At 43.2% G+C, this 54,486-nt stretch carries 43 protein-coding genes, 8 tRNA genes and 1 rRNA gene (2 of these 52 cut by a window edge); 7 read left to right on the top strand and 45 right to left on the bottom strand.

Annotated elements, in window-relative coordinates; genetic code table 11:
• The 11 genes from arfA to ACOAOT_RS17655 form a co-directional block, all read right to left on the bottom strand.
• Positions 1-734, bottom strand: the 5' portion of a protein-coding gene (gene arfA, locus ACOAOT_RS17605) for an arabinosylfuranosidase ArfA (protein WP_420218179.1). It extends 784 nt beyond the left edge of the window; 734 of the gene's 1,518 nt are visible here — the first part of the coding sequence; the start codon lies at positions 732-734; the stop codon falls past the left edge of the window.
• A gap of 35 nt (positions 735-769) precedes the next feature.
• On the bottom strand, positions 770-1,423 hold the full coding sequence (gene fsa / locus ACOAOT_RS17610; protein ID WP_420218180.1) for a fructose-6-phosphate aldolase: 654 nt from the start codon (positions 1,421-1,423) through the stop codon (positions 770-772).
• A 404-nt stretch (positions 1,424-1,827) separates the two neighbouring features.
• A complete protein-coding gene (locus ACOAOT_RS17615) occupies positions 1,828-3,249 on the bottom strand; it encodes a D-alanyl-D-alanine carboxypeptidase family protein (RefSeq protein ID WP_420218181.1) in 1,422 nt (473 codons plus the stop codon).
• A 71-nt stretch (positions 3,250-3,320) separates the two neighbouring features.
• Positions 3,321-4,880 (bottom strand): ribonuclease Y, encoded by a 1,560-nt coding sequence (gene rny, locus ACOAOT_RS17620; RefSeq protein WP_420218182.1) that lies wholly within the window; start codon positions 4,878-4,880, stop codon positions 3,321-3,323.
• A gap of 125 nt (positions 4,881-5,005) precedes the next feature.
• Positions 5,006-5,614 carry a regulatory protein RecX gene (locus tag ACOAOT_RS17625; RefSeq protein WP_420218183.1) on the bottom strand — a complete coding sequence of 203 codons (609 nt, stop codon included), beginning with the start codon at positions 5,612-5,614 and terminating at the stop codon, positions 5,006-5,008.
• Between the two features lie 16 nt (positions 5,615-5,630).
• Positions 5,631-6,716: a recombinase RecA gene (recA, locus tag ACOAOT_RS17630; protein ID WP_420218184.1), complete on the bottom strand. Its 1,086-nt coding sequence runs from the start codon at positions 6,714-6,716 to the stop codon at positions 5,631-5,633.
• A gap of 299 nt (positions 6,717-7,015) precedes the next feature.
• A complete protein-coding gene (locus tag ACOAOT_RS17635) occupies positions 7,016-7,906 on the bottom strand; it encodes a S8 family peptidase (protein WP_420218185.1) in 891 nt (296 codons plus the stop codon).
• Positions 7,907-8,267: 361 nt separating this feature from the next.
• Positions 8,268-9,542 carry a diaminopimelate decarboxylase gene (locus tag ACOAOT_RS17640; protein ID WP_420218186.1) on the bottom strand — a complete coding sequence of 425 codons (1,275 nt, stop codon included), beginning with the start codon at positions 9,540-9,542 and terminating at the stop codon, positions 8,268-8,270.
• A gap of 143 nt (positions 9,543-9,685) precedes the next feature.
• Entirely contained in the window at positions 9,686-11,122 is a 1,437-nt protein-coding gene (gene pyk / locus ACOAOT_RS17645; RefSeq protein WP_420218187.1) for a pyruvate kinase, read from the bottom strand.
• Positions 11,123-11,136: 14 nt separating this feature from the next.
• The gene (locus ACOAOT_RS17650; RefSeq protein ID WP_349674542.1) at positions 11,137-11,985 is read right to left on the bottom strand and encodes a DUF1751 domain-containing protein; all 849 of its coding nucleotides are present in this window, start codon (positions 11,983-11,985) and stop codon (positions 11,137-11,139) included.
• A gap of 18 nt (positions 11,986-12,003) precedes the next feature.
• Positions 12,004-12,945: a magnesium transporter CorA family protein gene (locus tag ACOAOT_RS17655; RefSeq protein WP_170822389.1), complete on the bottom strand. Its 942-nt coding sequence runs from the start codon at positions 12,943-12,945 to the stop codon at positions 12,004-12,006.
• Positions 12,946-13,198: 253 nt separating this feature from the next.
• On the opposite strand from ACOAOT_RS17655, the gene ACOAOT_RS17660 reads away from it, so the two are divergent.
• Positions 13,199-17,464: an acyl-CoA dehydratase activase-related protein gene (locus ACOAOT_RS17660; RefSeq protein WP_420218188.1), complete on the top strand. Its 4,266-nt coding sequence runs from the start codon at positions 13,199-13,201 to the stop codon at positions 17,462-17,464.
• 58 nt (positions 17,465-17,522) lie between these two features.
• On the opposite strand, the gene ACOAOT_RS17665 is transcribed toward ACOAOT_RS17660, so the two are convergent.
• From ACOAOT_RS17665 to ACOAOT_RS17700, 8 genes are all read right to left on the bottom strand, one after another.
• A complete protein-coding gene (locus ACOAOT_RS17665) occupies positions 17,523-18,353 on the bottom strand; it encodes a DUF6179 domain-containing protein (RefSeq protein ID WP_420218189.1) in 831 nt (276 codons plus the stop codon).
• A gap of 13 nt (positions 18,354-18,366) precedes the next feature.
• Positions 18,367-18,828: a DUF6323 family protein gene (locus ACOAOT_RS17670; RefSeq protein ID WP_420218190.1), complete on the bottom strand. Its 462-nt coding sequence runs from the start codon at positions 18,826-18,828 to the stop codon at positions 18,367-18,369.
• Between the two features lie 114 nt (positions 18,829-18,942).
• Complete coding sequence (locus ACOAOT_RS17675) at positions 18,943-20,217, bottom strand: HAMP domain-containing sensor histidine kinase (RefSeq protein WP_420218191.1); 1,275 nt, start codon at positions 20,215-20,217, stop codon at positions 18,943-18,945.
• Positions 20,210-20,914 (bottom strand): response regulator transcription factor, encoded by a 705-nt coding sequence (locus tag ACOAOT_RS17680; RefSeq protein ID WP_420218192.1) that lies wholly within the window; start codon positions 20,912-20,914, stop codon positions 20,210-20,212. The genes ACOAOT_RS17675 and ACOAOT_RS17680 overlap by 8 nt, the downstream gene beginning before the upstream one ends.
• A gap of 68 nt (positions 20,915-20,982) precedes the next feature.
• Positions 20,983-22,161, bottom strand: coding sequence for an ABC transporter permease (locus ACOAOT_RS17685; protein ID WP_420219445.1), 1,179 nt, complete (start codon positions 22,159-22,161; stop codon positions 20,983-20,985).
• Positions 22,145-22,897: an ABC transporter ATP-binding protein gene (locus ACOAOT_RS17690; RefSeq protein WP_420219446.1), complete on the bottom strand. Its 753-nt coding sequence runs from the start codon at positions 22,895-22,897 to the stop codon at positions 22,145-22,147. The genes ACOAOT_RS17685 and ACOAOT_RS17690 overlap by 17 nt, the downstream gene beginning before the upstream one ends.
• Positions 22,887-24,521, bottom strand: coding sequence for an efflux RND transporter periplasmic adaptor subunit (locus ACOAOT_RS17695; RefSeq protein WP_420218193.1), 1,635 nt, complete (start codon positions 24,519-24,521; stop codon positions 22,887-22,889). The genes ACOAOT_RS17690 and ACOAOT_RS17695 overlap by 11 nt, the downstream gene beginning before the upstream one ends.
• Positions 24,522-24,538: 17 nt before the next feature.
• On the bottom strand, positions 24,539-25,708 hold the full coding sequence (locus ACOAOT_RS17700) for an S-layer homology domain-containing protein (protein WP_420218194.1): 1,170 nt from the start codon (positions 25,706-25,708) through the stop codon (positions 24,539-24,541).
• Between the two features lie 162 nt (positions 25,709-25,870).
• On the opposite strand from ACOAOT_RS17700, the gene ACOAOT_RS17705 reads away from it, so the two are divergent.
• Positions 25,871-27,235, top strand: coding sequence for a CapA family protein (locus ACOAOT_RS17705; RefSeq protein WP_420218195.1), 1,365 nt, complete (start codon positions 25,871-25,873; stop codon positions 27,233-27,235).
• A 238-nt stretch (positions 27,236-27,473) separates the two neighbouring features.
• Positions 27,474-28,895, top strand: a complete 1,422-nt coding sequence (locus tag ACOAOT_RS17710) for a PspC-like choline-binding domain-containing protein (RefSeq protein WP_420218196.1) — start codon at positions 27,474-27,476, stop codon at positions 28,893-28,895.
• Between the two features lie 67 nt (positions 28,896-28,962).
• Here the strand turns inward: ACOAOT_RS17710 and ACOAOT_RS17715 are convergent, their stop codons facing one another.
• The 3 genes from ACOAOT_RS17715 to ACOAOT_RS17725 are packed head-to-tail and all read right to left on the bottom strand — an operon-like array spanning position 28,963 to position 32,479.
• Entirely contained in the window at positions 28,963-31,233 is a 2,271-nt protein-coding gene (locus ACOAOT_RS17715; protein ID WP_420219447.1) for a xanthine dehydrogenase family protein molybdopterin-binding subunit, read from the bottom strand.
• A gap of 1 nt (position 31,234) precedes the next feature.
• Positions 31,235-31,702, bottom strand: coding sequence for a (2Fe-2S)-binding protein (locus ACOAOT_RS17720; protein WP_420218197.1), 468 nt, complete (start codon positions 31,700-31,702; stop codon positions 31,235-31,237).
• Positions 31,703-32,479, bottom strand: a complete 777-nt coding sequence (locus ACOAOT_RS17725) for an FAD binding domain-containing protein (RefSeq protein WP_420218198.1) — start codon at positions 32,477-32,479, stop codon at positions 31,703-31,705. It abuts the gene before it with no gap.
• A 210-nt stretch (positions 32,480-32,689) separates the two neighbouring features.
• Here ACOAOT_RS17725 and ACOAOT_RS17730 point away from each other — a divergent pair, with 210 nt between their 5' ends.
• Together ACOAOT_RS17730 and ACOAOT_RS17735 are read left to right on the top strand one after the other, a co-directional pair.
• On the top strand, positions 32,690-33,628 hold the full coding sequence (locus ACOAOT_RS17730) for a glycoside hydrolase family 43 protein (RefSeq protein WP_420218199.1): 939 nt from the start codon (positions 32,690-32,692) through the stop codon (positions 33,626-33,628).
• A gap of 77 nt (positions 33,629-33,705) precedes the next feature.
• A complete protein-coding gene (locus ACOAOT_RS17735) occupies positions 33,706-33,876 on the top strand; it encodes a DUF1540 domain-containing protein (RefSeq protein ID WP_104438885.1) in 171 nt (56 codons plus the stop codon).
• Positions 33,877-33,977: 101 nt separating this feature from the next.
• Here ACOAOT_RS17735 and glyA read toward each other — a convergent pair whose 3' ends face one another.
• The 5 genes from glyA to ACOAOT_RS17760 all read right to left on the bottom strand — a co-directional run bounded on the left by glyA (position 33,978) and on the right by ACOAOT_RS17760 (position 39,629).
• Positions 33,978-35,228: a serine hydroxymethyltransferase gene (gene glyA / locus ACOAOT_RS17740; RefSeq protein ID WP_420218200.1), complete on the bottom strand. Its 1,251-nt coding sequence runs from the start codon at positions 35,226-35,228 to the stop codon at positions 33,978-33,980.
• 131 nt (positions 35,229-35,359) lie between these two features.
• Entirely contained in the window at positions 35,360-37,072 is a 1,713-nt protein-coding gene (gene recJ / locus ACOAOT_RS17745; protein ID WP_420218201.1) for a single-stranded-DNA-specific exonuclease RecJ, read from the bottom strand.
• Positions 37,041-38,153, bottom strand: a complete 1,113-nt coding sequence (locus ACOAOT_RS17750; protein WP_420218202.1) for an MCP four helix bundle domain-containing protein — start codon at positions 38,151-38,153, stop codon at positions 37,041-37,043. Before ACOAOT_RS17750 ends, recJ begins: the two co-directional genes overlap by 32 nt.
• Positions 38,125-38,874: a M48 family metallopeptidase gene (locus tag ACOAOT_RS17755; RefSeq protein WP_420218203.1), complete on the bottom strand. Its 750-nt coding sequence runs from the start codon at positions 38,872-38,874 to the stop codon at positions 38,125-38,127. Before ACOAOT_RS17755 ends, ACOAOT_RS17750 begins: the two co-directional genes overlap by 29 nt.
• A 101-nt stretch (positions 38,875-38,975) precedes the next feature.
• Complete coding sequence (locus tag ACOAOT_RS17760; RefSeq protein ID WP_420218204.1) at positions 38,976-39,629, bottom strand: cyclic nucleotide-binding domain-containing protein; 654 nt, start codon at positions 39,627-39,629, stop codon at positions 38,976-38,978.
• Positions 39,630-39,676: 47 nt separating this feature from the next.
• Between ACOAOT_RS17760 and ACOAOT_RS17765 the strand changes: the two genes are divergently transcribed.
• Both ACOAOT_RS17765 and ACOAOT_RS17770 read left to right on the top strand, forming a co-directional pair.
• Positions 39,677-40,315, top strand: a complete 639-nt coding sequence (locus ACOAOT_RS17765) for a YczE/YyaS/YitT family protein (protein ID WP_420218205.1) — start codon at positions 39,677-39,679, stop codon at positions 40,313-40,315.
• A gap of 4 nt (positions 40,316-40,319) precedes the next feature.
• Positions 40,320-40,991 (top strand): YjjG family noncanonical pyrimidine nucleotidase, encoded by a 672-nt coding sequence (locus tag ACOAOT_RS17770; RefSeq protein WP_420218206.1) that lies wholly within the window; start codon positions 40,320-40,322, stop codon positions 40,989-40,991.
• A gap of 4 nt (positions 40,992-40,995) precedes the next feature.
• Here the strand turns inward: ACOAOT_RS17770 and ACOAOT_RS17775 are convergent, their stop codons facing one another.
• The 18 genes from ACOAOT_RS17775 to ACOAOT_RS17860 all read right to left on the bottom strand — a co-directional run.
• A complete protein-coding gene (locus ACOAOT_RS17775) occupies positions 40,996-41,841 on the bottom strand; it encodes a serine hydrolase (RefSeq protein ID WP_420218207.1) in 846 nt (281 codons plus the stop codon).
• A gap of 17 nt (positions 41,842-41,858) precedes the next feature.
• Positions 41,859-42,752 carry a C40 family peptidase gene (locus ACOAOT_RS17780; RefSeq protein ID WP_420218208.1) on the bottom strand — a complete coding sequence of 298 codons (894 nt, stop codon included), beginning with the start codon at positions 42,750-42,752 and terminating at the stop codon, positions 41,859-41,861.
• Between the two features lie 79 nt (positions 42,753-42,831).
• A complete protein-coding gene (locus tag ACOAOT_RS17785) occupies positions 42,832-43,764 on the bottom strand; it encodes an ATP-binding cassette domain-containing protein (protein WP_420218209.1) in 933 nt (310 codons plus the stop codon).
• Complete coding sequence (locus ACOAOT_RS17790; protein WP_420218210.1) at positions 43,764-44,816, bottom strand: ABC transporter ATP-binding protein; 1,053 nt, start codon at positions 44,814-44,816, stop codon at positions 43,764-43,766. Before ACOAOT_RS17790 ends, ACOAOT_RS17785 begins: the two co-directional genes overlap by 1 nt.
• Positions 44,817-44,827: 11 nt before the next feature.
• The gene (locus tag ACOAOT_RS17795) at positions 44,828-45,814 is read right to left on the bottom strand and encodes an ABC transporter permease (RefSeq protein ID WP_420218211.1); all 987 of its coding nucleotides are present in this window, start codon (positions 45,812-45,814) and stop codon (positions 44,828-44,830) included.
• Positions 45,811-46,752: an ABC transporter permease gene (locus ACOAOT_RS17800; protein ID WP_420218212.1), complete on the bottom strand. Its 942-nt coding sequence runs from the start codon at positions 46,750-46,752 to the stop codon at positions 45,811-45,813. The genes ACOAOT_RS17795 and ACOAOT_RS17800 overlap by 4 nt, the downstream gene beginning before the upstream one ends.
• A gap of 137 nt (positions 46,753-46,889) precedes the next feature.
• Positions 46,890-48,824 (bottom strand): peptide ABC transporter substrate-binding protein, encoded by a 1,935-nt coding sequence (locus tag ACOAOT_RS17805; protein WP_420218213.1) that lies wholly within the window; start codon positions 48,822-48,824, stop codon positions 46,890-46,892.
• Positions 48,825-48,887: 63 nt separating this feature from the next.
• Complete coding sequence (locus ACOAOT_RS17810) at positions 48,888-49,976, bottom strand: dipeptide epimerase (protein WP_420218214.1); 1,089 nt, start codon at positions 49,974-49,976, stop codon at positions 48,888-48,890.
• Positions 49,977-50,014: 38 nt separating this feature from the next.
• The gene (locus tag ACOAOT_RS17815; protein ID WP_420218216.1) at positions 50,015-50,806 is read right to left on the bottom strand and encodes a serine hydrolase; all 792 of its coding nucleotides are present in this window, start codon (positions 50,804-50,806) and stop codon (positions 50,015-50,017) included.
• A gap of 226 nt (positions 50,807-51,032) precedes the next feature.
• Positions 51,033-51,106: transfer RNA gene (locus tag ACOAOT_RS17820), tRNA-Arg, on the bottom strand.
• A gap of 28 nt (positions 51,107-51,134) precedes the next feature.
• A tRNA-Leu gene (locus ACOAOT_RS17825) sits at positions 51,135-51,220 on the bottom strand.
• Between the two features lie 23 nt (positions 51,221-51,243).
• A tRNA-Val gene (locus ACOAOT_RS17830) sits at positions 51,244-51,316 on the bottom strand.
• A 70-nt stretch (positions 51,317-51,386) separates the two neighbouring features.
• Positions 51,387-51,460, bottom strand: a tRNA-Asp gene (locus ACOAOT_RS17835).
• 29 nt (positions 51,461-51,489) lie between these two features.
• Positions 51,490-51,563, bottom strand: a tRNA-Ile gene (locus tag ACOAOT_RS17840).
• A 39-nt stretch (positions 51,564-51,602) separates the two neighbouring features.
• A tRNA-Thr gene (locus ACOAOT_RS17845) sits at positions 51,603-51,675 on the bottom strand.
• A gap of 6 nt (positions 51,676-51,681) precedes the next feature.
• Positions 51,682-51,753: transfer RNA gene (locus tag ACOAOT_RS17850), tRNA-Glu, on the bottom strand.
• A 4-nt stretch (positions 51,754-51,757) separates the two neighbouring features.
• Positions 51,758-51,830, bottom strand: a tRNA-Asn gene (locus ACOAOT_RS17855).
• Positions 51,831-51,923: 93 nt separating this feature from the next.
• A 23S ribosomal RNA gene (locus tag ACOAOT_RS17860) occupies positions 51,924-54,486 on the bottom strand (it continues 329 nt past the right edge of the window).

Here is a 54,486-nt window from a genome sequence, read left to right on the forward strand (position 1 = left end):
TGGTGCATGGAAACATAATCCACGTGATCATAGGTATGCTGGAGGGTAACTGCCTCCCAATCCGGGAATGTAGGCATGGTGAGGGAAGAGCTTCCGCAGGAAACCAGCTCAATGGTAGGATCGATAATCTTCATGGCTCTTGCAGTCTCTTCCGCAAGGCGTCCATACTCTTCCATTGTCTTATGTCCCAGCTGCCACGGACCGTCCATTTCATTGCCCAGACACCATGTTTTAATATTATGAGGCTCTTTATATCCATGACTGATTCTTAAATCGCTGTATTTGGTATTACCCGGGTGATTGCAGTATTCCAGAATGTTGCAGGCATCGGCAATCCCTCTTGTCCCCAAGTTTACCGCCATCATTACATCAGATCCTGCATTTCTTGCCCATTTGGTAAATTCGTTTAATCCAACCTTATTCTCTTCAATGCTTTTCCATGCAAGCTCCAGTCTTCTGGGACGCTCACTCACCGGACCCACACTGTCTTCCCAGTTAAAACTGGAAACGAAGTTTCCGCCTGGATACCGGATAATCGGAACATTTAACTCTTTTATCAATTCCTTTACGTCATTACGGAAACCATATTCATCAGCCGACGGATGCTCCGGACTATAAATACCGTCATATACTGCTCTTCCAAGATGTTCGATAAAAGAACCATAGATCCTTTCATCAACCTCTGAAATACGGAATTCTTTGTCAATCACCATTTTTACTTTGTTACATGCCATTAGTAGTGTCCAACCTTTCTAAACGATAATTAGTTTTATTCTCCGAATACGTTTCGGTAGTCATCCTGAAATTTTTTAATTCCCTGATCAGTTAAGGGGTGTTTTGTCATCTGTTCCAGCACCGGATAAGGCACGGTAGCAATATCAGCACCGGCTTTTGCACAATCGATCACATGGATGGGATTGCGTATGCTGGCCGCTATGATTTCAGTCTCAATCTCATGGATTGAAAATATCTCGGTGATCTCATTAATGAGATCAATTCCAGGCATTGAAATATCATCAAGTCTTCCTAAGAACGGAGATACGTAGGTAGCTCCTGCCCTTGCAGCCAAAAGAGCCTGGGCTGCTGAAAATACCAGGGTCACATTGGTCTTTATTCCTTCCCCTGTCAGCACTTTAACCGCTTTTAAGCCTTCTGCAGTCATGGGAATCTTAACAACCATATTGGGATGGATGGCTGCAATCTGCCGCCCCTCTTCAATCATCCCTTTTGCATCTGTCGTAGTCGCTTTTACTTCACCGCTGATGGGACCATCCACAATTGACGTAATCTCTTCTATCACCTGTTTAAAATCCCTTCCTTCTTTGGCAATCAAAGACGGATTGGTGGTAACACCGCAGATAATTCCCATCTCATTGGCTTTTCTGATTTCTTCAATGTTTGCCGTGTCTACAAAGAACCTCATTGATTTCTACCTCCTGATTTTTCCATGAGAGTGAACCAGTCATCCTCTTACTTACAATTTATAACTTGTACGCACCATTGCACAAGTTGTTTTTATTTATTTTACCATATCTGACCCTTTATTTCCAAATAATTCATACTTATATAAGATGGTATATAGCACAAGAGATGGGGTTATTAATATAGTAATCTATGTTTTTTCCACAATCACATGATTAAAACACGGTAAAATGCACAATTTTATATTTTAAATTTGTGAATGTTTGTTGACACTTTTGAAGAAAAATGGGGTATATTATTACATGTAACCCCCCCCCAATACATTATATAGTTTTTGCTACACCCCATAAGAAACGAAATACCTTCTCCGAAAAAAGACCAGCTTCCCCAGCTGGTCTTTTTCATTTATTTCTTTTTGTTTCTGCGTTCTTTTAAAATGCGTTCAAAGTCAGCCGCATCACCATCTTCCTGAAGGCGGCGTCTTCGTTCTTCTTTTCGCATGGCAATTTCTTTAGACTCTTTTCTTTTCTTTTTCACAACAAACACAGTTCCGGCTGCTAATGCAATAACCGCCGCAGCAAACCCAAGGGTCCCCAGTACTCCAATTCCTTTTTGAGCGTTGTTGTTTGTTTCCGCCTTTGTCTCTTCCTCCTGTTTTCCGGAAGATTCTGTTATCGGTTTCTCACTCTGGGATTCCTCCTGTTCTTTTGCAAACAGATAGGCCTGTCCGACTGCTCTGTCATTATAAGTATAGCGGATGAGTGCCACTGCACCTTTTGGGCTGCCAGCTGGCAGATCCGTCACCAGTTCCTTATCAACCTCAGAGAATTCTGCTCCTTTTGGAACAGTGACTGCTACGTTTTGCTCCAGTTCAAGATCGGAAGGCTGATAGCTTTTAGAACCTATGGATACAGGGGTGTTCCCAGACGTATATTCCGTCTCATTCCCTGCTAAGGGCAGATTTTCAAAATTGGTAAAACCAAATTCAAGAAGGTTCTTTCCATCAATAAAATACTGCCTTGGACTTCCCTTTAATATAACGGAAATCTCTCTTCTTCCATCTTTCTCCGCATACGTCACAAGGGTATTACCGGCTTTGATCAGATAACCGGTTTTTCCTGCAACAGCTGCAGGATAATAAAATTCACTGGATTGATCCGTGGTTTTTACCAGTCTGTGCTCATTATAAATGGTCAGACCCTCCGGATTATTGGCAGTGGGTGGAATCTTATGGCTGACGGCAGAACTGATCTCCACCATTTTTTTATTATTATAAGCAGCACGTGCGATGAGTGCCATATCATAAGCAGTTACATGCTGGGTATCTCCATTTAAACCTGATGGATTTTCAAAGTGGCTTTCTGTGCAGCCAAGCTCCACCAGTTTGTCATTCATCATCTTTACAAAAGCTTCTCTGCTTCCTCCTACATGTTCCGCCAGAGCATTGGCGGCCTGATTACAGGAATGCAAAATAAGAGAATAGAGGCAGTCCTCTACAGACAGCGTATCTCCATTGGTAACATTCAGTTTATTTCCGCTTCCTTCTTCTACATTGTAAACAGAGTCTTTGGAAAATGTCACCATATCGGTCAGATTACTGTTTTCCAGAACGATTAAAGCAGTCAGTATCTTTGTAATACTTGCCGGTGGATAAGCGGCGTGTATATTTTGTCCAAAGATAACGGTGCCTGTATCTGCATCAATTACAATTCCCGACTCTGCCTGGATGCCCGTGTCAGACGGCCAATCCGGTTTTGCATAAACGGTCATAAGAAACAGCTGGCAAATCAGTATGCAGCTTAACAGTACTTTTATCCGACGTTTCACGTATCATCCTCCTGACATGAAATATGCCCTAAAGCCGCACCAGAATAAGTATACGGTTTTAGGGCACTATTTTACTTCGCGTAATCTGTAACTCTGGACTCCCGGATCACGTTAACCTTAATCTGTCCCGGATACTCTAAGGAATCTTCGATTTTCTTAGAAATATCACGGGCCAGGAGTACCATATCATCATCGTTAATCTGATCAGGAACTACCATAATCCGAACTTCGCGTCCTGCCTGAATGGCAAAGGACTTGTCCACTCCCTTAAAGGAGTTGGTGATATCTTCTAACTGTTTTAATCTGTTTGTATATGTTTCCAGAGTCTCTCTTCTGGCACCAGGTCTTGCAGCAGATATGGTATCTGCTGCCTGGACAACGCAGGCAATCAGACTCTGTGGTTCTACATCGCCATGATGAGATTCCACGGTGTTTAGTACGATTGCGGATTCTTTGTATTTCTTACATAACTCCAGTCCCAGCTGAATATGAGAACCTTCCATCTCATGATCCACAGCTTTTCCAATATCATGTAATAAACCGGCACGTTTTGCCATACGGATATCAAGACCGATCTCTCCGGCTAACAGCCCGGATAACTGAGCGACCTCAATGGAATGCTTTAACGCATTCTGTCCATAGCTTGTTCTATATTTCAGTTTTCCAAGCAAACGTATGAGTTCTGGATGAAGCCCGTGAATGCCAACTTCAAGAGCGGCAGCTTCCCCTTCCTCACGCATATTGGTCTCAACTTCTTTTTGCGCCTTCTCCACCATCTCCTCGATTCTGGCTGGGTGAATACGTCCATCCACAATGAGGCGTTCCAACGCGATTCTAGCTACTTCTCTACGAACCGGATCAAATCCGGATAAAACAACTGCCTCCGGGGTATCATCAATAATCAATTCCACACCCGTCAGGGTTTCTAACGTGCGGATGTTACGGCCTTCTCTTCCGATAATACGGCCCTTCATCTCATCATTGGGAAGCTGAACAACAGAAACGGTTGTCTCTGCCACATGGTCCGCTGCACATCTTTGAATGGCAGTAACCACATATTCTTTTGCTTTTTTATCAGCTTCTTCTTTTGCTTTGTTTTCCAGTTCCTTAATTAATTTCGCAGTGTCATGTTTAACATCATCTTCAACAGATTTTAAAAGATATTCTTTTGCCTGTTCGGAGGTAAGTCCGGAAATTTTTTCCAGTTCCTGAATGCCTTTTTCATAAAGAGATTCCACTTCGGAATTTCTCTTATTCAGGGCTTCCTCTCGAGCAGCAAGACCTGCTTCTCGTTTTTCCATAGTCTCAGACTTCTTGTCCAAGTTTTCTTCCTTGCTTAATACTCGTCTTTCATAACGTTGAAGCTCAGCTCTTCTCTCCCTGGTTTCCTTTTCCAGTTCGTTCTTAGTCTTTAAAGACTCTTCTTTCGCCTCAAGGAGAGCTTCACGCTTCTTTGTCTCAGCGGTCTTTAATGCTTCATCTATTATTTCCCGGGATTTTTCTTCTGCAGAGCCAATTTTGCTTTCGTAAGTGTTCTTACGATATGCGGTCGCAGCAGACCAGGCAATAAAAGCAACTACTACTGATGCAATGATCGTAATCAATGCAGCCGTGAATACTGATACTGACACAGGAGCACCTCCTTATTTTATTTTCATTGTACAACAATACAACACTACAATTTTAAACTGTTTTATACATTATGTCAAGTATTTCACCTCTGTTTCCGGTATACTTATACACATTTTCACTATTGTCAGTCTTCGACAAAAATTTCGCCCAAAACCCGGCTTACCGCTTCATAAGAAAAACCTTTTCTGCCCAGGGATGCCATCACTTTGCTCTTCTCTCTGGCGTCCATCTGCTCTGGGTTTAAGCGCTTTTTCCTGATATAATCTCTGACTATGGCAGCCTCATCTACAGGCTGCTCCTTCAATATATCTCCAATGATTTCCTTGTCCAGTCCTTTTCTCTTAAGTTCAAACTCAATCTGCCGTTCGCTCTTTTTTCTGGAATTAAATTCCACATATCTTTTTGCGTATTCCTGGTCATTGATAAAACGGTGCTCCTTTAGGAAATGAATGGCATAATCAATGACCTCCTGGGGGTAAAACCCCTCCTTTAATTTTCTCCGCAGCTCCTGCTCCGTCTTATCGGAGGATTTTAAAAGAAACAGAACCCGTTCCCTGGCTCTCTTGTACAGAATCTCCTTCACGATCTCCTGATAAACCTCTTCCGAAATCTCGCTTCCTTCTTCTATGAAATATCGTTTTAATTCCCCTCTATAAAGAACAAGAGTAAAGTCATCATCAAGAATGACTTTACTCCTGCGTTTATCGACGGGCACTATCTCTGTTACTATCATATGCCCTCCAGTGTTTTTATTCCTTAACAGCTCCGTTCTTATCTTCCTCCGGCTTAATACGCTTGCTTTCCTTTTCCGGTGCACGGTCACCTGCAATGGATTTTTCCTCTGCAAGCCCGTACTTCACGCGGACTTTATTCTCTATCTCCAGACAAACAGCCGGGTTGTCCTGAAGATAAATCTTGGAGTTTTCTCTTCCCTGACCGATCTTCACGTTATTATAGGCAAACCATGCGCCGCTTTTCTCAACAATATTCTCTTTTACCGCCAGATCCAGGATATCTCCTTCTTTGGAAATTCCTCTTCCGAACATGATATCAAACTCAGCTTCCTTAAATGGGGGAGCGATCTTGTTCTTAACCACCTTCACACGGGCTCTGTTACCTACCATATCGCCGCCCTGCTTTAAGGTCTCAATCTTACGGATATCCATACGGACAGAAGCGTAGAACTTAAGTGCACGGCCGCCGGTGGTTGTCTCCGGACTTCCGAACATAACTCCTACTTTTTCTCGAAGCTGGTTAATGAATAAAACAATACAGTTGGACTTGCTGATAACAGCAGTAAGCTTTCTGAGAGCCTGGGACATAAGCCTTGCCTGAAGACCTACGTGGGAATCACCCATATCTCCCTCAATCTCCGCTTTGGGCACAAGGGCTGCAACAGAGTCTACAATGATGATATCAACTGCACCGGACCTAACCATGGTTTCCGTGATCTCTAGAGCCTGTTCTCCGTTATCTGGCTGGGAAATATATAAATTATCGATATCAACACCGATGTTCTTTGCATAAACAGGGTCAAGGGCGTGCTCCGCATCGATAAATCCTGCGATTCCTCCACGCTTCTGAACCTCTGCTACCATATGAAGAGCAACTGTGGTCTTACCACTGGATTCCGGTCCATAGATCTCCACAACTCTTCCTTTGGGAATTCCGCCAAGGCCAAGTGCGATGTCCAGACTTAATGCTCCGGTGGGTATGGTCTCTACATTCATATTGGTTCCAGAATCTCCCAGCTTCATGACAGATCCTTTTCCATATGCTTTCTCTATCTGGGTAAGTGCGGCATCCAGTGCTTTCAGCTTATCATCTTTATTCATCTTATCCTCCAACACGAACAAATGTTCTTTTAATATTATAATGATAGTATATTTCCAGGCAAAAGTCAACCTGTATTTTTACGCTTCTTCAATCATACGCATCACACTCCTGCCTTAGTGGGTTTACTTAATATAGTTACTTTGGAAAATAGGGCGAAACGCCTGAATGGGAGACAAAAAAGGCAGACTGCCTTATGACTTCTGTTTTACTATAGCACAGACATAAGGACTCTGCAAGTTTTTCCTGACAAAGACAGATACGGACCGCCTTAAAAAAAAGAACAGTCCGTATCCATTTTCTATAGCAGAAGCTGCTCTACATCAAGCATTCCCCAACCCTGCTGGTTCATGGGGAGCCCGGCATCCACAGCCCGCTCTCTTAACATTAATTTTACATCCCGATTGCTCATATAGGGATATTTCTGAAGCAACAGTGCAATGGCTCCGGATACCAGGGGAGTGGACATGGAAGTCCCGCTTTTTGTCTGATACTGCCCTGGTTCATTGGAACAACTTATGATTCCGGCTCCGGGAGCAATGATTTCCGGCTTACAGATACATGCACCCGTTGGACCTCTGCCGGAATAGTCAATCATCCGGTTTCCCATTACATTTACCTCTTTGTAATCATCGGAACAGCCTACCGTTATCACTTTTCTGCTGATTCCGGGCGTTGTAATGGTATTGGTTCCAGGTCCCATGTTTCCTGCTGCAACACATACCACAAGACCGTCATCCCAGGCCGCATTTACACCTCTTACCAGTACGGAATTTTCCGTCATTCCTTTTCTTGAAAAGGAACCAACCGATATATTTACAATCCTGATTCCATACCTCTCTCTATTGTCACGGATCCACTTCAGACCAGAAAGTACATCTGAAGCATATCCATTTCCTTTTTTGTCCAATACTTTCAGCATAATAATGTGGCACTCCGGAGCAACCCCCATATAGAGGCCATTGGAGGCTCTTCCCTCTCCTGCTATGATTCCGGATATATGAGTACCATGGCCATTGTCATCGTATGGCTCCCGCCTGCGGTGAACAATGTCCACAAAAGCTGCCAATCTATGTTCAAGATCCTCATGAAGGTAAATTCCCGTATCAAGAACTGCAACACCAATTCCGCGACCGGTCAGTCCCATGCGAAGGGCACTGTCACAGTGTATCACTTCTCTTACCTGATTCACAGTCCGCTACCTGATTCCTTTTTTTATTAAGATATTCCGGTACGCTTCCCATGGTTTCTATTCCATCTAAAATACAGGCAGGAATTTTACATCTGCAGTTTATATCCCAATGCAGTTTCAACCATATTAAGAAAATCTTCATAATCTATTCAAATAATATACAAACTTTTCAGGAAGCGGTGTGTTATACTAAACACATAAGAAATGCACAACGTAACAATTATCCTTTCACCCTTTTTGAAAATCCGAAAATCCTAAGAAAAGTCCCCTGTGTCATAGACACAGGGATTTTTCTGTACAAAAAAGAAGATCCCGTTGACAGATGTCTGAAAACGGGGTCTTCTTTTTTTATTATATGCAATTATTCATACTTTATATTTTTAAGCACATCAAAGCAATCAAACGTTGCAAAATAGTCTTTTGGAGTCTCTGCCCTGCGAATCAGCTCTACGGATCCATCCTCTTTGAGAAGCAGCTCTGCAGATTTTAATTTACCGTTGTAATTATATCCCATGGCATACCCGTGAGCACCAGTATCATGAATAAAAAGCAGGTCACCCCTGGATATCTCCGGCAGCATGCGGTCAATGGCAAACTTATCGTTATTCTCACAAAGGGAACCTACAACATCATACTTATGGCTGCAGGGAGCATCCTCTTTCCCCATAACCGTAATGTGATGGTAGGCACCATACATGGCAGGTCTCATAAGATTTACTGCACAGGCATCTACGCCCACATACTCTTTGTGTGTATGTTTTTCATGAATGGCTCTGGTAACCAACGCGCCGTAGGGTCCTAACATAAACCGCCCAAGCTCCGTATAGATTGCCACATCCCCCATTCCTTCCGGAACAAGTACTTCTTCATAAACCTTTCTTACTCCCTCACCAATTGCCAGAATATCGTTGGGTTCCTGACCCGGACGGTAAGGAATACCAATTCCGCCGGAAAGATTGATAAAAGTGACCTCTGCTCCTGTTTCCTTTTTTAACTTGACTGCAAGCTCAAAAAGAACCTTTGCAAGAAGGGGATAATATTCCGTAGTCACCGTATTGCTTGCCAGAAATGCATGAATTCCGAATTTCTTTGCTCCCTTACTCTTTAAGATCCGAAATGCCTCAAAGATCTGCTCTGTGGTCATACCATACTTGGCATCTCCGGGATTATCCATAATATCATTGCTGATCTTAAATATTCCGCCCGGATTATAACGGCAGCTGATGGTTTCCGGAATATGACCGATGGCTTTTTCCAGAAAATCAATATGAGTAATGTCATCCAGATTGATGATTCCTCCGATCTGGTCTGCAAACTGGAATTCCTCTGCAGGCGTGTCATTGGAGGAAAACATAATGTCGGAACCGGAAAATCCTATGGCATCAGACATCATAAGCTCCGTCATAGAGGAACAGTCAGCTCCGCATCCATACTCTTTTAATATATTTAAAATAAATGGATTGGGAGTTGCCTTCACCGCAAAATATTCCCGGTATCCCTTATTCCAGGAAAATGCTTCTTTTAATTTCTTCGCATTCTCCCTGATGCCCTTTTCATCGTATAAATGGAAGGGAGTTGGATATTCATTCACAATTTCTTCTAATTGTTCTCTGGTTACAAATGGTCTTTTCTCCATTGTTTTCCTCTCCTCTCATAACGTTACCATATGCAGAAAAGAGCCCTCTCCGGCACATCTGCTGGTAAGCTACATTGTACCGGGGATAGACTCTTTTGTCTACACTTTTTTGTATAAATATTCAGAAATACTGTAAGAAGTCATTAATCGACTGTCACAACACGCATAATATTGGTGTGAGCTGCAGGCTCATGCTTTCTTGCAGGGCTTACTACACCAGCGGTTACAACCACTATGTCATCCTCTTTAATAATGGATCTTGCCTTTAACAGTTCCAGAGAGGAATAGATTAACACGTCAGTTGACTCGGCACGTCTTGCCTGGAATGGTATAACACCCCAGTACAGCTGCATCTGGCGAAGAGCTGATGCACTTGGAGATAAACCGATGATTAAACTTTCCGGTCTCCACTTGGATAACAGTCTTGTGGTGAAACCAGTAATACTTGGAGCTACAATCACTTTTGCGCCCAGATCATGAGCGGTGGATACGGAAGAGTAGCATACTGCATTGGATACATTCTGTGTATTCACAGCAGATACCTTACGCTGTCTGTATCCGGTATAGTCCAGGTGCTTTTCTGTTTCTTCTACGATGGAAGCCATCATGGAAAGAGCCTCTACCGGATATTTACCCATTGCAGTCTCACCAGAAAGCATAACTGCGTCAGTTCCGTCATAAACAGCATTGGCAACGTCAGTTACTTCTGCTCTGGTTGGACGTGGATTACGGATCATGGAATCTAACATCTGTGTTGCAGTAATAACCGGTTTGCAGGCCTCATTACATTTCTCAATAATGCTTTTCTGGATAAATGGAACTTCCTGAGCGGGAATCTCAACACCCATATCACCACGGGCAACCATGATTCCATCACTGGCTTCAATAATTTCATCCAGGTTTTCAATTCCTTCTGCATTCTCAATCTTTGCAATGACTGCGATATCAGAGCCATGCTCAGCCAGAATATCCTTAATTTCACGGACAGCTGCTGCTGTACGTACAAAGGAAGCTGCAATAAAATCAAAGCCCTGTTCGATACCAAAACAGATATCTGCTTTATCCTTATCAGTAAGGGCCGGAAGTTTTATCTTTACATTAGGAACATTAACTCCCTTTCTCTCACCCAGTTCGCCGCCGTTTACAATTCTGCATACGATTTCGCTGCCCTTAACTTCTAAAACCTCAAGTTCAATCAAACCGTCATCAATCAGAATACGGTTGCCTGCAACTACATCTTCATTTAAGCCGTCATAGTTGATATGGCCCTTACTCTCGTCACCCACAACCTCTTCTGTTGTGAGAACATAGGTATCGCCTTCTTTTAAGGTTACCTTTTTACCATCTTTTAAAAGTCCGGTACGAATCTCCGGTCCTTTTGTATCAAGAAGAGCAGCGATTGGAAGGTCTAATTCCTGGCGAATGCTCTTTAACATGTCAAGACGTTCTTTTTGTTCCTCATAGTCACCATGTGAGAAGTTAAATCTGGCAATATCCATTCCGTGCTCAGCAAGTGATTTCATCAGTGCGCGGTCATTTGTGTTTGGTCCCATCGTGCAAATAATTTTGGTTCTCTTCATATTATCCTCCGTAGCTAGTTGGTCGTATCACCGGTTGTGGGGTTATCCGATGTTACATGTTTATGTGTATACAAATGCTCCGAACAGTATTCTAAACTGCCTTCACATTTTGAACAATACCGGAATTCCAGGTTTGGGGAATCCTTTTCGGTCCGACCGCATACGGCGCACTTGTGGTGGGTTCCTCCCTGGGGCATAATTTTCATCTGACGGTGAAAATTCTGCTTTCTTTTGATTTCCTTCGGATTAAACCGGTTTAAGTCCCGGGTCAGAAGGAAAAACACGAAAAAGTTTATCAGCGACATGACAATCGTAATTCTGGTTGCCATATTTCCCATAATAAACTCATACAGGAAATAGATTCCATTAAACATCGCCATCCATTTGGCCTTAATGGGAATCACAAAAAACAGAAGAAATTCCAGATCAGGGAATGTTGCAGCAAAAGCAAAAAACAGAGAATAATTTAAAAATTCCGTTGTCAGATAAATTCTCTGTCTGAAAAAGATGTAAACAACCAAAGCGGCTGCCACATGACCAATTACTCCCATAAAGAAGTAAACATTAAAACGGAAAGCTCCCCAGATTCTCTCTAAATTAACTCCCAGCATATAGTAAAGATACATGCCGATCAGACTTCCGAAAAGACTTCCTCCGCCCGGCGGATAAATCATAAAGGTAACAACTCTCCACACCTGACCGCTTAGAATCTTCTGTGCATCGAGTGCTAAATACTGTAAATAAAATTCCGGAGCAAAAAGCTGTAAGAACAGTCCGGTCCCATACATGCCAATAATATAGTACATAAGATTCGGAATGGCATATTTTCTGTATCTGCGTTCCAGATTATAAAAAAATTTCATGCGTTCAACCTTCCTAAGCTAAAACAAATCCTTTTTGGAAAAAATCCAGGCAACACTCAATGTAAGAATCAATGTAAGACCTAAAACAATCCAGAAGCCATATGGGCTGTCCGCAAACGGAACTCCCGCTGGATTCACGTTCATACCATAAAAGCTTGCTACCATGGTAGGTATGGACATTACAATGGTGATCGTTGCCAGAAACTTCATGACAATATTTAAGTTATTGGAAATAACGGAAGCAAATGCATCCATGGTCCCGCTTAGAATTCCGCTGTAGATGTTGGCCATCTCAATCGCCTGTTTGTTCTCTACGATAACATCCTCAAGAAGTTCGGTATCTTCCGGATATTTCTTAATCTTTTCATTCCTCATAAGCTTTTCTAACACGACTTCATTGGAACGTAAGGATGTGGTAAAATAAACCAGACTCTTTTCCAGTTCCAAAAGCTCAATCAGCTCCCGGTTTTTTGTGGATTTATGAAGTTTTTCTTCAACAACAGCGCTTTTTTTATCAATGACTCTTAGATACTGCAAATATAACGATGCGTTCTTATAAAGAATCTGAAGAATAAACCGGGTTTTCATGTAAGTATGGAAATCCCTGACCCGTCCATCCATAAAGGCATTTAATACCGTTGTTTCTTCCAGGCATACCGTTATGATCGCTTCGTCAGTGGTGATGATTCCCATAGGTATGGTAACATACCAGTCTTTTCCGCCCCTCTCCTCAATGGTTGGAACGTCAACAAGGATCAGTGTGTAATTATTCTCTGTTTCAATACGGGAACGCTCTTCCTCATCAAGAGGAGCCCTTAAATCATCCGGATCAATCCGGTAGGTATCTGCGATTTCCAGTATCTCTGTAGCTGTAGGATTGGTAAGTGCGATCCAGCACCCCGGAGAAAGCTCATCCTTTTGTTGAATCAGGCCGTCTTCTGTTTTATAAATCTGAATCATGGCTTTTCTCCCTTCTACGGAAGTATTTTGTGTAAACTTTGGCGGACTTTGACTTATACATTATAGTTTCCCAGACCCTTTTTGTCAAACGAAAAGCTACCTCAATTTGTGAACTTACACAAATTTTACTAAGTTTAACATTTTTTTAGCATGTCCAGGCAATTGTTTTATTTCTTATTTTATGTTAAACTGATGTCCGGTGAGTCAGCAACTTACTTTTACACTAAAGGAGGCAGGGGTTAGCCCCGCACATATGAATACATACAACACTTTAGGAATCGACATCGGTTCCACAACCGTAAAGATTGCTATTTTAGATCAAAATCAACAGCTATTGTTCGCTGATTACGAGCGGCATTTTGCAAACATACAGGAAACACTGGCAGGCCTTTTAAAGAAGGCCTATGACCAGTTAGGGCCTATGGATCTTGTTCCGGCCATAACCGGTTCCGGCGGTCTTACTCTGTCCCGTCATTTAAAGACACCATTCGTACAGGAAGTGGTGGCTGTTGCCACCTCATTAAAAGATTATGCCCCGCAGACCGACGTAGCAATCGAGCTTGGCGGAGAAGATGCTAAAATTATTTATTTTAGCGGCGGCATTGACCAGAGAATGAACGGAATCTGTGCCGGTGGCACAGGATCCTTTATTGACCAGATGGCTGCTCTATTACAGACTGATGCCAAGGGGCTTGATGATTATGCTGCCAATTACAAGGCGATCTATCCAATCGCTGCCCGTTGCGGCGTATTTGCCAAAACAGACATTCAGCCGCTTATTAATGAAGGAGCTACCAGGGAAGATCTGGCAGCGTCTATTTTTCAGGCAGTCGTTAACCAGACCATCAGCGGTTTGGCATGTGGGAAACCAATCAGAGGCAATGTGGCATTTTTAGGAGGACCTCTCCACTTTCTTCCTGAACTTCGCAAAGCGTTTATCCGCACTTTAAATCTCACCGGAGATGCAATTATCGCTCCCGAACATTCCCATCTTTTTGCTGCCATTGGCGCTGCCATGAACACAGAAGATAAGACGGATGCAAAGGTCTCTCTTGAGGATATGATCTCCCGATTATCAAATGGTATTCGGATGGAATTTGAAGTAAAGCGAATGGAGCCATTGTTTGCAGGACAGGAAGAATTTGATGAATTTATTAACCGTCACAGCAGTCACTGTGTGAAAAAGGGAGAGTTATCTTCCTATCACGGCAAATGCTTCTTAGGAATTGATGCCGGTTCCACTACCACAAAGGTTGCCGTGGTTGGTGAAGACGGAACCCTGCTTTACAGCTTTTACAGCAGCAACAATGGATCTCCGCTGTCAACTGCCGTCCGCGCAATTAAAGAGATAAAAGAACAGATTCCTGATGACAGCCAGATTGTATGGTCTTGTTCCACAGGATATGGAGAAGCCTTATTAAAGGCGGCGTTCCTTCTTGATGAGGGAGAAGTTGAGACAATTTCCCATTACTATGCGGCTGCATTTTTTGAACCGGAAGTGGATTGCATCTTAGACATCGGCGGACAGGATATGAAGTGCATCCGCATAAAGAATAATACCGTAGACAGTGTCCAGTTAAATGAGGCATGCTCTTCTGGCTGCGGTTCCTTTATTGAAACCTTTGCCAATTCCCTGAATTACAAAGTGGAAGATTTTGCCACGGAAGCTTTATTTGCAAAAAACCCCACTGATCTTGGAACCAGATGTACCGTTTTTATGAACTCCAATGTGAAACAGGCTCAAAAAGAAGGGGCTGAAGTTTCCGATATTTCTGCCGGACTTGCGTATTCCGTTATAAAAAACGCATTATTTAAAGTTATTAAAATAACAAGTGCCTCTGATCTTGGAAAGCATGTAGTGGTTCAGGGCGGCACCTTTTATAACAATGCCGTACTTCGAAGCTTTGAAAAAATATCCGGATGTGAGGCAGTAAGACCGGACATTGCCGGAATTATGGGAGCCTTTGGAGCTGCATTAATTGCAAGAGAGCGTTATGACCAGTCGGCAAAGACTACAATGCTGGATCTTGACAAGATTCTGGCTCTTCACTATGAGACATCCATGAGCCGGTGCAAGGGCTGTACCAACAACTGCGTTCTGACCATCAACCGTTTTGACGGCGGACGCCAGTTCATCTCCGGAAACCGCTGCGAGCGGGGACTTGGAAAAGAAAAAACAAGACGTGAGATTCCAAACCTGTTTGATTACAAAAATCACCGGATGTTTGATTATGAACCGTTAAGTGCCGATTTGGCCACACGGGGAGTTATCGGAATTCCACGGGTACTGAACTTTTATGAAAATTACCCCTTCTGGGCTGTATTTTTCCATACTTTAAAGTTCCGTACCATACTGTCCCCACAATCCAACAGGAAGATCTATGAACTGGGTATTGAATCCATCCCCAGTGAATCCGAGTGTTATCCGGCAAAGATCGCCCATGGTCATGTGGAATGGCTTATTAAGCAGGGAATTAAAACTATTTTTTACCCCTGTATTCCATACGAACGAAATGAGAGTCCTGATGCAGGCAATCATTTTAACTGCCCCATTGTTACCTCCTACGCAGAAAATATTAAAAATAACGTAGAAGGAATTAAAACAGAATCCATCCGATTCTTAAATCCGTTTATGGCTTTTACCAATGAAGAAGTCTTAACAAAACGATTAACAGAGGTCTTTACCAAAGAATTTAACATTCCTGCATCGGAAGTTGCTGACGCTTCCCATAAGGCCTGGACAGAGCTCATGGCTTCCCGCACAGATATGGAGAAAAAAGGGGAAGAAACCTTACAGTGGTTAAAAGAAAATAACAGACACGGAATCGTACTGGCTGGCCGGCCTTACCATGCTGATCCGGAAATCAACCACGGAATTCCGGAACTGATTACCTCTTATGGTTTTGCAGTGCTGACCGAGGATTCCATCTCCCATCTTGCTGACATTGAACGCCCTCTGGTTGTAACAGACCAGTGGATGTACCACACCCGGCTATACCGGGCTGCCAGTCTGGTGAAAAAAGAGAACAACTTAGACTTAATTCAGCTTAATTCCTTTGGATGCGGTCTGGATGCCGTCACTACAGATCAGGTTAATGATATCCTGACCGGTTCCGGCAAAATTTATACAGTACTTAAAATAGACGAGGTTAACAACTTAGGCGCTGCCAGAATTCGTGTCCGCTCTCTCATTGCCGCCTTGAAGGTACGTGACAAGCGTCACTTCGAACACAAAGTGGTTTCCAGCGCCTATAACAGAGTGATGTTTACCAAGGAGATGAAGCAGGAATATACCATTCTTTGTCCCCAGATGTCTCCTCTGCATTTTGATCTTTTACAGCCCGCTATCCGGGCATTCGGCTACCGGGTGGAGGTTCTGCAGAACGATAACCGCTCTGCCATTGATACAGGCTTAAAATACGTAAATAACGATGCCTGCTATCCTTCTCTGATTGTAGTCGGACAGATCATGGAGGCACTGCTTTCCGGGAAATATGATTTAGACAGAACTGCTGTATTTATGAGCCAGACAGGCGGAGGCTGCCGTGCTTCCAACTATATTGGCTTTGTCCGCAGAGCCCTTGATAAGTCTGGGATGAGTCAGGTACCTGTGATTTCTGTCAACGCAGGAAACATGGAATCCAATCCCGGCTTTACCATCTCACTGCCGCTGTTAACAAAAGCCATGCAGGCAGTGGTATACGGAGATATATTTATGAGGGTTCTGTATGCAACCCGGCCATATGAGAAGATACCTGGTTCCGCCAACTCTCTCCATGAAAAATGGAAAGAACGCTGTATTGTATCACTCTCAAAGAAATCAGCTGACATGATGGAGTTTTCCCGTAACATTAAGGGCATCATCAGAGATTTTGACAACCTGCCAAGAAACTCTGTGAAAAAACCAAAGGTTGGTATTGTAGGTGAGATTCTTGTAAAGTTTTCCCCACTTGCCAATAACCGGATCGTAGAGCTTTTGGAAGCAGAAGGCGCTGAAGCTGTTATGCCTGATTTAATGGACTTTTTACTGTACTGCTTTTATAACACAAACTTTAAAGCTGATTTCCTTGGAGGTAAAAAATCCACTGCATTCATTGCCAATATGGGAATCTCTCTTTTGGAATTCTTCCGTAAGACTGCCAAACGGGAACTGGAAAAGAGTAAGAACTTTACTGCTCCGGCTCATATCGGAAACCTTGCTAATATGGCAAATGACTTTGTTTCCATCGGCAATCAGACCGGAGAAGGCTGGTTCTTAACCGGAGAGATGCTGGAACTGATTCATACCGGAACCAATAATATTGTGTGTACCCAGCCATTTGGCTGCCTCCCCAATCATATTGTGGGAAAAGGAGTAATCAAGGAGTTAAGAAAAGCATATCCTGACTCCAACATCATCGCAGTAGATTACGATCCAGGCGCCAGTGAAGTAAATCAGTTAAACCGGATTAAACTTATGCTTTCAACAGCACAGAAAAATCTATTAAAAGAAGAAAATCAAACCACCGGACAGGAATAATGTTCCGTTGATAGAAAAATACCGGAAACTTAAGAAATAGGTTTCCGGTATTTTTTAATTATTTTCCCACTGCCAGCATCGCCTGTAAGCAGTTATAGTTTAACCCGTGCTGTAATTCGAAACTGAAGTTTCTTACATCTTCTTTTAAATAGTTCCCCAGCTCTTCATTTCCTTCATAAGCAAAATCCATGAGTTCATCAATATATTTCTTTAATTGTTCCTCCAGCTCTTCTCTGGACTTTCCACTGATAAAAACCTTAAGACGTTCTATCTCAACTGGAGAATATCCATTTAAATCAATACTTTTTCCTGCAATCCGGCAGCCTAAGACATTCCTTATGACAATTGATGCAAGATTAATGATCAGTTCTCCATAATCACCTGAATAGGCATTCAGCACATGCATGATATAGTCCGGGGGAAGCTTCTTTAAAAAACTTTGTTCCAGAAAGGCACTTCTTACATAGACTTCCATCAAATCCGCACCGCACCGGGGTTCTAAGGAAACCAGAACAGGATAATCAAGGGTAAGAATATGGTTCATGGGGTGAAAGCGAGCATCATAATACAGGAAAAATTCCGGCAACCCTTTTTGAAAGGTATCATAACAGCACCGATTGCCGTAAAATTGAAACTCTTTTATCATAAGGTTATATTCCTGCTGAATTTTTTTAACCTTTTCTATGAGTATTTCATATCCCTGCCTGTAGGCGGTATCTGCAGATATTGCAGCGTGCGCTGTAACCAGGTCCCTTAAGCCAACTGCTGCATTTTCATATTCTTCTATGCAATAAATTACCGCACCCATCAGCTGCCTTGCCTTATCATAAGAGATTGACGTACTTTCATTGCTTGTATACCGGGCTGCAAGCTTTGCTACTACAGGCATTAACTCCTCCTGGCTATATTTCATCATCATCCTCTTCCCAGTTATCTTGGAAACCAAATCTGGTTTTCCGTGCAAAACCCTCCAGAGCAGTATCTTCCAGATAATCTACGGATCCCTGACAGGGACCGTCAAACTGCTCCTTCATGAATTCAATCAGCTCATCATCCGGTATTTCATCCAGGGTATCATTTTTATAGGAATAAAATATTTCCTGCAGCCTTCCAAGGGTGTCTGTGTAGTTATCCTGATAAATATACGGGGAATCACAAAAGGCAAAAATAAGCTTAGGAAGAATTCCTTCTCCAAACTCCACCCGTTCCTGCTTTTTTAAAATATTCGTTCTCTCTTTTAAGAGCAGTGCAGCGTCTTCCTCCGATAATTTAAGACCAAATCTTCCGGTATATTCGTTTGCAGCATTTAATCTTGCAAGCGAAGCGTTGTCCTCTTTGTTAACCAGCCATTTTTCATTGTCCATAATCATACTCCTTTCTGATAAATCCACAGTTTACGCCTGTTTCAGGGAAATTACAAGACTTGAAAAAAAGTGGTTTTTGTGGTATTATATTACCATCAGATCAAGTGATTATTCTTATTTTACAGGAAATTTTATTTTCATCACATAGCTGCTGTCATGGTTTATCACTTCACATATTCCACCCATTTTATCCATCATAGACTTAATATTCTGAATCCCCATTTTTGTGCTTTCTCCATTGTTTCTGCTGAGAGAGATTCCATTCATAAACCATACTTCCACTTGATTTTTAGAGTACTTCATCTGGATAATAACCGGCTTACTTAAATCAGCGTATTTTATGATATTAGAGCTTATATTATTGACAATTCGAATGATGTAATCAATAGAGACAGCAATTTTTACCGGTTCCCACTCAATCCGGCACTCTGTATCAAAGCCCTGACTTTCCAGAAACATAATCAGATCAGAGATCACATCTTCCATGACATACTGTACCATTTGGGGAGCTTCCAGTTCCTCTTCCTTTTCTTCGGCTACCAGAACACTTTCAAACAGCTGATCCGACAGAACTTTCATCTGCTTTGCTTTTTCCGTACATTTTTTTAAGTACTGCATCTGCTTTTCCGCCTCAGGAACCTTCCCGTTAGATAATAGTTCCAAATAAATCATTAATGTGGTGAGAGGCGTTCTTAAATCATGGGACAGGCCTGTTACCAGGCTCTTGTTGGCTGAACGCAGTTTTTCCTTCATCTCCATATTCTCTTTTAAAGACACCCTCATATCATTTAAACCCTGTGCAAGAGAGGTAAGCTCATCAGATCCCCTGATGGAAATTTCTTTTTCCAGAGAACCTCCCTTTAATACTTTTACCTCCCGCTCCAGAAGCGTGATATATGTGATCTTCTTCTCCATAAATCCAATACAGACTGCTAAAAACACCAGTACGGAAATAATCAGTGATATGGTCATGGCTGTGAGATAAAACTGGTATCCAAAGAATCCATCCAGATACACGTTTGCTGGTCCATCCTCAAATTGAATATTAAAAAAAGGCTGATCCTTATAATAATCACTATCGATCATCGTTGAACCATATATGACATTTCCATCTCTGTATACCGTTATATAAACCACATTCTGACGATCAATCCAACTATCAAGCGCCTCCTTGTCCCCTGAACTTATATGATTCTTTCTTACATATTCCTGAAACTCATCTGCACTCTTTTTCTGGGCTTTGGCCACAAAGGCCTTATTGGTAAAATAAGAATCCAGGGTTTTCTGGGATACCAGGTTCACTCCCATATAGACGAGGACTGCCAGGATTCCAGCACCCATAATGACCAGAGAAAACTGAAGTTTCATGCTGTGCCAACGTTTATTCAAAGCGGTACCCCTTCCCCCATACGGTTTTTATATGCACCGGTTCCTGGGGATTTTCTTCTATTTTCATTCTAAGCTTACGGATATGAACCATAACCGTACTGTTGGATGAATAAAAATAAGGCTCTTCCCATATGCTTTCATACAGATTCTGAGCTGAGAAAACACGCTTTGGGTGCTTCATCATAAGAAGAAGAATTTTATACTCAATATCGGTCAGTTCTTTCTCATCTTCCCCTACCCATACCTCGTTGAACTCTTCATTCATACGAATATCATACAGTTCCAGCCATTTTTCCTTACTCATACCATCTGTAAGCTCTTTTCCTTTATAAACCCGGTATCTCCTAAGAAGTGCCTGCACTCTTGCCAGAAGCTCTGAATAGGAAAAGGGTTTGGACAGGTAATCGTCTCCTCCTGCCATCAGTCCAATTAATTTATCCGATTCCTGAGTCTTGGCTGTAAGAAACAAAACCGGCACAAAAGACCGTTTGCGTATCTCCCTGCATGTCTTTAATCCATTCATACCGGGCATCATAACATCCAGAATGACCATATCCGTATCTTCTGTTAACAGATCCAGACCCTCTTTTCCATTCTTGGCTTCTTCCACCAGATAGTTCTGGCTTTCTAAAAGAATTCTTACACCTTCCCGGATATCTTCATCATCTTCAATGATTAAAATTTTTAATTGTTCCATCTCATTCCTTCCTCACCCCAGATTTCTGATAAAAAAATTATACTACATAACAGAGAAATATCAAATATTTAGTCGCTTCTTAATGCATCGATAGGATTTAAACCTGCTGCTCTTCTGGCCGGCATATACCCGAAAAACAGACCAATGGCAACAGAAACTCCAAATGCAATCACAACCGCGTTTAGTGCAGGATGGGCGGTAACTCCTGCTGCTTTCCCCACTGCAGCTGTTGCACCGCAGCCAAATAAGATTCCGATGATTCCGCCAATGGAACTGGTAACCGCTGCTTCAATAATAAACTGCTGCATGATTGCCCCTTTATTTGCTCCAAGTGATTTGCGGATTCCGATCTCTCTGGTGCGCTCTGTTACAGATACCAGCATAATGTTCATAACTCCCACACCGGCTACCAGAAGTGAGATTCCTGCAATTCCTCCCGCCAGTCCGCTTATCATTGCCATCTGTTTATTCATGGAATCAAGAATCTTGCTCATGGCCATAACCCGGATCAGGTCCTTGTTTTTCAGAATATCCATCAGAAATTTCTGGATCAGTTCCACCCCTTCATTTGCCTTTGAAACACTTCTCACAGTAAACAAATAATCTCCTATATTTGCATTTTTCTCTATTTTCACCGCAACCGTGTAAGGGATCCAGACAAAATCATCTTCTCCTCCGCTCTCTGAATACTGTTTATTTTTTATTTGATAAACTCCTGCAATATCAAAGGTATTGTCTCCTATTTTTATTTTTTTACCTATCGCATTTTCCCCGCTTCCATATAGCTGCTTTGCAACGTATCCCCCAATCACACAAATCCTCTGTCTTGATTCAATATCAGAATAAAGTATGGAACGCCCAGATTCCAATTTAGACCCTTTTATATCCCCATACTGTTCACTGATGCCCGAAACTGTTGTATACTTTAATGACTGTTCCCCATTTCTCACTTTTCCAGAAACACTCACAACAGGACTCATGCGTTCAAAAATATTGCTGTTGTCCTCATAAAATCCATACATCTGCCCGCTGTTTACAGATCTTGATGAAAGGTTTGTCACATTGACCTGTATCTGATTGGCCCCCATATCAGAGAAGCTTTTAATCACGCTGTCCATGTAACCGTTAACAAGACTCACCAGCACAATCACAGCTGCGACCCCGATTATGATTCCAAGCATGGTAAGAAACGACCGCATCTTATTGCCCCAGATACTTCTAAGTGCAAGTTTAAAGGATTGCCGCATAATCATCTGCCTTTCCATCAAAATTAATTTTCCCATCAGCAATCCGGATCACCCGTTTTGCTTCTAATGCGATGGTATTGTCATGGGTAATCATAACAATGGTGTTTCCTTCTTCATTGATCTGTTTTAAAAAATCCAGTACATCCCTGCTGGTTTTAGAGTCAAGCGCTCCTGTAGGCTCATCTGCTAAAATCAGAGACGGGTTTCCGGAAAGTGCTCTGGCAATGGATACCCGCTGCTGCTGCCCGCCTGAAAGCTGGCCTGGAAGATTCCTCCATTTGTCCGACAGTCCAACCTTCTCTAACGCTTTTCGCGTACGCTCTTTTCTCTCCGCTGTTTCTATCCCTGCATACAAAAGAGGAAGCTCCACATTTTCAGCAATGTTTAACTTTGGAAGCAGATTATATTGCTGAAAGATAAAACCAATCATTTCATTGCGGATACGGGCAAGCTGTTTATCTCCCATTTCCCGTACCGGTTCTCCTCCTAAGTAATATTCTCCTTTGGATGGAACATCAAGAGCTCCTATAATATTCATCAGAGTTGATTTTCCGCTGCCCGACTTACCTACAATGGCAACAAATTCCCCTTTTTCAATAGAAAGATTCACATCATTGTTGGCATAAACTTCTTCCCCTCCAAGATTATAGATTTTATAAATATGATCCAGTTTGATTAACTCGCTGTCTGCACAGACTTTGACCTGTTCTTTTCCATCCTTTTTCTTATTCCCCAGCTTCACCACCAGGCCCACCTCCCATGTCTTCCATAAGATTTCCAGCTGGCAATTCTGTTTCTGTCTGGGAAACATACACTTCATCACCTTCTGATAAACCACTTGTTATCTCCACAGCGTCTGCGCTGATCAGCCCTGTCTCTACTTTTACTGAACGAAAACCGGCTGGTACCTCTCCCTGAGATTTAAGCACCTTATCATCTTTTATATAAACTAAATTTCCCCGCATAAGTGCGGCTGCCGGTATCACAAGGACATCATTGGCACTGCCCAGTGAAATCACCCCCTGCACATTAATGCCAGGTATTAAGTCATCTTTCTTATCCAGTGTAACAATGACCGGATAGGTACTGACCCCATTGGTCACAGCACTTTCCAGGCTTACATTGGTAACAGTTGCAGGGTAAGTCTTTCCTGGATAAGCATCTGCCGTTACAGCCACTTTCTGTCCCGTTTTCACCTTATGTATATCAAGCTCATCTACCGGCAGCTTAAATGTCAGTTCAGAGAGATCGTAGATCACAGCAAGATCCGGTTCTGTGTTGGTATTTCTGCTTATGGTATCTCCTGCTTTATATTTTTTCGCAACCACAGTTCCGGAGATTGGAGCTTTAATTGTATAATTATCGTAACTTTTTCTGGTGCTGTCTAATTTATTTTTTGCCGCCTCTGCATTTTCTTCTGCCTGGTTCATGGGATCGGTATAGCTTTTCTTTAAATCATCTGCACTTTTCTCTGTGATACGAAACAGGGGAGTGCCCTTTTGCACATAATCCCCTTCATTCACAAGAAGGGCTTCCACTTCAACAGAAACCGGAATATCTGCCTCCATGGCACTGTTAATCTCTGGTTCAAAGGTGCCGTCTTCTGCACCAGATACTCCTCCTACAGAAGCGGTTGCTTTTACCTGGCTGGTCAAACCTCCTGGATTTTGTACCAGAATGGTAACTCTGCGTACCAGTCTGCCTCCGGTTAGTGTGGTTTCCTGATTGGAAATGGTTTCAACAGTTCCCTGTATCTGTTCTCCTGTGTCAGAGAGTGTGATAACTGCGGCATTCCCTGCTCCAAAAGCTGCCGCATCCCCGGAAAGAAACGGCACCTTCAGTTTTACCACCTGATCATCATAAAGATCTGCAATTTTTGTTCCATTATCCACTTTAGAGCCTGCTTTTATAAACAGTTCCTTAATGTATCCGGAATTTTTAGCTTTATAGGTATTTCCGCTATATTTTTGTATTGCGTCTTCATAAAGCTTTTTTGCCTGATCCAGAGAACTGTTTGCCCTGGTTAATGAATTTTCAGAACCTGACAATTCAGAATCCATGGCTGATTTATTAATTTCATATAGGATCTGTCCCTTTTCTACCTGATCTCCTTCTGAGAAATCGGCAGCTACAATCTCACCTTCCACCATAGAGGTTATCTTATATGTATTTTTTGCGGCCAGAGTACCCGACGCTTTTAATTCCGTACTAATATTTCCTTTTTTTACAACTGCTGTACTCACCGGTATCTGGTCTTCAGACATGGCTTTTTTACCCATTTGCTTTACCGCCGTAACTCCCGCCAATAGAAAAGCGGCAGCTATAGCAATAAGAAAAATATTTTTTTTCTTTCTCTTCATAGATCCACGCCTCATTCTCAATAGTCAATGGCATCCACCGCTGTATAAGTGGTTCCATTCTTGCTGCATACCATTACAACCTTATCCCCGACTGTCACTTTTCCATAAATTGAAAATAGATACTGCAGCTTGGAAGAATCCAGATTAATGGACAGATAACCATTGCTGTCAACATTTTCACTGCTGCTGATATCGCTGTCTGAATTACTGCTGTCAATCTCAAGTCGAATGGAAGTTGGTGTAATGACGTCCGTAGATTTATAATAAATATTTTTAACCTCACCCAGTATCAGAACATATGCATTTTCTCCGGTTAACGTATCTTTATCCCAGCCATCCGTTGTATAAGCCCAGATAGTCTTTGATTTGACATTATAATAGATCACTACAAACCCATTGGATTTTTGTGATTCTTTTACAGCAGCCAGAGTACTGGCAGCTCCGTTTAGAAAAACATTTGCCTTTTCTGAGCCAAAGGGAACGGATTGAATTACGCTAAATCCCTTCCGCACCAGCAGAGGACCCTTTCTTTCATCCTTCAGAATCGAAATGGGATTAATCTCCCCATCGGAGTTAATCTCACAGTTTAGTACCTTTCCGTAGATTTCACTGGAATCCTTTTTCTTTGTTTTAAGAAGATTATAAAAAAGATTGACGCAATCTGTCTGGGTCAGGTTTTCATCCGTAGTGCGGTTTAAGTTTTCATTCAGTTCCAGAAATTGAAATTTTGAGATACGGGAGGAGGTGATATTACCCGTAAAATCCTCATCTTTATATCCAAGTAAGGTAAGAACTGCTTTTACACTCTCTCTGTATGTAATGTTATCTTCCGGCTTAAAGACTCCACCCAGATAACCTGTCATTAAACCCTGGGAAGCTGCGATTTTGATATATTCTGCATTGGGATTTTGTGCAGGCACATCTTTAAATACAGAGGAATCTGATTTTGAAAGGTTTTCCCTGAAGCTTGATGCGTTCACCAGCATTTTGGCAAACTCTCCTCTTGTTACAATACCCGTGTTATTTGTCAATTCCATAATTCCAGTCAGACTCACTACTTTATCACGCATACTAAAATCAGAAGAACTTATATTGGCAGATGCAATTACCGGATTAAATCCTGAAATCACGGCAGTTACGGTCAAAAAACTTCCTACATTACGATACCAGCCATTTTTAATACCCATATGACATTTCTCTCCTTTTTTATTTGATACCTTTATTATGAGCAGTAAATCTTAATGGTTTCTAAATGGCTTCTGAATAAATCTAAAATGATTCCCTTTGTCTATCTTTCTGCCAGGCAATCTGGTAAAATAACAACAGAGAAATGAAAACAGGAGAAAATCATGAAGCGATACCAAATAGTTATTCTGCCTGCTATTCTTCTGCTGCTTGCAGGTTGTGCAAGATCTGCCGTCCTTTCCTCTCCCTCCGTCCAGGTGCCAGAAGAAACTGAGACCTCTTCCCCTTCACACACGGAACCCCCTGCTGCCTCTGACCAGGTAGCTGTAAAAAAGGACAGGCTTCCGGAAGGAATCAGCGAAGATTTCATGGCTTTTATTAAATCTACATATGGAACCAGTGTCTATGACAGACTCATAACCTCATTTGAAACAGGCTCTGACGGAGGCGGACTGTGGCATGAACTGACCGGAAACTCACTTCCTGTTTTAAAGGATCTTTATTCTGGGATACTTAACAGCCCTGACGCAGCACGTTCCCACAATATCTGGCTGAAACAATCGTCTGATCCCAATCAGGTGGTGTTATCCTTTGCGGGAGATATCAGTTTTGCAGACGGATATGCCAATATGTCCGCATATCACGCAAGAGGTGGTATTGATTCCTGCATTCTGACAAATGTAAGAGCACGGATGGCTTCCGCTGATATTATGATGATTAACAATGAATTCAGCTATAGCAGACGAGGAACCCCGCTGCCAGGAAAAGCCTTTACATTCCGGGCAGATCCTTCCATGGTACAAAATCTGCATTCCTTGTCCGTGGATCTGGTATCTCTGGCAAATAATCATGTTTACGATTACGGGGCAGATGCCCTTATGGATACTCTTGACACATTATCCGATGCCGGGATTGCCTATGCCGGTGCTGGAAGAAATATTGAGGAAGCAAAAGAACCCGTCTATTTTATATCGGGGGGTATGAAAATTTCCTATGTCTGCGCCACTCAGATTGAACGTTCCACCCGATTTACAAAAGAAGCAGGTCCTGACAGTCCAGGGGTTTTAAGAACAGATAATCCTGATCTGTATTTAGGTGCTGTAGAAACAGCAAAGGAAAACAGTGACTTTGTAGTGGTGTTTATCCATTGGGGAACAGAAGGAACCAATTACTATGGAGAGGACCAGCAAAATCTGGCCCGTCAGCTCATTGACCATGGTGCAGGACTAATCATTGGCTGCCACCCCCATGTCCTTCAGGGAATTGAGTATTACAAAAGTGTTCCCATTGTGTACAGTCTGGGCAACTTCTGGTTCAACAGCAGAACAATTCCTACCGGACTTGTAGAAGCAACAGTCACTCCAGACGGTCTTAAGAAACTTCAGTTTATCCCATGTATTCAGGAAAATTGCAGCACTGATCTGGTTGTTTCTCCTGGTGAAAAACAAAAATCCATCCAGTATATGGAACAGCTCTCTTCCACAATTACCATAGATACTGAGGGGCAGATTCATCCTCTTCCAGAATAAGGTAAGATTACAATTCTATTAACAAATCGCCATTTTCTTACGTATTCTTACGCCTTTTTAACTTCCCTTGACCTTGTACTTACTCCATGGTTTAAAGTCTCCCTATCAGCCGATACGAGCTGAATAAGCCCGATAAACGGGTAGGAGAAATGAACACCCTGACAGGAGATACAAACATCCTGGGGGTATCCCTATATGCCCAAAAACCATGGGCGGGAGAGATGAAAGGAGAATTATTATGAAGAAACAGAAACTGAAATGGCTGATTCCCTGCGCTGCAGCGATTTTTACCATAGGTGCCTCCATGACATCCTTTGCAGCACAAGGTTGGTCCGAAGAAAACGGCAGCTGGGTCTACTATGACAAAAGTGGTGATATGACTACAGAGGCCTGGAGAAAATCAGGAGATAACTGGTTTTACTTAGATTCTGATGGACAGCTTGCTACAAACCAGATCATTGAAACAGACGATAATTACTATTATGTAAACTCTGTTGGTGCTATGGTTACTGACGAATGGAGAGAGGTTGCTTCTGACAGTGACGACGAAGATGCGGCAGATACCAACTGGTACTATTTTGGCAGCAACGGTAAAGCATATAAGGCATCTACCAACGGTAAAACTAATTTTAAATCTATAAAAATTGCAAATGGAGAAACTCACTCCTACGCATTCGATACAGAAGGAAAGATGCTGTACGGCTGGCTTGATGATGCTTCTACCCGTGTTACTGGGGATGATGCATGGAAAGAGGGCGTATATTACTGTGGCGATGCTTCTGACGGTGCCCGCGTAGATGGCTGGAAATCCCTTGAAGTGGAAGACGATACAGATAAGGATGACAATTTTAATGGTTCTTACTGGTTCTACTTTGGTTCAAACGGTAAGAAGACCACTGATACAACCAAAACCATTAACGGCAAAAAATATCGCTTTAATGAATATGGTGCTGCAAAATATGACTGGTACGAGGCTACCCCTGCTTCTACCTCCACAGCTAGTTCTTCTAACCAGTTTTATAATCTTCCGGAAGAATGCTGGCAGGCAAAGGGCTGGTTCAAGGCAGTTCCAAGCGAAGAACTTGATGCAAAAGCTCATGATGATGATACCCAGTACTGGTTCTATGCAAACAGTGATGGCAATCTTGTAAAGAGCCAGATTAAGACCATTGACGGCATTCGTTATGCATTCAATGAAATGGGCGAAATGCTTCACGGACTTTATAAGCTTAACGTAACTGGCAATGTGATTGATTCTTATGATGAAATCGAGACAGAAAGCGAGCTTCCTGGAACAGATGATACAGGTCTGGTTTACTACTTTGGAAATTCACCAAAGGAAGGCGCTATGGCTACAGGTAAAACTACCATTGATTTAGACGGAGAAACCTATACCTTCAACTTCCGCAAATCCGGAAGCAACAAGGGCGCAGGTTACAACGGCATCACTGATGACAGCATTTACATTCAGGGTCGTCTCTTAAAAGCTGATAAGGATGAGAAATACAAAGTAGTTGAATTCAACGGCAAAGAATACTTAATCAGCACCTCTGGTAAGCTTGCAAAGAGCAAAACCAATGTAAAAGACGGTGATGAGAAATATTACAACACCAACAGTGACGGAACAATCAAAGCATCCGGTTACGACAAATTAAAATAATGACTCAATAACAGGAACGGCTGCACAGAATGGATTCTCCATCTTGTGCAGCCGTTTCTTAATATTACTATATCATCTCCCGATATACTTTCTCCGCTGTAATGGGAAGTTCCCTGACTCTGGCCCCCACTGCACTTGCTATGGCATCTGCAATGGCGGGAGAAGGCGTGTTAATTACAATCTCTCCAATGGACTTGGCGCCAAATGGTCCTGTGGGTTCATAGCTGCTTTCAAACTCCACCCGGATATTTCCCACATCCAGTCTGGAAGGCAGTTTATATTGCATAAATGAATTCTGTATCATCTGACCTTTATCCGTATAAGTGATATCCTCATAAAGCGCCATACCGATTCCCTGGGCCAGACCGCCCTCTGTCTGAATTCTGGCCAGATTGGGGTTAATGGTTGTTCCACAGTCTACAACTGCCACATAATCAATAAGCTCTGCCTCACCGGTCTCTTTATCTACCTCAACTTCTGCCATCCCTACCATAAATGGCGGGGGCGAAACAGGGGAGGTATGGGAGGCACCAGCGGAAAGCATATTATTATTGGAGCACATGACCTTATTTCCAATATCCTTTAATGATATCTCCAGACCGCCTGCCGGCTGCCATACCCTGCTTCCGTCAAACTCCAGTGTGTCTTTGTCACAGGATAAATATTCTGCCCCTTTATCCAGTATCTTATCACGCATCTCACCACAGGCCTTAACCACAGCCATGCCGGTTAAATACATGGTACTGGAAGCATAGGAACCGGAATCATAGGGCGATACATCCGTATCCGTTCCATGGACCACGATCTGATCTAAGTCGCACTCCAGACAATCCGATGCAACCTGGGCAAGTGTGGTATCACAGCCAGTTCCCATATCAGAAGCACCGATCATAAGCGTATAAAACCCGTCATCATTAAGCCGAAGCTCAACGGAGGCCACGTCCACTCCTGATATGGCAGAGCCCTGCATCGCCATGGCAACACCGACCCCACGGACTTTCCCGTTTCCCATATCAACTGACGGGTATTTCTTATCCCACTCTATCATTTCCTTCGCGCGGGCCATACAGCGGTCAAGTGCACAGCTATTTAGAGTTTCTCCATAGTAAGCCGGCATAATATCACCTTCTCTTACCATGTTTAATTCTCTTATCTTCACCTTATCCATCCCGATTTTCTCTGCAAGCTCATTGATGGCAGATTCCACTGCAAAGATTCCCTGAGTGGCCCCGTAGCCCCTGTAGGCGCCGGCCGACATACAATTGGTATAAACCACATCATAAGCGAACCGAAATGCCTTTGGGGTTCTGTACAGGGGGATAGACTTATGTCCTGATAATCCTACAGTTGTAGGGCCGTGTTCCCCATACGCTCCTGTATTGGATAATGTGTATACATCAATTGCCTGAAGAATTCCGTTTTTATCCGATCCGACCCGGACCCGGATTTCCATCTCATGACGGGGTGATGAAGCGATCTGGGACTCATATCTGCTGTAAATGATTTTAGCCGCCCTGCCGGTTTTCATGGTAACAATTGCCGGATAAACCTCTGCCACTACCGTCTGTTTGGCTCCAAACCCTCCTCCAATTCTGGGCTTGATCACCCGAATCCGTGACTTTGGAATATCCAGTGCGTGAGCCAGAATTCTTCTCACATGAAAGGTGACCTGAGTGGAAGCTACCATATTCAGTCTTCCATAGGCGTCCAGATAGGAGTAGGCCCGGAATGTTTCCATCATGGCCTGCTGGTTTGCTTTTGTATGATATACCTGCTCTACCACATAATCGCACTGCTCCAGCAATCCATCCACGTCTCCATGCTCTTCTCCTCCGCAGGCGCATAAATTACGGCGATTATCAGCCCCAACCGGGCAAAGGCTTTCCCAATTATCCTCCGGATGGATGAGAACCTGATGATCCTTTGCCTTTCTAAAATCAAGAACTGGCTCTAAAACCTCATAGTCCACCTTAATAAGCCGCATTGCATGATCAACTGCTTCTTCGGTTTCTCCTGCAACAATTGCAGCAGCATCCCCAACGAAACGCATTCTGTCTTCTAAAATCAGCCTGTCATAGGGGCTTGGTTCCGGATAGGTCTGACCGGCCATGGTAAACCGTCTATTCGGCACATCCTGATATGTGAGAATGCAGACGATCCCATCTACCTTTTTTGCCTTTTCTGTATCAATCTTCCTTATTAAGGCATGGGCATGAGGACTTCTTAACACCTTAACGATCAGACAGTCAACCGGCGCCAGATCGTCTGTAAAAACAGGCTTTCCAGTCACCAATGCTTTCGCATCCTTCTTTTGGACAGAAGTATTCACGGTGCGCATTTTAACATTCATTCCTGTTTTCTCCTCTGCTTAAATATTTTTTTACAGCACGAAGCTGCCCCATATATCCACTGCAGCGGCAAAGATTGCCTGCCAGATACTCTTTGACATTCTCTTCATCATAAGAATCCAGTTCTTTTTCCATAGCAAGTACATTCATAATCAGTCCCGGACTGCAAAAACCGCATTGCTCAGCCCCTTCCGCTGCAAGGAAAGAACCAAATTCCTCCGCTTCCTTTTGAGCGCCCTCCAGTGTTACCACGTCACAGCCATCCGCCCTGGCTGCAAGATAGGAACAGGATAGCCTTGAGACTCCGTTGACAAGAACGGTGCACAGCCCGCAGTTTTCCGTCTCGCAACCGCATTTCACACTGTAACAGCCTTTTCTTCTTAACAGGTGGAACAGAGTTTCATCGTCGCCCGTCTCCTCATAAATGAGTCTTCCGTTTAATGTAAATTCAATCTGCATTTACCCTTCCTCCCGGTCCAGTGCCATGAAAAGACGTTTTACATATACCGCAGTGAGATGCTTCCTGTACTCTGCACTGCCTCGAAAATTGGTGCCATAACGAAAACGGTCTGCTGCCAGTGCCGCCAGCTCCTTTACATCTTCCCCTTCTTTGCGGCTTATGACAGCAAGCTCTGCCTTTGCTGGCCTTGCTCCCACTGATATGTAATAAGTATCATTGGTTGCTGACACACAGCATGCGATAAGAGGGAAATCCGTTCTGGTCATTCGGGAAGAAGCATAGAATGCCCTTCTGCCGTCCTTTTTAATCCGGATTCTGACCAGAATATCCCGGTTAAATTTCTGACTGCAAAATTCCTCAAGTGGAATCATTCCTCCCTTATAGAGTTCTACATAAGTATCCAGTGCCAGCATGCAGGTAAGAATGTCAGAAAATCCAAATCTGCCAAATATGCTTCCGCCCACCGTTGCTCCATTGCGAAACTGAACGCCTACGATGGAGCGGGCGCATTCCTTAAATAAACCTTTAAAATAACCATCAAGTCCCTTGTGTGTTTCCAGCTGGCGCAGTGTACACATGGCTCCAATTATAAACTCTTTATCCGTTTCTTCGATTCCGTCAAGTCCAAGACCGGATAAATCCACCAGAGTCATTTTTATCCTGTTCTGAACCTTCAGCCACATCATTCCTGCACCGATTACACTGCTTTTTTTCTGGTTCAGATCATAAGCTTCTTGAAGGCTTTCTGCTCTTACGTAATTTTTAAATCTGATCACTTCAATTATCCTCCTGCATAGAACTGGATCTATCAGTAAATGCCGCCCATATTAATAAGTATTAGTTATAATTGACAATATATTTATTAAAAACCCAAAAAAGTATAACATACTCACACCTGATTTGACAATATTATTTTCCTGGAACAACAACTTGTCCCATCTGCCATCAAGTGATAAGATGGAAAAAAAGCAGAAAGGACGTGTACGATGCAGTCATATCTATTTGTTCATTTTAAAGAAAAGGAAGATCCCGATGGAGAAGCCGTCTATTTTTCCATCAGCAAAGATGGATTTCACTGGCAGGAAATAAACGGAGGCAATCCCATTCTTACCAGTGATATTGGAGAACAGGGTGTGCGGGATTTTACTATTTGCCGCACAAAAGAAGGAATTTATTACATACTGGCCACAGATTTAAGCCTTGCAAGAAATTTTAAGACAAAGTATAAAGGGAGCTGGGATAATGTAAGCAGGGAGGGCAGCAGGAATCTGGTTCTGTGGGAATCTCCCGATCTGATTCACTGGTCCGCCCCACGGCTGATTTCCTTTGGAAGTGATCCCTTTGGATGTGTCTGGGCTCCAGACATTATTTTTGACAGTGAAACAGGTGATTATCTGATTCACTGGTCTTCTTCCCACCCTTCCAACAACTATGGAAATAAAAAAATTTATTACAGCAGAACTAAAGATTTTAAATCATTTACCAGCCCCAGAGTACTATATGAAAAAGAAGACAGTGATATTATTGATTCTGCTTTATATAAAGATGGTGAAACTTTCTATCTCTTTGTTAAAAGTAATCCCAATCCTGCTGCCATATTACTGCTTCAGTCACAATGTATTACCGGTCCATTTTCTATCATTCCTAGGTTCAGCGAAGAGATGAAAAAACTGGAACAGGGACAATACGAGGCCCCTACCGCTTTTCGGACAGAAGATGGACGCTGGTGCCTGTTTTTGGATTACTATGGTACAAAAATAAAAGAGAAACAGGGATACGTTCCCTTTATCGCTGAAGATATTTCTTCCGGTAATTTTATCCGTTCCGACAGATCCTTCTCCTTTCCTTATGGATTCAAGCACGGAACTGTTTTAACAATTAACCAGGAAGAATATAACCGATTGGACTCTGCTCATTTTATTTAAGAAAAATTTGGCATAATAAATCAGCCAAAAACGCTTACAATAATAGATGCAACAAACAATAAAGGAGGGTCAAATCGATGTTAGTAAACGGAAAAAATGAATGTATCCAATGTACTATTGACAATTGCGCTTACCATGCCAAAAGTGTTGACTACTGCACACTGGAGAAAATCAAAGTAGGAACCCATGAGCAGAACCCTACAAAAAAAGAATGCACAGACTGCGAATCTTTTAAAAACCAGGCATAAAAGCCAAATCTAATTTCCTCCTGACATGCAGAAAAGAGTGAATTCCTTCCTGCATATGAAAAAAGCTGCTGCACCGAAACGTGCAGCAGCTTTCTGTTTCATTAATTATTATAAATCGGATACTTATCGCAGATTTTTGTTACCTCAGCTCTGATGTAATCGGCCTTATGATCAAAATCAGTTGCCACAAGCCAGATGCATTCTGCAATCTTTTCCATATCTTCTTCCTTTAATCCTCTGGAAGTAACCGCCGGAGTACCAACCCGGACACCGGAAGTAACAAAGGGGCTTCTTGGATCATTTGGAACTGCATTCTTATTGAGGGTAATAAATACCTCATCGCAGCGGTTTTGAAGCTCTTTTCCAGTAACTTCCATCCCTCTTAAATCAATCAGCATCAGATGGTTGTCTGTGCCGTCGGTAAGAATATGAAATCCCTGTTTAACCAGTGCAGCAGCAAGCGCCTTGGCATTCTTAACTACCTGCTCCTGATAGGTCTTAAACTCAGGCTTTAACGCTTCTCCAAAGCATACTGCCTTTCCAGCAATTACATGCTCTAACGGACCACCCTGAGTTCCCGGGAAAATTGCTTTATTAAAATTAAACTTATCAGCAGCCTCCTGGTTTGCCAGGATCATACCGCCTCTTGGCCCTCTTAAGGTCTTATGAGTTGTGGTGGTAACCACATCTGCATAAGGAATGGGGCTTTCATGAATTCCAGCTGCGACCAGACCTGCAATGTGAGCCATATCCACCATTAAGTAGGCTCCCACCTTATCTGCCACTTCTCTAAACCGCTTAAAGTCGATGGCTCTGCCATAAGCACTTGCACCTGCTACAATGAGTTTAGGCTTATGCTCAACTGCCAGACGCTCCATCTCATCATAATCAAGGAATCCGTCATCATTGACTCCGTAAGGAACGATATTAAAATAAAGACCGGAAAAGTTTACTGGGCTTCCATGAGTTAAATGACCTCCATGATTTAAATTCATTCCCATAACGGTATCGCCTGGATTTAACATGGCAAGAAATACCGCCATATTGGCCTGGGCTCCTGAATGGGGCTGAACATTGGCATAATCACAGCCGAACAGTTTTTTTGCACGTTCAATGGCGATGTTTTCCACAACATCCACCTCTTCACATCCGCCGTAATAACGCTTTCCAGGGTAACCTTCCGCATATTTATTGGTAAGCACAGTTCCCATAGCCATCATAACCGGTTCTGAAACAATGTTTTCGGATGCGATTAATTCCAGATTTCTTCGCTGACGTGCGCATTCTTTTTCGATGGCTTCTCCTACTTCCTTGTCAAAGCCGGTGATAAACTTCATTACTTCATTTACCATGTCCATTCCCTCACTTTTCCTTTTGAATCGTTACTCTTTAGCATTTTGGTAGATTATATAGCAAACTTCCTTAAAATGTCAAGGCTTTCTCATCTTCTGCGTGCTGAACCTTAATTCTCCCTGTTGTCTGATCAGCTTAAAATCCGGTAATTTTTTATCACAATCTGAAGGGATTTATTTCCATTGTATTCATTTACTGCCGGATAATACACCACGTCCAGCTGGCGATGATTTCCCAGTTCTTCTACAAATAAATCTCCGTCTTCAAACAAAAGCCCATCCATAGGAGTACCGTTTTTTGTTACCAGTGAAAATTTGACCACATTCCGGTTTTTACCCAGTACGCGTACACTGCGGATGGACAAATCCTTTTGTGCAAACAGGGGTTTTTCGTTCCCCTGCCCATAGGGTTCCAGTAAATCCAGTTCCTCAATCAAAGGCTCACTTATGTACTCCAGAGGCATGGGAACATCAATCCATACCTTCTTAACAAAATCCTCTTCTGATAACTCTGCTTTTTCATTCAGAGCTCTGCGTAATTCATCAACGTTTTCCTTTAACAGAGACAGCCCTGCTGCCATTGGGTGACCACCGAATTTCAGCAGAAGTTCCTTTACCTCCACCAGAGCATCAAACATATGGTAAGACTCAATGGATCGTCCGGAACCCTTCACATGCTCCTCCCCATCCGTCAGTACAAATGCCGGTTTCTGAAAACGCTCTCTTAATCTGCCAGCTATGATTCCAGCAAGTGACTCATGGCAATCCGGCAGATATACCACCAGAACCTTATCCCTTGAAAAATGTTCTTCTACCAGCTTTACCGCTTCGTCTGTTCCCGATTTCGTCATATCCTTCCTCTGGTCATTAAGATCCTTTAATTCAACCGCCATTCTGTCTGCTTCTTCCTCTTCCTGGCATAATAGCAGAGAAAGAGCCAGCTTGGCAGTCACCAGACGTCCGCCTGCATTTAAACAAGGGCCGATGACAAATCCTATCTGATATGCCGTGATATGATCCTTATCTAAATTATTCTTCTCAATAAGTTTTAAAAGCCCCAGACTTTTGGTATTCCCAATGCGCTTTAAACCTTCTTTCACGATAATCCGGTTCTCGTCCTGCAGCTTCATCACATCTCCAACGGTGGCTATGGCAGCAAATTCCACCATATCAAAAGATTTCTCTTTTGGAATTCCAAACGTCTCATACAAAGCCTGTACCAGCTTAAAGGCCACCATAGCACCGCAAATCTCAGGAAACGGATACCTGCAGGCTTCCTGCTTGGGATTAACAATCGCATCACCCGGTGGCAGCATCTCCTGCCCATCCTCTTTGCGAATATCATGATGATCTGTTATAATCACTGTCATTCCAAGTTCTTTGGCAAGACTGATTTGTTCCACTGCGGCGATTCCATTATCACAGGTCACAATTGTATCAATGCCATCCTCATAAGCTGCCCTGATGATAGATTCATTAATTCCATATCCATCCTTAATTCTGTCCGGAATTTCATAATCCACAACTGCACCTGTCTCTTTCAGTGCCTGAAACAAAAGATATGTAGAACAGACCCCGTCAATATCATAATCTCCTACGATCCGGATCGGTTTTAACTGTTGTATCTTTTCTTTTAAAATCAATATGGCACGATCCATATCTTTCAGCAGACAGGGGCTGTATAGATCACCCAGCCCTCCTCTTAAATACTTTTCCACGGCTTCCCGCCCTAATACTTCCCGGTTTCTGATAATTCTTGCCGTTACCGGTGATATATGATGAAACTTTGCAATTTCATCAAAATCAGCCCGTTTAGTCTGAAGCATCCACTTCTCTGCTGCCATCTTTCTTGATCTCCTTAACTACACTCTTTTGTACTGTCTCTTCTTTTGTGCCTTTTATCTCTCTCAATTTCCTGGCTCTTGTTATTACCCGAATTCTTTTATTCCCTGTTTCCTGCTCCTCCTGGAATCCTTCTTTCCGCCTTTTTGCAGCAGACAAACGGTTCATAAGGCTTGTAATGGAATAAAGAATAGGAGCAAAGTCCCCCCGGTAAGCTTTTTCACAGGTGGATTTCACCTCAAAGTTCTCACTTCCTATTTCCTGAAATAAATATTTTTCATCATCAATAATATGCTTTAACCGGTCAATCAATTCATTGACAGAATTGGTCAGGATGCCGATCTCATCCCTGGACCGGTAGGTTAAATAGACCCCCAGATCTCCGTTTGCCACTCTTCTGGTTCCTTCCACAAGATCCTTTACCGGTTTATCAATGGCAATGATTATATAAATTACAAGGAGTGAAATTAAAAATCCCACCACACCAACGCTGATCACCTTCATCCTTGCCAGACGCATATACAAATGATCCCCTTCAATGCTGGCTGCTTCCGATCCTTTTCTATTATAATCCACAACCTCCAAAAACCCATCGCTTGCCTCATCAAACAGCTCTCTGGATTCTCCCATAATGATATTAAATGCTTCACTGGAGTTATTTTCCCGGCTGACGGCAAGAAGGCGATAGCTGCATTCCAAATACTTCCTCCAGTTATCTTTGGCCTCATTCATTAACTTGCGGTCTGATTCATCCGTAATATAAAGTTCATACCGGGCAAAAGACCGGTCTATCTCAGTTCTGATGCCATCCATCTCCCGCTCCAGCTGAGATTTGTCAACCCCGCTTGAAGTGACCACATGGTTATATTCCTTAATACGGTAATCGGCTGTCTTCGTGTTTAACTCTTCTGCAATGATAATTGCAGGCACCCATGACTGGGAAATCACCGTACTGGCCTCATTGATCTTGCTGGCTGTAATAACAGATTCTGTTCCAATAAATATTAATCCCAAAATACTGATTGCTCCCAGCAAAATGAGTTTTGTTTTAATTTTAATATTTCTGATAGATGTCACTTTCATATTCCCTTAATCTCTTCCTCCTGGACCGGTAATCCGGTATTTCCTTTTCTACAGTTGACCAGAATGCTTTTGAATGATTCATATAAGACCGATGAGCCAGTTCATGTACTACCACATAATCAGCCAGATCTTCCGGCAGCAGCACAAGTCTCCAGTTAAAGTTTAGGTTTCCCTTTCCGCTGCAGCTGCCCCATCTGGTGGCCTGATCCCGAATGGCAATTCTGCCGTAATCCGTGTTCATAATTTGTGCCCACACAGCAGTTTTCTCCTCCAGATACTGCCTTGCACGCTGCCTGTACCAGTTCTTAATCACTGTTTTGACTGTATCCTCTCCATCTATGGGACCAGTGAGTGTCAATTCTTCTGAAGATTCCTTTATTAAAATTCCCTTTCTCCTTACATCATGCAGGATACGAATGATGCGCTTTTCACCAAATAACAGCAGTTCACTCCCCTCAGCCCATGAAAACTGATTTAATACTGGCCGGGACCTGATTTTTAAAACTGCCTCATACACCCATCTGCTGTTTTTTAAAACCAGCTCATGCCCCAAACGGTAAGATACAGTGAGAGGAAGTCTTACGATCACTTCCCCTGTTTTTGAGACCTGGAGCGCCATGGTTCTCCTCTTGGATTTTACAATCTTATAGTTTAAGATAGTTCCATCTTCAAAGGGCAGAATACCTGTGTTCCTTCTGTCTTCATTATGTTCCTCTTCCATATATACGATTCCAATCTCTTATTTTCTTTTTCCTCATTCTAAAAGAAACCCGTACCCTTAATTATATCGAAAAATAGAAAAGAAACAATAGTAATTATGGATTATTCAGAGCGTTCCGCAATCTCCTGCAGTCTCTTATAATCAGCGATAAAATACCCTTTTTCTTTTTTCATAATTCCCTCATCACAAAATTTCTTCATAACAAACAGTATATGGCGGTAGCTGACATTCATATACTCAGAGACATCCGTATGGGAAATCCCATACAATCCCTGTTTGTGATGGGTCAGTATAAAGGAGGCAAGTCTTTTTTCCAGAGAATAATTAAGATATTCACTAAGCCGGAAACTTCTGGCCATCAGTTTGCTGGAAATATAGGATGCGAAATAGAAAGAAACCTCAGCGTCCTTTTTACACATATCTCTAATGACTTCCAAATCAAACTCCAGGCAGCAGATGTCATCCACCACTTTATTTTCTTTTGTGAAGTCTTCATTACAGAAAATAGAAAGTTCCCCCAGCCAGTCCTCTCTTCCTGCAAAATCAAGAATGGAGCGGCGGCCGTTTTCATGATCAATATATATTTTTACTGCACCCGAGCAGATATAATAACAGTGGGAAATGGACTCCCCCACCTTAAAAATATTGCTGCCCTTAGGGAAGCGTTTCTCCTGCCCCATTTTTATTAAATGATCCGGAATCTCACACGTTATAAACTGTTTCATCATAATTTCCTCTGATATGATAAATCTCATAGTAGGTTATCCAGAAACTATGGTATCATATTCCTGAGGTGAAAACAATGACGAAGAAAAACACAAAATTTATCGCTTATTCCATCCTGAACTTTGTACTATTTGGATTTGGAGTATCGCTGCAGTTAAAAGCAGCCATCGGCCAGAGTATTTTAAATGCAGTGGCAGTTACACTTTCCTTTCTCATTCCATGGAAGGTTGGTACCATATTAAACCTGGTTAATACCATTTTTTTTATCAGCTATTTACTTTTAAGACGTACCAGATTAAACTATAAGGACATCATTCAGATTATCGCTACCATTGCCAATGGAATTATTATTAACTTTTTTCTCTACCAGGTTCTGTCCGGTTTTACGGCCGAAAGCTACCTTTTCAGAGTACTGCTCTATGCAACCGGTTTGATTTTCGCTTCCATAAGCCTTGGCGCTGTCCTGGCAATTGGAATTATAAAGTTCCCCTTAGAGAGTCTCTGCCTTACCATTACGGAACTTTATCACAAGAAATTTACCGCTGTGCGCATGAGCTTTGATGTGATATTTCTGGTTGCTGCCATCGCCCTTACCTTATGGGCACATACGCCCTGGCAGATCAGGGAAGGAACCGTAATCAGTGTTCTGCTCCTTTCCCCTCTGTTAGGAATCTGCTTAAACTTCTTTAAGAAGCACTGGAATATGGAGGACTAAAAACATGTACCAAACATACTTAATCGATATTGACAACACCATTCTGGATTTTGATGCGGCAGAAGAGCGAAGCTTTCAGAATGTAATAGAATCCTACTGCCTTCCCTTTGAACGCAGCATGCTGGAAGAATATAAAAAGATAAACATGAATCTCTGGAATCTGCTGGAGCAGGAGAAGATCAGCAGGGAAGAAGTATTTCACACAAGATTTTCCCTATACTTTCAGACTCTGGAAAGAGAAATAGATGGAGTGGAGGCAGAATCCCGCTACCGAGGCTTTCTTGGCAACAGCCCGGAGCTCATCCCCCACGCAAAAGAGACGCTGACCCAGCTAAAAAGCATGGGGAAAAAGCTCTATACCGCTTCCAACGGCGTCTATACCACCCAGGTTACCAGACTGAATCAGGCTGGTATTTTCGACCTGTTTGACGGAATGTTTATATCGGAAAAAGTGGGAAGCGAAAAGCCATCTATCCACTTTTTTAAACACTGCTTTGATCATATTCCTGATTTCAATCAGGAAGAAACCATCATGGTGGGGGACAGTTTAAGTTCTGACATCAAGGGTGCAGTCAATGCCGGCATTGACTCCTGTCTCTTTACCCGCACAGATTCTCCTGCCAGGTCTGATGCTACTTATACCATTCATGATCTGTCCCAGCTTTTAAGCCTATAGGTCTCTACAGACAGAATCTTCCTTCCAAAGCCAGGAACTGATCCAGTACCATTTTGCTTACTCTGGCTCCGAATGTAGTGGCCGGATGAGCCGGATAATACATGGCATCGGAAAATTCTTTATGAAACATCACAATCACATACGGTCCATATGGAGTAAATACGATGCCTCCGTCGTTGCGGCAGGCATCCATGCTCCCGCTTTTTGAAGCCACAGAAATCAGTATTTCATCTGTATTGTCACTGTCCATATAGACCGGTGGAAAATCTTTTGTAATCATACTGTTGTAATGCTGCTTTTTCAATATTTCAAGCATTGCCCTATCTGCTTTCTCGCTGATCAGCTCTCCCTTTACCAGCCTTGTAAACACACTGCCATAATCATTTGGTGTGCTGGTTCCCAGTTGTCGGTACCGGTCAAAGTGAATGGGATTATAAAGAATCGTATCCTTGCATCCCAGCTTTTCAATACAGCAATTAATGGTATCCAGTCCCAGATAGTCAATCATCATATTGGTAGCTATGTTATCACTTACAATAATCATAAAAACAGCCGCATCTTTTACCCTCAGTACAGCCCCTGGTTCCAGGGCTGCCAGTACGCCGCTCCCATCCACCACATGTTCCGCCTTATATTCCAAAAGATCCTCAAGGCTTTTGTTCCCTTTTTCCACTTCATCAAATAAACAGGCAAGTATAAAGGTCTTGATGGTACTGGCCGTCTCATATTTTTCATCCTGCCCCATAGTGATCACATTACCATGAAAATCATTGAGATAAATCCCCATTTTCCCGTCATAGCTCATTAATTCTGCCTGTATTCTTTTCTCTAATGTAAATCTGTTATCCATGTCATCCTCCGTTTTTATTAAAATATACTCCCCGAAGCATACCAGCTTTTGGCCAGATCATCCCGATAATCCGCTGCATCAGGATTTAAACTGTTTATGACCACTCCGCTGCTGCCAACCTTACCCGTGGAGTGAATATACGATCCATCTCCCAGGTACATGGCGATATGCCCCGGAAAATACATGAGATCCCCTGGAAGCATTTCATCCTTGGGAATTTCTTTAACCGGAAACCCTGGCTGTATTTTTGCATCCCGATATATAATAATTCCGTTCATCAGATAGCTCTGTGAAGTTAAACCAGAACAGTCAATCCCCAAAGACGTTCTGCCTCCCCACCGGTACTGGGTGCCTAAATACTCCATTGCCGTCTCAATCACTGCCAGGCGGAATTCTCTTTCGTCCACAATTTCCTTCTGTGGGAGTTGATCCGTCCACAAGCCGCTTTGAGAATATTCTTTCGGTCGCAGATACTGATTCCTCATAAAACCAATCTGCCCGTCAAATAACTCAACCATTGCCCAGCCAGGTTCCTCAGATTCAAACTCTCTCACCTTAATCAGCGCTCCTCTGGGAACACTCATGATTCTCACACCCTGGACCTTGGGAATTGACATGATATCCACTACTTCTCCATCTGTTACCATCAGACCGCCTTCTTCCCAGCTAATCAGAGAAGAAAGGCCTGTCAGTTCCACATCCTCTTTTCTTACATACCCCGGATAATGATAGGCTGTAACAACCGGATAAAATCCCTGGTCTTCCTCCCCTGTGATCCGAAGTCCCATACCGTATATCCCTTCATCTGCAATGGAAGATACCAGTTTCTTTTCCCTGTTCTCCTTTGTTTCCCCAGACCGGTCCCATATGGTAATTACCGGCTTTTTAATTACTGCAAACTGCTGCTCCATCACTGTCTCCCTTCATTCCAAAGAACCGGACCTGCAAGTCAAAGGCAGCGGATAGTTCCGCTGCCTGTCATCCGTTTCGTCAACGCTCATATAATTTCTTATATTCTTCCGCCTCTTTTTTATTCGCCAGTACATAATGTTCTTTTCTGATTTCCTGCCAGAAAGGCGGATCAGTTGTATAATCATGGCTGGACGGATCATAAACCATCAGCTTCTTCTCCTTCTCATGCTTTGGATCCGGCATGGGAATTGCTGAAAGAAGCGCCCTTGTGTAAGGGTGAATGGCATGGGTAATCAATTCCTCCGTCTCAGCCATCTCCACGATCTCTCCTTTGCGTATGACTGCAATCCGGTCAGTAATAAACCGCATAACCGATAAATCGTGGGCAATGAACAAATAAGTAATCTGACGTTCTTTTTGAATTCTGGTAAGGAGATTCAGAACCTGAGCCCGTACCGACACATCCAGGGCAGAAATCGGTTCATCCGCTATGATAAACTCCGGTTTCATAATCAGAGATCTTGCAATACCAATCCGCTGCCTCTGGCCTCCCGAAAACTCATGGGGGAAACGGCTGGCAAACTCCGGAAGGAGTCCCACATCAAGAAGTGCCTGATTCACCCGTTCTTTCCTTTCCTTCTCAGTAATCCCTTTTTCAATATTCAATAGCCCTTCGCTTACAATATAATCCACCTTGGCTCTTTCATTTAACGATGCCTGAGGATCCTGAAAAATCATCTGGATTTCCTGAATCACCTTCCGGTCCAGTTCTCCCGAAATATCTCCGTTTATTTTCTGACCCTTGTAGAGAATCTCTCCTCCTGAAGTCTTTATAATTCTCATGACAGCCCGGCCAATAGTCGTTTTTCCAGAACCGGATTCTCCCACCAGTCCAAAGGTCTCCCCTTTATAAATCTTAAAGTTTACCCCTTTTACTGCCTGGTATTTCTTTTTTCGTTCGCCGAAGGTCACTTCCAAATCCTTTACTTCCAGTAATACTTCCCGCTCCATCAGAACAGACCTCCCTCTCTGATTATTTTTAGTACAGGCGGCGGATCCGCCTTTGGTGCCCGTTCATCCAACAGCCAGGTTTTGGCCTTGTGGGTAGGGGAAATATCGAAATAAGGAGGACTCTTCACGAAATCAATCTTAAGAGCCTGAGGATTTCTGGGAGCAAACGCATCTCCCTTTATTTCTGCATAAAGATTGGGGGGTGTTCCTGCGATGGAGAATAAATTCTCACCTTTTATCCCAACCTGGGGCAAAGATGAAAGAAGCGCCCAGGTATAAGGGTGTCTTGCATCATAAAAGATATCCTCACTGGTTCCAATCTCCACGATGTCTCCGGCATACATCACAGCTACTCTGTCTGCCGTATTGGCCACTACCCCAAGATCATGAGTGATGAGAATCACAGAAAGCTTATATTTCAGCCGCAGTTCCTTAATCAGTTCCAGAATCTGAGCCTGTATGGTCACATCAAGTGCCGTTGTGGGCTCATCACAAATAAGAATCTGGGGATTGCAGGCAATTGCTATGGCAATGACCACACGCTGGCGCATACCACCTGAAAATTCATGAGGATACTGAGAAAATCGTTTCTCCGGATCCTGAATTCCCACGTCGGTCAGATACTGAAGCGTCCGTTTTTTTGCCTCAGCCCTGCTTCCCTTCTGATGCAGGAGAACCGCCTCCATAATCTGTGCACCAATGGTCTTTAATGGATTTAAGCTGGTCATTGGATCCTGCATGATCATGGCAATTTCATGTCCCCGCAGCTTTAACCAGTCTTTTTCTTTCTTAATTCCCGTTAACTCTACCGGAACCTTATCATCAGAGCCATAATAAACGGCTTTCCCGCCGCTGACACTGCCATTCTTATCTAAAAGTCCCATAAATGATTTTGTAAATACCGATTTTCCGCTTCCCGATTCTCCTACAATTGCAAGAATTTCCCCTTTATAAAGTTCCAGGGAAATCCCCCGTATGGCATGAAGCCGTTTTCCTCTCAGTTCAAAGGTAATATCTAAATCATTTACCTCTAATATCGTCTCACGTTCCATTGGCTGCCTCCTTACAAGTGATTCTTCGGATCGGCGGCATCAGAAAACGCGTTGCCGATAATGTAGAAAGAAATAGTTACAAATGAAAGAATAATGGTAGGATAAACCAGCTGATAGCGCAGCGCCGGGCTGGTAATCAGTGCTCTTCCTTCATTGATTAGGTTTCCAAGACTTGGAATATTAACCGGAAGTCCCAGGCCAATATAGGTAATAAACACTTCATTACCGATAGCAGCCGGAATGGTAAGTGCCATTCGAAGCATAATGACAGAAACCAGATAAGGCAGAAGGTTTTTCACAATAATTCTGACTGTAGGTGTTCCAAGGCACCGGCTTGCCACATTATAATCCCTGTCTCTGATAATTAGTATCTGATTGCGTATAAATCTTGCCATCTGAATCCATCCCGTAAGGCACATGGCGAATATCAGTGTTTTAACGCTGGGTTTTAATATGTAAGAGATCAAAATCAATATAATGGTATTTGGTATATTATCAATAATATTATAAATTTCAGTCAGTATAAAGTCCGCCTTTCTGACATAACCCCAGATTACCCCAACAGTAATACCGATTACCGCCTCCGCCAGTGCCACTGATAAGCCAATAAACAGCGAAGTCCTGGTTCCTGACCAGATCCTTGCCCATAAGTCCTGACCGATGGAATTGGTTCCGAGAATAAATTGTTTTCCTGGCGGAATATTGCGAAACTGCATTCCACTGGCATCATTGATAATCAGGTTTGGATCATACTGACCTGGAAGATAAGGCTGTATAAACGTAAATGCCAATAACAGCATTAACAGCACCAGTAAAGCAAAAGCAATTCTGTTTTTAAAAAAAGCGTGTAGCGTACTGTTCCAGTAAGAATAATTGCTGAACCCCGTTTTCTCTGTCTCAGCTTCATTATATCCTCCAAACGTAAACAGCTCTGCTTCTTCCATATTTTCAATTAACGCTGCTTCCTTTGTATGGCGGTAGGAAAATTGCTTCATCATCTGTCACCTGCTTTCTTTCCAAGGCTGATTCTGGGATCCAGCATAACCATCATAAGATCGCCAAGAAGCAGTCCCAGTACGCCCACACAGGCATATAAAAGTACAATCCCCTGTACCATGGCATTGTCATGCTTTTTAATTACGGTAACCAAAAGACCGCCCATTCCAGGAATGCTGTAAAGAGATTCTATGTAAATAGAACCGATCACCGTATTTAAAAATGCAGTAGGAATATACTGGGCAAGGGGAACAAAGGCATTGCGGAAAATATGTTTAAACATAACATTACCTTCTGACAGCCCTTTTGCCTTTGCCAATCTGACATAATCCTTATTGCTTTCATCAATCATATACCGTCTCAGCCACATCCCATAAAATGCAATATTTCCTAGAGACATGGAAATAACCGGCAAGATCCAGTAACTGGGATCATCGATCTGAAAGAGCAGCCCTACATGAAAGAGCTGTGTCCCATAAAGCTGAATATAAAGGAAATAGACTGCGGCCGGTACAGCCTGAATACACACAATAAAAAACGTACCTATTTTATCAAACCAACGATACTGATACCTTGCCATAAAAGCCCCCATGGGAAGTCCAACCAGAAGTGAGACAACCATGGACCAGATTCCCAGCTTAATGGATACTGGAACTTTATCCGCCAGAATATCGGATACTGGGACATTGGAACGATAAATCCTGGAAGTACCCAGATCACCATGAAGCAGTTTCTGGAAAAAATGAACAATCTGAAGTGGAAGGGGATCCGACAATCCCATCTCCTTTAAACCCACTTCGATTTGCTGAGGCGTCATTTTATCAAAGTTCTGAAAATAACCTTCAATCGGCATAAGGCGGAGAAGACAGAATACAACGGTCAGAATGATGATTAATGTAAGAAATGAACGTGCGATTCTTTTACTCAAGTATAGTAACATCAGTTTTCAGACTCCTTTGTTTTGTTTGTAAAAATACTCTCTGAAGGCGAAGTCAGATCATATCCACCTCTCCTTCAGACGGTATTTTTCCGCCGGACCAAAAGCATAGCCTGTGATCCGGCGTTTTTTCTTACCGTTTATTTTTCATTTGCTTCCCGGTTCGCCTTAAACTCATCCATAGAAATGAAATGATCCTTTAAATGCTGCCCTTTATACCGAAGATTAGATACTCCAAACGGCGCATACTGCCCTTCAAATACATCCAGTTTACTTGCCACATACTTGCTGACAGAAATGCTGTAAGGAATCACAAATGCGTGACCCACAAGACTTGCCTCAGCCTTGGCAAAAGCTTCATACCTGGCATTAATATCTGTTTTCATATCCTTAGCCTGATCCACAAGAGTAAAGTATTCTAAAGCTGCTTCAGCAGAAGGAGTTCCGTCTTCAATTGCCTTTGCTATATTTCCATACTTATAGCCAAGATCATATCCGCTTTCTCCCTTTTTCTGATAGAACGGATCTGTCCAGGTTTCCGGATCAGCATAATCTGCGCCCCAGTTACATTTCATAAATGCAAATTTACCGCTTCTGCGTACTTCTGTTAAAAATCCATCTGCAGGACCTGCTTCCACAACAATATCAATAAAATCAGAGCCAAGAAGGCTTTCCATCTGCTGTTCCACTACCTGACATTCTTTATCCCAGTTTACTTCAGACGGATTGTATGGCATCAATACCTTAACAGGGAATGTGACTCCTGATGCTTCCAGCTCCTTCTTTGCCAGATCTCTGTATTCCTTTGCTTTTGTCTCATCAAAGGTCTGGGTTAAGTTTGCCATATCCCCTACCTTGGTATAATCCTCACCCTGTGCATTAAAGGTAAAGTTTGGCGGTGTAATAGAGTTGATTACAAAATCATCTGGAGTAGCGGACTCTAACACTGCAACTTCCTTGGACTTATTAAGTGCTGATGATAAAGCCTTACGGAAGTTTTCATTATTCACTGCCTTTTTCCAGTTATCCGGTTCATACTGAGCATCAAACTGGGGATTAAAGTTAAAGCAGTAGAAATAAGAGTAGCTTGTTCTGGGTCTCTCTCTGCTGATTAAATTCTTTGTATCCTCATTATTTTTCCAATCATCCAGAATATCAGAAGAAAGTTCTGCATAATCCACCTCGCCCCGTTTTACCATCTCAGGTCCGATTGTATTGTATTCTGCATTGTAAATTTCCTGAATTTCATCAATATAAACCAGAGCCGCATCGTAATTTAACAGATTTTTCTTCATAACATGCTTTTCCTGAGGAGAGAATTCTTCCAGATAGTAAGCACCATTATAATACATCTTGTCTGCGCCAGTTCCAAAGTCCTTACCAAGCTCCTCAAGCTGAGGTCCATAGGCTGGCATATAAACTACATAAGCCAGAGAAGACAGGAAATAAGGAACTTCCTTCTCAAGGGTATAAGTAAGAGTATGTTCATCTAAAGCCTTAACACCAACCGTTGAAAATTCAACCGGCTGCCATACTTTCCCATCTTTATCTGCACCACCATTGTAAACCAGCCCGTTATAATAATTTTCGGCATTGGCTATGATGCCAAATAAATTCTGTACATTGGAACTTTCATATTCCGGAGTCAGCTCATACTTCATGGCATCCACAAAATCCTGGGCTGTCACAGCGCCAACTTCTTTGCCCGTGTTATCAACCCATTTTGCATCTCTAAGCTTAAAAGTCCAGGTAAGAGTGGCATCATCATAACTCCATTCTGTAGCCAGGCCGGGTTTAATCTGTCCCTTATTGTCATATTCTACCAGAGTATCAATTACATTTGCGCCAATTTTATAATCATTTTCCGTAGATGAGGTGAGGTAATTAAGAGTTGTTGCTTCTGCTCCATAAAGCTTTTTATAAACGGCTGGCTCCCCGCTTCCTTCGGTCTTTGCTCCGCCCTGGGCACTTCCTGTACTGCTCTCAGAAGTTTTTTTACCTCCGCATCCGCTGAGTACAGTTGCCGTTGCAAGAACTGCACAGAGAATACCGGCTGCTAATCTTTTTTTCTTCATAATTTTCCTCCATTTTTTCTTATTTCTAAACCCGTCAGGGATTAGTGTCTTCGTTTGTATGTTTCATTTCTCCCCAAAAACAGGTACCTTACAGATTCCCAGTCCCGGCTCGGAATTCATTAAAATTCTGGATCCCATAAAAGCTGGACCTCCGCTATATGGATCCTCACTGCACAGAGAGGGCCCGTCTAAATCCGCTCTGGTAATAACTCCTTTTGCAGCTGCCAGATGGGCGGCAGCGCTGACTGCAATCTTACTTTCCAGCATACATCCAATCATACACTCCACTTCGTAGCATTCTGCTATGGCACAGACTTTTAAAGCCTCGTATATCCCCCCGGTCTTCATCAGCTTAATATTAATTAAATCTGCAGCACGCTCTTTTATGATATGTATGGCATCCATGGCTGAAAAAACGCTTTCATCTGCCAGAATCGGAGTTTGTACCTGACTTGTAATAAGCTTCATCCCTTCAAAATCATGGGCGCTCACCGGCTGTTCCACCAGATCCATATCCATTCCCATGTCCTCCAGTTTTCTTATAATCCTGACTGCATCTTTTGCAGACCACCCCTGGTTCGCATCAATCCGAAGCTTAATCCCCGGCCCCACTGCCTGGCGGATGGCCTTAATCCGTTCCACATCCTTTTGTCCTTCTTTGCCGACTTTGATCTTTAGTATTCTAAATCCCTGCTGGATAGCAAGCAGACTGTCTTTGACCATCTCCTCTGTCTCATTGACACTGATGGTCAAATCTGTCTCTATTTCCCCCTTGCTGCCCCCAAGAACCTGATAGAGAGGCTTCCCACAGGATTTTGCGAACAGATCGTATACAGCCATATCCACTGCTGCCTTAGCCGAAGTATTCTTTACCATGGATTTATGAAGTACTTTCATAATCCCATCAAGATTTTCAATCTCCATACCAATTAATGGAGGTGCAATAAACTCCTCAATGGCGCAGCGGATGGAGCCTTTCGTCTCTCCCGTAATTACAGCCGTAGGAGGAGCCTCACCGTACCCTCTCTGCCCGTCATCGGCCGTAATTCTGACTACAATATCATTAACAGAATCTACGGTTCTGAGAGCTGTTTTAAATGGAGTTACAAGAGGAATATTCACTTCTGCCGTTTCAATTTTCGCTATTTTCATTCTGATTTCCTTCCTATAATCCTGTCTGTGGTTTTGTTTTAATTCAGTACCGCTGCCCGATTTGCTTTTTCATATAATTTTAACGACAGTTCCCCCATAATCCGCTCAAACCCAGGAGTATCCGTCTCATTCCCGCAAAAACAAACAAGAAACGGCGTTTTTCCATATACGATTCCCACATCATGAGTAATTCCACGATCCTCACCTGTTTTATGGGCTATCTCCGGCTCCTCTGCAAGTGCCTGTAAATAGAATGGAATCTTACTGCAAAGCTGCTGATTTTTTAGAATTGATATCATCTGCCTGCTTGCCCCTTCGCTGACCAACTCTCCCCGGTACATCATCGTAAGCAGCCTGCCTGTCTCAGATGCAGTTATGTAATTTTGAATCCCCTTACTGGACTTTTCTGTATCATACATTTTTCTGTTAAGACAGGTTTTTTCAAATCCAAGAGACTTAATATATTGATTGATCTCGTCCATCCCCAGTAATTCAATGAGCACATTGGTGGCTGTATTATCACTAAATATAATCATCAGAGTGACCAGATCCAATGCAGTGACACAGATCCCCTCATGAAGGTAGGTGAGAGCTCCGCAGGATGGAACCCAATCCTTTTTGTATATGGGCAGCGAGAAATCCTGCCTCAGTTTTCCTGTTTCAAACTGATTAAATGCTGCCGCCATGACATACAGCTTTATCACGCTGGCTGCCATAAGTGACTGATCTTCCCTATATCCAACCCGCTCTCCTGTTTCCAGATTTTCATAAAGAAAGCTGATTTTACCAGGAACCTGATCTAATATTTTGATTATCTCATCCCTTTTCATGTCTCAAAACTCCAGTCTTTTAGAATCATTTATATAAAAAAAGAGGCACTGCACCCATTGTTGCCAGCTACCTCGTTGCACCTGATTCAGATTTTTTTATTAAATTTTCTTATATCATTTACTATTTAGTATAATAAATTCTGGAAAAAAAGCAAGCAATAATTATTATTTATGGAAAAGTAAACCAAAAAAGCATCTACACTTTCGTGTAAATGCTTTTTCTCTACGTGCGTGAGAAGATTCGAACTCCCGACACCTTGGTCCGTAGCCAAGTGCTCTATCCAGCTGAGCTACACACACATATTCAATTGGCTGCCTTCTCAGGCAATGCCGGCGACCGGAATCGAACCGGTACGGGCGATTAAGCCCGCAGGATTTTAAGTCCTGTGCGTCTGCCAGTTCCGCCACGCCGGCATTCTCATGATTTCTCATGGAAATGGGACCTATAGGGCTCGAACCTATGACCCTCTGCTTGTAAGGCAGATGCTCTCCCAGCTGAGCTAAGATCCCATAAACGATACAGTAAGCATTATACAACTTACCTGCTGGTTTGTAAAGCCTGTATTTTTAAAATACAGAACGACCCGGATGGGATTCGAACCCACGACCTCCGCCGTGACAGGGCGGCGCTCTAACCAGCTGAGCCACCGGGCCAGATTATCAAATATTTAGTTCAGTGCTAGTGGACCTTCGGGGACTCGAACCCGGGACCGACCGGTTATGAGCCGGTTGCTCTAACCAACTGAGCTAAAGGTCCTAAACATAATAATCTGATAGATATATTTAGTAAAGTGAAAGCCGATGATCGGACTCGAACCGATAACCTGCTGATTACAAATCAGCTGCTCTGCCAATTGAGCCACATCGGCATTCAATGACCCCAACGAGATTCGAACTCGTGTTACCGCCGTGAAAGGGCGATGTCTTAACCGCTTGACCATGGGGCCAAAGCTCCCCGAGTAGGACTTGAACCTACGACCCAACGGTTAACAGCCGTTTGCTCTACCAACTGAGCTATCGAGGAATATTGCATTACTGCAATCCTTGGGGCATATACCCTCAAAACCACACATTGTTATATATCTTTCATCCGTTCTTTCCTCTTACCTAAACCAACCTGGTTAAGCCCTCGACCTATTAGTGACAGTCAGCTACACATGTTACCATGCTTCCACCTCTGCCCTATCTACCTCGTCGTCTTCAAGGGGTCTTACTCTTGCGATGGGATATCTCATCTTGAGGGGGGCTTCACGCTTAGATGCCTTCAGCGTTTATCCCTTCCCGACTTGGCTACTCTGCCATGGTGTTGATCACCAACAGATACACCAGAGGTCAGTCCATCCCGGTCCTCTCGTACTAAGGACAGCTCCTCTCAAATATCCTACGCCCACGCCGGATAGGGACCGAACTGTCTCACGACGTTCTGAACCCAGCTCGCGTACCGCTTTAATGGGCGAACAGCCCAACCCTTGGGACCTACTACAGCCCCAGGATGCGATGAGCCGACATCGAGGTGCCAAACCACTCCGTCGATGTGAACTCTTGGGAGTGATAAGCCTGTTATCCCCAGGGTAGCTTTTATCCGTTGAGCGATGGCAATCCCACTTTATACCACCGGATCACTAAGTCCTAGTTTCCTACCTGCTCCACCCGTCGGTGTCGCAGTCAAGCTCCCTTATGCCTTTGCACTCTTCGAATGGTTTCCGACCATTCTGAGGGAACCTTTGAGCGCCTCCGATACTCTTTCGGAGGCGACCGCCCCAGTCAAACTCCCCGCCTGACATTGTCCCCCAGCCAGGTTATGGCTGCAGGTTAGAAATCCAATACCGCAAGGGTGGTATCCCAACATCGGCTCTGATAAGACTGGCGTCCTATCTTCATTGCCTCCCACCTATCCTGTACATGCAGCACCGAATCCCAGTATCAAGCTGGAGTAAAGCTCCATGGGGTCTTTCCGTCCTGGCGCAGGTAACCAGCATCTTCACTGGTATTTCAATTTCACCGGGTGCATTGTCGAGACAGCGCTCAAATCATTACGCCTTTCGTGCGGGTCGGAACTTACCCGACAAGGAATTTCGCTACCTTAGGACCGTTATAGTTACGGCCGCCGTTTACTGGGGCTTAAATTCAGAGCTTCGCGTTGCCGCTAACCCCTCCTCGTAACCTTCCAGCACCGGGCAGGCGTCAGCCCATATACCTCACCTTTCGGTTTTGCATAGACCTGTGTTTTTGCTAAACAGTTGCTTGAGCCTATTCTCTGCGGCCTGATTTCTCAGGCACCCCTTATCCCGAAGTTACGGGGTCATTTTGCCGAGTTCCTTAACAATGCTTCTCCCGCCGGCCTTAGGATTCTCTCCTCATCCACCTGTGTCGGTTTACGGTACGGGCACATATTACACAATAGCGGCTTTTCTTGACAGCCCCTACAGAGACTTCCCTACTTTTGTTCGGTACGCATCACACCTTCCTGTTGCTAAGCGGATTTTCCATCTTAGCCAGTCCAATGCTTGCCCCGGTCTTTTCATTCCCGGGTTCTCTCTCGGTTCTGTGTCCCCACAGTTCTGATAATATGCGGTACAGGAATTTCAACCTGTTGTCCATCGACTACGTCTTTCGACCTCGCCTTAGGTCCCGACTTACCCAGAGCAGATCAGCTTTACTCTGGAAACCTTAGATATTCGGCCTGGAAGATTCTCACTTCCATCTCGCTACTCATTCCGGCATTCTCTCTTCTTAACGCTCCACATCTCCTTACGGTAATGCTTCTGCGCATTAAGAATGCTCCTCTACCAATGTATCATACGATACATTCCACAGCTTCGGTGTCGTGTTTTAGCCCCGGACATTTTCGGCGCAAGACCTCTCGACTAGTGAGCTATTACGCACTCTTTGAATGTGTGGCTGCTTCTAAGCCAACATCCTAGTTGTCTCTGAAATCTCACATCCTTTTCCACTTAACACGCACTTTGGGACCTTAGCTGGTGGTCTGGGCTCTTTCCCTTTTGACTGCCCAACTTATCTCGTGCAGTCTGACTCCCGTACATCATCTGACCGGCATTCGGAGTTTGATATTCTTTGGTAAGCTTTGACGCCCCCTAGGAAATTCAGTGCTCTACCTCCGGCAGACTAATACGAGGCTAGCCCTAAAGCTATTTCGAGGAGAACCAGCTATCTCCGGGTTCGATTGGAATTTCTCCCCTACCCACACCTCATCGCCACCCTTTTCAACGGATGTGCGTTCGGTCCTCCACCGCCTTTTACGGCAGCTTCAACCTGGACATGGGTAGATCACCCGGTTTCGGGTCTACCTTTACTGACTTAACGCCCTATTAAGACTTGGTTTCCCTTCGGCTCCGCACATTCAGTGCTTAACCTTGCCAGTAACGGTAACTCGCCGGACCGTTCTACAAAAAGTACGCGGTTCCACTTTAAACGTGGTTCCACAGCTTGTAAACACAAGGTTTCAGGTTCTCTTTCACTCCCCTCCCGGGGTCCTTTTCACCTTTCCTTCACAGTACTATGCGCTATCGGTCACTAAGTAGTATTTAGCCTTGGGGGGTGGTCCCCCCGAATTCCCACAAGGTTTCTCGTGTCTCGTGGTACTTTGGATCCTGCTCGCTGACTATTGCTTTCCCATACAAGGCTTTCACTTTCTATGGCCGGTCTTTCCAGGACCGTTC

The organism is Lacrimispora struthionigena, assembly GCF_048627165.1.
Classification (GTDB): domain Bacteria; phylum Bacillota; class Clostridia; order Lachnospirales; family Lachnospiraceae; genus Lacrimispora.

What these genes read in the sequence shown, in the direction of transcription:
- ACOAOT_RS17660 (WP_420218188.1), top strand. Translation starts at nt 13,199, where the DNA reads ATGAATACATACAACACTTTAGGAATCGACATCGGTTCCACAACCGTA.
- ACOAOT_RS17650 (WP_349674542.1), bottom strand. Translation starts at nt 11,985, where the DNA reads ATGAAATTTTTTTATAATCTGGAACGCAGATACAGAAAATATGCCATT.
- ACOAOT_RS17765 (WP_420218205.1), top strand. Translation starts at nt 39,677, where the DNA reads ATGACGAAGAAAAACACAAAATTTATCGCTTATTCCATCCTGAACTTT.
- ACOAOT_RS17760 (WP_420218204.1), bottom strand. Translation starts at nt 39,629, where the DNA reads ATGAGATTTATCATATCAGAGGAAATTATGATGAAACAGTTTATAACG.
- ACOAOT_RS17755 (WP_420218203.1), bottom strand. Translation starts at nt 38,874, where the DNA reads ATGGAAGAGGAACATAATGAAGACAGAAGGAACACAGGTATTCTGCCC.
- ACOAOT_RS17670 (WP_420218190.1), bottom strand. Translation starts at nt 18,828, where the DNA reads ATGGACAATGAAAAATGGCTGGTTAACAAAGAGGACAACGCTTCGCTT.
- recA (WP_420218184.1), bottom strand. Translation starts at nt 6,716, where the DNA reads ATGAATAAAGATGATAAGCTGAAAGCACTGGATGCCGCACTTACCCAG.
- ACOAOT_RS17750 (WP_420218202.1), bottom strand. Translation starts at nt 38,153, where the DNA reads ATGAAAGTGACATCTATCAGAAATATTAAAATTAAAACAAAACTCATT.
- ACOAOT_RS17680 (WP_420218192.1), bottom strand. Translation starts at nt 20,914, where the DNA reads ATGGAACAATTAAAAATTTTAATCATTGAAGATGATGAAGATATCCGG.
- ACOAOT_RS17810 (WP_420218214.1), bottom strand. Translation starts at nt 49,976, where the DNA reads ATGAAAATAGCGAAAATTGAAACGGCAGAAGTGAATATTCCTCTTGTA.
- ACOAOT_RS17800 (WP_420218212.1), bottom strand. Translation starts at nt 46,752, where the DNA reads ATGTTACTATACTTGAGTAAAAGAATCGCACGTTCATTTCTTACATTA.
- ACOAOT_RS17695 (WP_420218193.1), bottom strand. Translation starts at nt 24,521, where the DNA reads ATGAAGAGAAAGAAAAAAAATATTTTTCTTATTGCTATAGCTGCCGCT.
- recJ (WP_420218201.1), bottom strand. Translation starts at nt 37,072, where the DNA reads ATGGCAGCAGAGAAGTGGATGCTTCAGACTAAACGGGCTGATTTTGAT.
- ACOAOT_RS17770 (WP_420218206.1), top strand. Translation starts at nt 40,320, where the DNA reads ATGTACCAAACATACTTAATCGATATTGACAACACCATTCTGGATTTT.
- ACOAOT_RS17710 (WP_420218196.1), top strand. Translation starts at nt 27,474, where the DNA reads ATGAAGAAACAGAAACTGAAATGGCTGATTCCCTGCGCTGCAGCGATT.
- ACOAOT_RS17685 (WP_420219445.1), bottom strand. Translation starts at nt 22,161, where the DNA reads ATGCGGCAATCCTTTAAACTTGCACTTAGAAGTATCTGGGGCAATAAG.
- glyA (WP_420218200.1), bottom strand. Translation starts at nt 35,228, where the DNA reads ATGGTAAATGAAGTAATGAAGTTTATCACCGGCTTTGACAAGGAAGTA.
- ACOAOT_RS17715 (WP_420219447.1), bottom strand. Translation starts at nt 31,233, where the DNA reads ATGCGCACCGTGAATACTTCTGTCCAAAAGAAGGATGCGAAAGCATTG.
- ACOAOT_RS17780 (WP_420218208.1), bottom strand. Translation starts at nt 42,752, where the DNA reads ATGGAGCAGCAGTTTGCAGTAATTAAAAAGCCGGTAATTACCATATGG.
- ACOAOT_RS17775 (WP_420218207.1), bottom strand. Translation starts at nt 41,841, where the DNA reads ATGGATAACAGATTTACATTAGAGAAAAGAATACAGGCAGAATTAATG.
- ACOAOT_RS17815 (WP_420218216.1), bottom strand. Translation starts at nt 50,806, where the DNA reads ATGAAAAGGGATGAGATAATCAAAATATTAGATCAGGTTCCTGGTAAA.
- fsa (WP_420218180.1), bottom strand. Translation starts at nt 1,423, where the DNA reads ATGAGGTTCTTTGTAGACACGGCAAACATTGAAGAAATCAGAAAAGCC.
- ACOAOT_RS17705 (WP_420218195.1), top strand. Translation starts at nt 25,871, where the DNA reads ATGAAGCGATACCAAATAGTTATTCTGCCTGCTATTCTTCTGCTGCTT.
- ACOAOT_RS17640 (WP_420218186.1), bottom strand. Translation starts at nt 9,542, where the DNA reads ATGGAGAAAAGACCATTTGTAACCAGAGAACAATTAGAAGAAATTGTG.
- ACOAOT_RS17700 (WP_420218194.1), bottom strand. Translation starts at nt 25,708, where the DNA reads ATGGGTATTAAAAATGGCTGGTATCGTAATGTAGGAAGTTTTTTGACC.
- pyk (WP_420218187.1), bottom strand. Translation starts at nt 11,122, where the DNA reads ATGAAGAGAACCAAAATTATTTGCACGATGGGACCAAACACAAATGAC.
- ACOAOT_RS17720 (WP_420218197.1), bottom strand. Translation starts at nt 31,702, where the DNA reads ATGCAGATTGAATTTACATTAAACGGAAGACTCATTTATGAGGAGACG.
- ACOAOT_RS17730 (WP_420218199.1), top strand. Translation starts at nt 32,690, where the DNA reads ATGCAGTCATATCTATTTGTTCATTTTAAAGAAAAGGAAGATCCCGAT.
- ACOAOT_RS17795 (WP_420218211.1), bottom strand. Translation starts at nt 45,814, where the DNA reads ATGATGAAGCAATTTTCCTACCGCCATACAAAGGAAGCAGCGTTAATT.
- ACOAOT_RS17655 (WP_170822389.1), bottom strand. Translation starts at nt 12,945, where the DNA reads ATGATTCAGATTTATAAAACAGAAGACGGCCTGATTCAACAAAAGGAT.
- ACOAOT_RS17785 (WP_420218209.1), bottom strand. Translation starts at nt 43,764, where the DNA reads ATGGAGCGGGAAGTATTACTGGAAGTAAAGGATTTGGAAGTGACCTTC.
- ACOAOT_RS17805 (WP_420218213.1), bottom strand. Translation starts at nt 48,824, where the DNA reads ATGAAGAAAAAAAGATTAGCAGCCGGTATTCTCTGTGCAGTTCTTGCA.
- ACOAOT_RS17735 (WP_104438885.1), top strand. Translation starts at nt 33,706, where the DNA reads ATGTTAGTAAACGGAAAAAATGAATGTATCCAATGTACTATTGACAAT.
- ACOAOT_RS17790 (WP_420218210.1), bottom strand. Translation starts at nt 44,816, where the DNA reads ATGGAACGTGAGACGATATTAGAGGTAAATGATTTAGATATTACCTTT.
- ACOAOT_RS17665 (WP_420218189.1), bottom strand. Translation starts at nt 18,353, where the DNA reads ATGCCTGTAGTAGCAAAGCTTGCAGCCCGGTATACAAGCAATGAAAGT.
- ACOAOT_RS17625 (WP_420218183.1), bottom strand. Translation starts at nt 5,614, where the DNA reads ATGATAGTAACAGAGATAGTGCCCGTCGATAAACGCAGGAGTAAAGTC.